Source organism: Stenotrophomonas maltophilia group sp. msm1 (assembly GCF_032025805.1).
GTDB lineage: Bacteria > Pseudomonadota > Gammaproteobacteria > Xanthomonadales > Xanthomonadaceae > Stenotrophomonas > Stenotrophomonas hibiscicola.
In genome coordinates, this window is sequence record NZ_JAVSKH010000001.1 from 687,474 (window position 1) to 745,144 (window position 57,671).

The following is a 57,671-nucleotide window of genomic DNA, read 5'->3' on the forward strand; positions in this document are numbered from 1 at the left end:
CTGCATGCCTGCCGCCAGATCCGGACCCTGATGGAAACCGACGGCAAGCTTCGCGAGGACTGGGACAAGCTGATCCGGAAGCTGAGCGAATGATGCACGGATGCCGATGAGGCGTCATCGCACAAAACGGTGCAGAATCCGGTAGCAAGCGCGGGACACGTTGTGGATAAAAATGGCGTTTGAAATCGCGCTGGAGTTATCCACAACTTTCCCCACCCTCTGGGGGTCGGTAATACAGAGGGTTTCGAGTCCAGAAACTCTTTTATTTACAAAGACTTAGCGTTCTTTTCCAGCGATTCTGTCTCTACCAGCACCACCAAGCTTTTGATTTATTCCACATTTTTTAAAGCATAGGGGCACGGAACCACATGCGTTTCACACTGCAGCGCGAAGCCTTTCTCAAGCCGTTGGCACAGGTCGTCAACGTGGTCGAACGCCGCCAGACCCTTCCGGTTCTGGCCAATTTCCTGGTCCAGGTGCAGAACGGCCAGCTGTCGCTGACCGGTACCGACCTGGAAGTGGAGATGGTGTCGCGGATCGCGGTTGAAGATGCCCAGGACGGCGAAACCACCATTCCCGCCCGCAAACTGTTCGAGATCATCCGCGCCCTGCCCGACGGCAGCCGGATCACCGTCTCGCAGACCGGTGACAAGATCACCGTGCAGGCCGGTCGCAGCCGCTTCACCCTGGCCACCCTGCCGTCCAATGACTTCCCGTCGGTGGACGAGGTGGAAGCCACCGAGCGCGTGGCCATCGGCGAAGCAACCCTGAAGGAGCTGATCGAGCGCACCGCGTTCGCGATGGCCCAGCAGGACGTGCGCTACTACCTCAACGGCCTGCTGTTCGACCTGCGCGGCGATGCGCTGCGCACCGTCGCCACCGACGGTCATCGCCTGGCCCTTTGCGAAACCGACCTGGCCAAGCCCAGCGGTTCCAAGCGCCAGATCATCGTGCCGCGCAAGGGCGTCACCGAGCTGCAGCGCCTGCTGGAAAGCGGCGATCGCGAGATCGAGCTGGAAGTTGGCCGTAGCCACGTCCGCGTCAAGCGCGACGATGTCACCTTCACTTCGAAGCTGATCGATGGCCGTTTCCCGGACTACGAAGCGGTGATCCCGATCGGCGCCGACCGCGAAGTGAAGGTTGATCGTGAAGCACTGCGTGCCTCGCTGCAGCGCGCTGCGATCCTGTCCAACGAGAAGTACCGCGGCATTCGCGTGGAAGTCTCGCCGGGCAACCTGAAGATCAGCGCGCACAATCCGGAACAGGAAGAAGCCCAGGAAGAGATCGAGGCCGACACCACGGTCAGCGATCTGGCCATCGGCTTCAACGTGAACTACCTGTTGGATGCCCTCTCCGCCCTGCGCGACGAGGAAGTGATCATCCAGCTGCGCGACTCCAACTCCTCGGCGCTGGTGCGTGAGTCCAGCAGCGAGAAGTCGCGCCACGTGGTGATGCCGCTGCGTCTCTGACGGAAACGCTGTTTCACGTGGAACCCAGAAGCGCCCGGGACCCCCCGGGCGTTTTTTTATGTTCCACGTGGAGCATTGTCGAAACAGATCGGAGAAAGTCCGGACGCGCCCTGCTTGGCTTCAGACCAACTCGATCTCGCTTGCTCGAAGCAACTCAGGATCCAGGACCTTGGGGGGGGGCGCCTTGCAGTGTTCGTCGGGCTCCATGTTTTTGGGGTTCTGGCAGCGAGTTCTTCGCATATCCCACTTCGCTGTTCTGATCTTCACTGCTGGAAGCAGCAGATCCTCTTCCTGGAGGGGGTCCTCCGCTTCTGCAAACAGCACTGTCCACAGACCGGCTCGGGGGCAATTTGGGCAAATCCTGGCTTCTAAATCTGGGTATAAATCTAAAGCGTGGTGGTGATGGTAGAGCCAGATTTCGTGGAAAAATGTACTATCTATTTGTTTTTAAAGGGGTTTATGAGTCTGAAACCCCCTGTATAGAGGGTCCTCGGGCTGGGGGGGAACCTGTGGATAGTTTTGAGCGCTTAACAAAAGGGCTTTTTTATCCACAGATTGCCCATACCTTGTGTGTAAGTCATACATCCCTGCTGTGGACAGCGTGGAACGAGCGTCCTGAATTTCTTGAAATCTGTGGAACCCTCCAAGGCATCGGATCGCAGATTTGAAGGAATCGGCGGGGTCATCCGTCGGAGCCACCCGCGAGGTGTCCAGCGGGTGGCCCTGCAGTGCTCGCGAAATCGGCGAAATCCGAGGGCCTGGACGCTGGAACCTCGCGCAGATTTGAAGAAATTTCGGGCCTTTGCAGCCCGGAACGTGCGAGCGCGTCATCCGCATTCCACGTGGAACGCGTCCATCGATGGGTGCAGAAGCTGCACCTTCGGCTCGACCGGCCTGCCACCGCGCCCGGCTTGACCGATGCAGTAAGCTGATGGATTCCCTGCCCCTCTACCGCCTCGTGCGGATGGTCTTTCGCGCCCCATGCAGATCCGCCGCCTCGCCTTGCATCAACTGCGTCGCTTCAGTGCGGTGGACCTGTCGCCCCAGCCGGGATTGAACCTGCTGACCGGTGACAACGGTGCCGGCAAGACCAGCGTGCTCGAAGCCCTGCATCTGATGGCGTATGGGCGGAGCTTCCGAGGCCGGGTACGCGATGGTCTGGTGCGCCAGGGCCAGGAAGCCCTGGAAATCTTCGTCGAATGGGACGAACAACGCGCGAACCACCCGCCGCACCGCCGGAAGGCCGGCCTGCGCCACAGTGGCCAGGACTGGAAGGGACGATTGGACGGTGAGGACGTGGCCCAGTTGGGCAATCTATGCGCAGCGCTGGCCGTCGTGACGTTCGAGCCCGGCAGCCACGCGCTGGTCAGTGGAGGCGGTGAACCCCGTCGCCGTTTCCTCGATTGGGGCTTGTTCCACGTGGAACCTGATTTCCTGTCCCTGTGGCGCCGCTATTCGCGTGCGCTGAAGCAGCGCAACGCCCTGCTCAAGCAAGGCGGGCCGCCACGGATGCTCGATACCTGGGATCATGAGCTCGCGGAGGCCGGAGAGCCTCTGACCAGCCGTCGCCAGCACTACCTGGAGCGCTTGCAGCAGCGCACCGTGGCGCTGGCTGCCAGCCTGGCGCCGCAGCTCGGCATCCAGGGCCTGGAACTCAGTGCGGGGTGGCGTCGGCATGAGCTTCCTCTGGCCGATGCCCTGCTTCTGGCACGGGAACGTGACCGCCAGGCCGGTTACACCTCGGTCGGGCCGCACCGGGCCGATTGGAGCGTGGATTTCCACAGCATTCCCGGTCGTGACGCGCTCTCTCGCGGCCAGGCCAAGCTGACGGCATTGGCGTGCCTGCTGGCACAGGCCGAGGACTACGCAGAGCAGCGCGGCGAGTGGCCGGTGATTGCCCTCGACGATCTGGCTTCGGAGCTGGATCGGACCCACCAGGCGCGGGTACTGGAGCGCCTGCTCAGCGGACCGGCACAGATCTTTGTCACTGCTACCGAAACCCCGGCAGCGCTGCAGGAGCTGACCCATATTGCCCGGTTCCACGTGGAACATGCACAGATCGTGGCTGTGCCATAGTGGGCACACCAGGGCCGCTCGACCCCGGCTGGTATAATTCGGGTTGGAATCCTTTCATTCTCGGCACACCGCTCCACGCGGTGGCCGACCTGCGGAGCCTACGGCAAGCGCAATGAGCGACGAACAGAACACCCCGGCAAACAACGGCAACTACGACGCCAACAGCATTACGGCCCTGGAAGGCCTGGAGGCTGTCCGCAAGCGTCCCGGCATGTACATCGGTGACGTGCATGACGGTACCGGTCTGCACCACATGGTGTTCGAGGTGGTCGACAACTCGATCGACGAGGCGCTGGCCGGCCACGCCGACCACGTTGCAGTGACCATCCACGCCGATGGCTCGGTCTCCGTGTCCGACAACGGCCGCGGCATTCCGACCGGCAAGCACGAGCAGATGAGCGCCAAGCTTGGTCGCGAAGTGTCCGCTGCCGAAGTGGTGATGACGGTCCTGCACGCAGGCGGCAAGTTCGACGACAACAGCTACAAGGTTTCCGGCGGCCTGCACGGCGTCGGCGTCAGCGTGGTCAACGCGCTGTCGCAGAAGCTGGTGGTGGATGTGTTCCAGAACGGGTTCCACTACCAGCAGGAGTTCAGCAACGGCGCCGCCGTGACCGCGCTGGCCAAGCTGGAAACCACCACCAAGCGCGGCACCACGGTGCGCTTCTGGCCGTCGACCGTCGCTTTCCACGACAACGTGGAATTCCACTACGACATCCTGGCCCGTCGCCTGCGCGAGCTGTCGTTCCTGAACTCCGGCGTCAAGATCGTCCTTGCCGACGAGCGCGGTGACGGCCGTCGCGATGATTTCCACTACGAAGGCGGCATCCGCAGCTTCGTGGAGCATCTGGCCCAGCTGAAGACCCCGCTGCATCCGAACGTCATCTCGGTCACTGGCGAGCACAACGGCATCGTCGTGGAGGTGGCGCTGCAGTGGACCGACTCCTACCAGGAGACGATGTACTGCTTCACCAACAACATTCCGCAGAAGGACGGCGGTACCCACCTGGCCGGTTTCCGCGGTGCGTTGACCCGCGTGCTCAACAACTACATCGAGCAGAACGGCATCGCCAAGCAGGCCAAGATCAACCTGACCGGCGACGACATGCGCGAAGGCATGATCGCGGTGCTGTCGGTAAAGGTGCCGGATCCGAGCTTCTCCAGCCAGACCAAGGAAAAACTGGTCAGTTCCGATGTGCGTCCGGCGGTGGAAAATGCCTTTGGTGCGCGCCTGGAAGAGTTCCTGCAGGAAAACCCCAACGAAGCCAAGGCGATCGCCGGCAAGATCGTCGACGCCGCGCGCGCACGTGAAGCCGCGCGCAAGGCGCGCGACCTGACCCGCCGCAAGGGCGCGCTGGATATCGCCGGCCTGCCGGGCAAGCTGGCCGACTGCCAGGAAAAGGATCCGGCGCTGTCCGAACTGTTCATCGTCGAGGGTGACTCGGCAGGTGGTTCGGCCAAGCAGGGCCGCAACCGCAAGAACCAGGCAGTGCTGCCGCTGCGCGGCAAGATCCTCAACGTGGAACGCGCGCGTTTCGACCGCATGCTGTCCTCCGACCAGGTCGGTACGCTGATCACCGCGCTGGGCACCGGCATCGGCCGCGACGAGTACAACCCGGACAAGCTGCGTTACCACAAGATCATCATCATGACCGACGCCGACGTCGACGGCGCTCACATCCGCACCTTGCTGCTGACGTTCTTCTACCGTCAGATGCCGGAACTGATCGAGCGCGGTTACGTCTACATCGGCCTGCCGCCGCTGTACAAGATCAAGCAGGGCAAGCAGGAGCTGTACCTGAAGGACGACCCGGCGCTGGACAGCTACCTGGCCAGCAGCGCGGTGGAAAACGCCACGCTGGTGCCGGCCACCGGCGAACCGGGCATCGAAGGCCTTGCGCTGGAGAAGCTGCTTCTGGCCTACGCGGCCGCGCTGGATTCGATCGAGCGCAACGCACATCGTTACGACCGCAATCTGCTTGAAGCGCTGGTCGATTTCGTGCCGATGGACCTGGAGAGCCTGCGCAGTGCGGGTGAAGGCGAAGGGCTGGATGCACTTGCCAAGCGGCTCAACCAGGGCAGCCTGGGCAGCCCGCGTTTTACGCTGGAACTGCAGGAAGCCAACGACGAGCGCCCGGCCGCTGTGCTGGTGACCCGTCGCCACATGGGCGAACAGCACGTCCAGGTGCTGCCGATGTCGGCGTTTGAAAGCGGCGAACTGCGCGCGATCCATCAGGCCTCGAAGCTGCTGCACGGCCTGATCCGCGAAGGCGCCACCATTTCCCGCGGCGCCAAGTCGATCGAAGTGGACAGCTTTGCCAAGGCACAGAACTGGCTGCTCGAGGAGGCCAAGCGCGGCCGCCAGATCCAGCGATTCAAGGGCCTGGGTGAAATGAATCCGGAGCAGCTGTGGGACACCACGGTGAATCCGGAGACCCGCCGACTGCTGCAGGTGCGCATCGAAGACGCTGTCGCTGCCGACCAGATCTTCAGCACGCTGATGGGCGATGTCGTCGAACCGCGTCGCGACTTCATCGAAGACAATGCGCTGAAGGTCGCAAACCTGGATATCTGACACAATCCGGACACGGCCGGCGCGCGGGGAGGCGCTCCGGCTTTCGACTCTTGAACGCAGGTACCTGATGTCCGCATCCGCCCCGGTTTCCGCTCCGCCCCCGGTTCCGCCGTCTTCTGTCGCGCCGCGTGCGGTTTCGCCGTTGGCGGGGTTCTTCATCGACCTGGGCATCGCCGCTGTCACGTTGTTCGGCCTGAGCCTGATCAGCGGCGTGCTGTGGGGCCTGTACCGTGGCGTGGTGGTCGGTTACGCGACCGCGCAGGCCGGCGCTGGCGCACCCGACGCCAGTTCGGTGGCGGCGTCATTGGGCCAGCCCGGCGCACTTGCGCAGATTCTCATGGCGCTGTTTGCCACCGGCGGCGCCGCGCTGCTGCTGTACTTCTGGCGACGGCCGGCCAACGCCGCCGAACGTCATGCGTCGCGCCAGGCACTGCGCCGCCCCTCCACCTGGGGCTGGACCCTGCTGGTGGCGACCCTGATCGTGCTGGGCAGCAACGGTATCGCCTTCCTGGCCAAGCAGTTCGGCATCGAACCGGTCCCCACCAACCTGGCACTGATGCAGAGCGCGATCGCGCGCTTCCCGTTGTTCCTGATGCTGTTCGCGGTGGTACTGGCACCGGCCTACGAGGAACTGCTGTTCCGCCGCGTGCTGTTTGGACGCCTGTGGAAGGCGGGGCGCCCGTGGCTGGGTATTGTACTGAGCAGCCTTGCTTTCGCCCTGATCCATGAAATCCCTGGCACCAGTGCAAACGGCCCTGCCGAAATCGCACAGCTGTGGCTGGTCTATGGCGGCATGGGCGCCGCGTTCTGCTGGTTGTACCAGCGCACCGGCACGCTCTGGGCCGCGATCACCGCGCACGCCCTGAACAACGGCGTGGCGCTTGCCGCGCTTGTGTTTTTCGGGGCAACGTAACGCCGTGTCCGCTTGACGAAAGATTAAGCCGCTACGCTACACACTGCGCATATGAACACGGGGGTGGACCCATGAAACAACTGCTGCTGGCCCTTGTCATAACCACCCTGGTCAGCGCCTGCGCGACCACGACCTCCCCTACCGGCCGCCGGCAGATGGTGGGCGGTGTGTCGCAGGCACAGCTGGACCAGCTCGGCGCACAGGCGTTCGCCGAAACCAAGCAGAAGGAAAAGATCAGCACCGACGGCCGCCAGAACGGTTATGTGCAGTGCGTGGTCAACGCTCTGGTCGCGCAGCTGCCGCCTCAATACCGTGGCGTACGGTGGGAGACGGCCGTGTTCGTCGACAAGGAGCCCAACGCCTTTGCCCTGCCCGGTGGCAAGGTTGGCGTGAACACCGGCATCTTCACCGTCGCCAAGAACCAGGATCAGCTGGCTGCCGTAATCGGCCATGAAATCGGGCATGTCATTGCCCGTCACCACGAAGAGCGCATCACCCGCCAGATGGGCGCACAGACCGGACTGGCCGTGCTCGGTGCGTTGGCCGGTGCGGCGTACGGTGAAGGTGCCGCCAGCACGGTCAACCAGCTTGGCGGAATGGGCGCGCAGGCGGCCTTCCTGCTGCCCGGCTCGCGCACCCAGGAGAGTGAGGCCGACGTAATCGGCCAGCGACTGATGGCCCAGGCCGGCTTCAACCCGGCGCAGGCGGTCGATTTGTGGCAGAACATGATGGCTGCCAGTGGTGGCCGCAGCCCGCAGTGGCTGTCCACCCACCCTGATCCGGCCAACCGCATCCAGGAACTGCGGCGCGATGCGCCGGGGCTGACGCCGGTCTACCAGCAGGCGCAGGCCGCCGGGCTGCGGCCAAAGTGCGGATGAGTGCGCAGTTCTATGCTGTATTGCAGCACATAAAACGATTTCTCACGCCATCTGTTTCTGATACGTTTGGCGGCTCAGATTTTTCTGACAGTCCGACTTTGCCGCTATCCGGCGGTTCGATCGAGGTGAACGATGATTTTCCGTAACCACAAAGCTGTGCTTTCCGTCCTCGTCGCGACCGCCCTGACCGGCGCCGTGGTCACTGATGCCTTCGCGCAATCCTCGCGTTCCTCCGAGCGTGGCAACCGCGGCGGCAAGCAGGCCAAGGCCGAAGCGCTGTACCCCAACGCGACCCGCCAGGAGCCGACCGTCAAGGCATCGGCCAAGCTGGGCAGCAAGCTTCAGAAAATGATTGACAGCTACAACAAGGAAAAGTTCCCGGAGACGCGCACGCAGGCCGACGCGATCCTGGCTGACAGCGCCGCGAACGAGTATGACAAGTCGCTGGCCGCGCAGCTGGCGTCGCAGGCTGCCTACCAGACCGACGATACCCCGGCTGCCATTGCCTACCTGAAGCAGGTCCTGCAGTTCAACGGCCTGGACAACAACGGCCACTTCCAGTCCATGCTGATGCTGGGCCAGTTGCAGCTGCAGGAAGACCAGACCGCCGAAGGCCTGGCGACCCTGGACAAGTACTTCGCCGAGAGCAAGTCGACCAAGCCGGAAGAGCTGATCGCCAAGGGCCAGGCGCTGTACCAGCTGGAGCGCTACCAGGAAGCGATCCCGGTGCTGAAGCAGGCCATCGCCGGTGCCACCGAACCGAAGGACAACTGGAACCAGCTGCTGATGGCGGCCCTCGCCGAAGCCGGCCAGTCCGGCGAAGCGGTGAAGGAAGCCGAGGCTCTGGCCGCCAAGAACCCGAACGACAAGAAGGCCCAGCTGAATCTGGCCAGCATGTACATGCAGGCCGACCAGATGGAAAAGGCCGCCGCGGTGATGGACAAGCTGCGCAGCAGCGGCCAGCTCACCGAAGAGCGCGAGTACAAGCAGCTGTACTCGATCTATGCCAACACCGAACACAAGGAAAAGGACGTCATCGCGGTCATCAACGAAGGGTTGCAGAAGGGCATCCTGAAGCCGGATTACCAGGTCTACCTGGCGCTGGCCCAGTCCTACTACTACTCCGACCAGGTGCCGCAGGCGATCGATGCGTGGCAGAAGGCTGCCCCGCTGTCCAAGGACGGTGAGACCTACCTGAACCTGGCACGCGTCCTGCATGCCGAAGGTCGTATCCCGGAGGCCAAGCAGGCCGCCCAGCAGGCGCTGGCGAAGGGTGTGAAGAACCAGGCTGATGCCAAGAAAATCATCAACCTGAAGTAAGTAGGAATAACGCCTGAATGCCTGCACAGTTGATGCGCAGGCGCTCAGGATTGGTATAAGCTTGGAGGTTCCTGCGGTGTCATGCACCGCTGATCAGGGATTCCGCCCCCGGCATCCCGGCCCCACTATTGAGCTCTTGGCGCATGACGGAACAACTAGTCGTTCACCGGTACGAACAACCCGATGACAAGGGGCTGAGCTGGCCTCGCATCGTCGGCATCGCGTTTGTAATTGCCCTGCATCTGGCCGCCTTCATGATGCTCCTCATTCCCGCCGTGGCTCCCAAGGCCGTTGCGGAGAAGGAGCGCAACGTCATGGTGACCATCGTCGACGCACCGCCGCCGCCGCCGCCGCCGCCGCCGCCGCCGCCGCCGACGGATACTCCACCGCCGCCGGTGAAGAATCTGTCGCCGCCGAAGCCGTCGCCGGTCCCGCCGCCGCCGCAGGCGCCGGTCGTGGACGTGCCGGAGCCGCGCCCGAACGACATCGTCACCCCGCCGTCGCCGCCGGCACCGCCGGCACCGCCGACCTCGATCGAGGCCAGCGTGGACATCTCGTCGAAGGCCATGAATCCGCCGCGCTACCCGCCGGCAGCCTTCCGCGCGGGTATCCAGGGCGAAGTGATCCTGATCATTGATGTCGATGCCAGCGGCAACGTCACCAATGTCACGGTGGAAAAGTCCAGCCGTAACCGCGACCTGGACCGTGCTGCGATGGAAGCGGCTCGCAAGTGGCGCTTCAACGCCGCTGAAGCAGGCGGTAAGAAGACGGCAGGTCGCGTTCGCGTTCCGGTCAACTTTGCGCTGAACTGATGCGCCCGGGTGGCCGCCGGCCACCCCCGCTCCCGGTTCGATTGTTTAGCTTAGCTACACCCTTTATCACCACACACAACAAAGGTAAGCGTCATGCTGCAGGAAATTTTCATCGCCGCTGCTGCCGGGGGCAATCCGTCCAACGCCCTGTCGCAGATGGGCTTCGAGCACCTGATCCACGAAATGACCACCAAGCCGGGTGATTTCGCGGTTTCCTGGGTCGTGCTGCTGACCCTGGTCGTCATGTCGGCCATGTCCTGGTACTGGACCGTCATCAACATCTTCCGTGCTACCCGCCTGAAGAGCGCCGCCGATCGCGTCGTCAGCCTGTTCTGGGACACCCCGAACGCGCAGGACGCCATCCGTGCGATGGAAGAACAGCCGGCTTCCGAGCCGTTCTCGAAGATCGCCCTGGACGCTGCCCAGGCGGCTGCCCACCACCAGCGCGCTGAAGGCGGCGCCACCGGCGGCGTGGGTGAGAACCTGAGCCGTTCGGAGTTCGTCGACCGCGCCCTGCGTCAGGCCGTGACCCGCGAAAGCAACAAGCTGCAGTCGGGCATGACCCTGCTGGCCACCGTCGGTGCAACCGCTCCGTTCGTCGGTCTGCTGGGTACCGTGTGGGGCATCTACGGCGCGCTGATCAAGATCGGTGCCACCGGCTCCGCTTCGATCGACGCCGTTGCCGGCCCGGTGGGTGAAGCGCTGATCATGACCGCGATCGGTCTGTTCGTCGCGATCCCGGCCGTGTTCGCCTTCAACTTCTTCAGCAAGATCAACAGCGCGACCATCAGCAAGTTCGATACCTTCGCGCACGACCTGCACGACTTCTTCGCCACCGGCTCGCGCGTCCGCTGATTGCGGCGCGCGTCACCCAGCGACGAACGTAAGTAGTCACCAAGATCTAGACGGAGCCCGTTATGGCTTTCAGTAGTGGTAACAGCGGCGGCCCCATGGCCGACATCAACGTTACGCCCCTCGTGGACGTGATGCTGGTGCTGCTGATCATCTTCATCATCACGGCGCCCCTGATGTCCCACAAGGTCAAGGTGGATCTGCCGGAAGCCAACCTGATCCAGAAGCCGGAAGACGCTGAAAAGCGTTCCGGACCGATCACCCTGGCAGTCAAGGAAGACGGCTCGATCTACTGGAACGACGAAGAAATCAACAAGCAGACTCTCGAGTCGCGCTTGGCGACCGCCGCCCAGCAGACCCCGCAGCCGCCGCTGAACCTGCGTGGTGACCGCACCACCAAGATGCGTGTCATCAACGACCTGACCAAGGTCGCGCAGGAGCAGGGCATGCTTGACGTCGGCTTCGTCGCGATCAAAGAAAAGGGGCAATAAGCCATGGCATTCAGTAGTGGTGGTGGCAAGGGCCCCATGGCAGACATCAACGTCACGCCCCTCGTGGACGTGATGCTGGTTCTGCTGATCATCTTCATCGTGACCGCGCCGATCATGACGTACCCGATCGCCGTGGACCTGCCGCAGCGCGTGCTCAACCCACCGCCGCAGCTGGTCGAACCGCCGCCGCCGATCGAACTGAAGATCGACGCCAGCAACCAGGTCTCGTGGAACAACAGCCCGATCAACACCAGTGAGCTGCAGCAGCGGATGGAGCAGGAGGTCCAGCGTGACCCGACCAACCAGCCGGAACTGCGCATCGACGCCAGCCCGGATTCCGAGTACGACGTGATGGCCAAGGTTCTGGCCGCTGCGAAGAACGCTCAGATGAAGAAGATCGGTTTTGTGCAGCAGTAATCGCTACACCGCAACACAACAGTCATGACGCGACTGCAGACGCCCCTGGAGACAGGGGCGTTTTTTTCTATGCCTGCCGGCCTGGACCGCTATGATCGGCGGATGCTCGCCCTCTTCGACTCCCTGCGTCATTGGCTCGACGGCATCGCCCACCTTGGCTCGATCCTGGCGGTGGCCTACCTGCTGTACCTGCTCGCGCTGACCGGCTGGATCATGCTGCAGAAGCGTGAGCCGGTCGCCACGCTGAGCTGGATCCTGTCGTTGGCGCTGCTGCCCTACCTCGGCTTGTTCATCTACTACCTGCTGGGCCCGCAGAAGGTGAAGCGGCAGCGTCTGCGCCGTGGCCGCGCGCGCTCGGGCATGGAGCACTACAGCGACGTCTGCCCACCCGACGCCGACTGCACCGAGCTGGCCAAGATCGCCCAGGCCACGACCGGGCTTGCGCCGAGCAGCGCCACCGAAGTGACATGGCTGGTGGACGGCGCGGCGACCTACGCGGCGCTGCTTGAGGCCGTCGCACAGGCACGCGACCACGTGCATCTGGAGTACTACATCTTCAACCCGGACCATGCTGGCACCGCCCTGCGTGACGCGCTGGTGGAACGCGCACAGGCCGGCGTGCAGGTTCGCCTGCTGCTCGACGCCGTGGGCTCTTCCGCCCTGCCCCGCCGCTTCCTGCAGCCGCTGCTCGACGCCGGTGGTGAAGCGATCTGGTTCCACCCACGGCAGCTGCTGAAGCCGTTCAAGCGCCCCTGGTTGAACCTGCGTACCCATCGCAAGCTGGTGATCGTCGACGGCCGGCTGGCGTTCACCGGTGGCATCAACATCACCGACGACGAGGATGAAAGCCGCAGGGCGGATGCCTACCGCGACCTGCACATGCGCATCCGCGGCCATGTAGTGCGCAGCCTGCAGCTGGTATTTGCCGAGGACTGGCTCTACGCCAGCGGGCAGGATCCCTCGCGCATGGACATCGCCCGCCTGTGGCCAGCCGACATGCCGCTGCGCGGTGACGGTGCGATCAACGCCCAGGTGCTGGTCTCCGGCCCGGACTCGGGCTGGGAAACGATCCATCGCCTGCATGTGGCGGCGATCCAGGAAGCGCACGAGCGCGTGTGGCTGGTCACACCGTATTTCGTGCCGGGTGAAGCGGCGCGGATGGCGCTGACCTCGGCTGCACTCGGCGGCATGGATGTGCGCTTGCTGGTACCGAAGATGAGCGATTCCTGGTTCGTGACCCAGGCCGCCCGCTCCTACTTCGATGAACTGTTGCACGCAGGGGTGAAGATCTACGAGTACGGCCCACGCATGCTGCATACCAAGGCCTTCATCGCCGATGATGATGTCTGCATCGTCGGCAGCGCCAACTTCGATCACCGCAGCTTCCGGCTCAACTTCGAGCTGTCGATGATGATCAGCGACCGTGACCGGGTGGCTGCCCTGGCCGAACTGCTGCAGGGCGAATTCGACCGTTCCACGCGGGTGCACGACCAGGCCGGCCGTTCGCTGTGGCTGCACCGCCTGCCGGAAGCCTTCGCCCGGCTGGCCTCGCCGCTGCTCTGACGCAGCGCTACACTGCGCCGATCACCCGGGGAGCCCGACTATGTACTGGTTGTACCTGCTGCTGGCGCTGGGCTGTTTCGCCTTCGCCCTGAAGACCCCCAGCGCCGCATTGATGACCCTGTGCCTGCTGGCCGCCCTCGCCTTCCTGCTGGCCTGGGTACGCGGACGCTATGTGGCCCGCTTCGGCGACCTTCAGCGGGACCCTGCCACCCTTGTCGATGCCGAGGAGCTGCGCCGCCTGCGCGAGCAGGCCCAGGCCCGCCGCAATGTCGACGCCAACGACCACGATCCGTCCCCACTTTCCAAGTAGTTCCGTTCCATGACCCAGCTCAGCGTCAACGTCAACAAGATCGCCGTCCTGCGCAATTCGCGCGGCGGCGCCGAACCGGACGTGGTGCGCGCCGCCCAGGCCTGCCTGGATGCCGGTGCACATGGCATCACCGTGCACCCGCGGCCGGACCGCCGCCATATCACCGCCGAGGACGTGCTGGCGCTGTCCTCGCTGACCCGCGCGCGTGGCGTGGAATTCAACATCGAAGGCAATCCATTCGCGCCGCCGCGCGAGGGCTACCCAGGCCTGCTGCCGCTGTGCGCGCAGACCCGCCCGGCGCAGGCGACGCTGGTGCCGGATGGCGATGGACAGATCACCTCCGACCATGGCTTCGACTTCGAGCGGGATGCCGAGCGGCTGCGACCACTGATCGCCGAACTGAAGGCGATGGGCTGCCGGGTCAGCCTGTTCGTCGATGCTGGCAACCCACTGCTGGAGCAGGCGGCCGAAGTCGGTGCAGATCGTGTCGAGCTGTATACCGGCCCCTACGCCGAAGCGCACGCGGCTGGCGACGCTGCGGCGATGCTGGAACTGTTCGCCACTGCGGCGCGGCGGGCGCAGGCGGTGGGCTTGGGCGTCAACGCCGGCCACGACCTGTCGCAGGACAACCTGCGCGATTTCCTGGCCCACGTGCCGGACGTGCTGGAGGTGTCGATCGGCCATGCGCTGATCGGCGAGGCGCTGTATGACGGGCTGGATGCAACCGTGCGCGGGTACTTGGCGCTGCTTTGATGTATTGCAGCCGAGCGTAGGCTCGGCTCTACAAAAGGTATCCGTATCCACTGTAGAGCCGAGCCCACGCTCGGCTCAGACTTGCCCTGAACCCTTCAGGCAGCCGTCGCAGCCATTGAGACGGCTGCGGCGTAACCTGCCGCAATGGGTATCGCGATCAAGGGCAGAGGTTCCACGTCCCACCTTGCCGGGCGCTTTGAGAGCACCGTCAGCGAGGCGGTGGACGACGGCTGGGCGGCCGACGAGAGCGAAGAATTCCTCGCCCCGCGCCTGCGCACCGAAGTACGCGCCGAAACCGCGCGCACCATCATCACCCGCAACAATTCACCGGACGTGGGATTCAGCCAGTCGGTGAATCCGTATCGCGGTTGCGAGCATGGATGTTCCTACTGCTTCGCGCGCCCCTCGCATGCCTATCTGAACCTGTCGCCAGGCCTGGACTTCGAAACCAAGCTGTTCGCCAAGACCAATGCGCCGCAGTTGCTGCGCAAGGAACTGTCGAAGCCGGGCTACGTACCGCAGCCGATCGCCCTGGGCATCAACACCGACGCGTACCAGCCGATCGAACGCAAGTTCAAACTCACCCGCCAGCTGATCGAGGTGATGCTGGAAACCAAGCATCCGTTCTCGCTGATCACCAAGAACGCGCTGGTCGAGCGTGACATTGATCTGCTCGCACCGCTGGCGGCGGAGAACCTGGTCAGCGTGCATTTCTCGGTGACCTCGCTGGACCCGCATCTCTCCGCGAAGCTGGAACCGCGCGCATCGGCACCGCACGCACGGCTGCGTGCGATGAAGCGGCTGCATGAAGCCGGCATTCCGGTCGGGGTGATGGTGGCGCCGGTGATTCCGTGGATCAACGACAGCGAGCTGGAAGCCGTGCTGGAAGCCGCACGCGACGCAGGTGCGAGCACCGCAGGCTACGTGCTGCTGCGCCTGCCACTGGAAGTGGCCCCGCTGTTCCGCGATTGGTTGGACACCCATCATCCCGATCGCGCCGCGCACGTGATGAGCACCATCCAGCAGCTGCGCGGCGGCAAGGACTACGACAGCCAGTTCGGCACACGCATGCGCGGCCAGGGCGTGTATGCGGAGCTATTGAGCAACCGCTTCAAGCTGGCGCGCAAGCGTCTGGGTTTCAATGCGCAGAACAGCCATTGGCCGAAGCTGGATTGCAGCCGGTTCGTGAAGCCGTTGCCGCCGAAGAAGGATTCGCCGCAGGGTTCGCTCTTCTGAGGCGTGTACGTCTGCTGGCGAATGCATCAGCGATTCGTCGCGCTGTGCTGTACCCAGCTCATTGATGGGCAATGCACGAAAAACATTAGGTGCCTCCATTGCACCGTTACAGCGTGCTGTCATAGACTCGTTACAAACATGAATTCCCGATGACTGAATGAGTCGGTGTCGGATGAGGAGCTAGGCAAGCGCATGACGCACGTTGCAACGCGGAACACCCTGCAGTCCCGTCTTCTTCTTCTGCCGCTGCTTTGCCTGCCGATGGCATTGGCAACCGCGGCAAACACTCTCGAAACCGTTCAGGTCACCGCCAAACGCCCTGCTGGAGGTAGCGGTGTAGGTGGTTTTGGATTTGGCGGCGGCAGTGGTGTCCACCTGTCCGAGTCTCAAATGGACAATGGCGGCGGCGGTGCAATTCCGACCGAAACCGCGAAGGAGCAGCCGACCGATGACAAAGAGAAGGATTGCAACGGCCGCAAGGGTAATCCTGTCGTTCTCTACAGCGGCAACAAGGTCGAACCAGAACTTGATTTCGCCAGCCAGGGCGAAATGGGCCTGTTCCTGCAGCGCAACTACAATCACTACTGGAGCGCGACCGGGCTGTTCGGCAATCACTGGCTGAGCAACTTCGACTATTCGCTCGCATTCACCGATGCAAATCAGCTGGCGTGGGTGCAACGGCCCGACGGTCGTCGCATCAAGTACCTCAAGGATCCGGCCAGCGGTCGCTGGTATGAGGACAAGGCCCAGCCCATCGCGTACCTGTCCGCGAACGGCAATGGCACGTTTACGCTTCGAAACGAAAACAACGGTACGGAGACCTACAACGCCGAGGGCTACATCACCCGACTCAGCAATGAGCAGGGCGTGAGCTGGACGTTCTCCTATGCTGACCGTTACTTGCAGAAGGTGACGCACTCCTCTGGACGCAGCGTCAGCTTTGGCTGGGCCAACGGACAGGTCAGCCAGGTGACCGATCCGGCCGGCAACATCTATCGCTACACCTATACCCCCAATGTGTTCGGGAACGGACGTGGGCGGCTCGCCAGCACGACGCTGCCTGGCACACCTGCAACGACGATCAGTTACCACTACGAAGATGCCCGCTTCCCGGGTGCCCTGACTGGCAAGTCTTTTAATGGCGTGCGCTATTCCACGTTTGCGTACGACGCGGAGCGCCGCGCCATCAGCACAGAGCACAATGGTGGCATTGAACGGTTCCGCTTCAGTTACGCCGTACGCAGCACCGAACCGGTGCTGCCGCCCCCCGCTCCGACTCGACCCGGGGGTCTCCGCGCCGATGAGGAGCGTGGATGGTGCGAACAGCGCACCGGAGGCACACGCATCTGCTATCAGCCGCGCTCACTGCCTGTTGGCTCGCTGCCGATGGAGAGCGCACTCGGTATGACCGCCGCCGCTGCGCCGAGCCTTACGCGGCCCGTCGATATCGATGTCACCGTGATCAACCCTCTTGGCCGCAGCACCACCTACACGTTCAAGGACGGAAAGATGGTGTCGACCAAGGGTGATCCGTCGCCGAACTGCCCTGCCAGCTACAAGGAGCAGAGCTACGACGCCAATGGGTACCCTGATCTGGTCCATGATTTCCAGGACAATCTGACCAACTTCGACTACAGCGCACAGGGCTACTTGCTGAAGCGGGTGGAAGCGGTCGGCAGCTCGGCCGAACGTACGACGTTGCAGGAGTGGGATACCGCGCGTAACCGACTGCTCAAGACGACAGTGGTGGGGGATCTCGAAGTCGCCTACACCTATGACGATCGCGGAAACGTGGCCAGCGTAACCGAGCGCAATCTGACGGCACGTGGGGTGCTAAGCCAGACGCGGGTCACCCGCACAACCTATACCTATCATGCCAATGGTCTGAAGGCCTCGGTCAAGGTCGACGGCCCTCTTGCGCAGGATGACGTCACCTCCGTCTTTAATAGTCAGGGCGATCTGACCAGTGTCACCAACGCGCTTGGTCATACGATCAGCTATTCCAACTACAACGGACTGGGGCTGCCGGGGCGCATCGTCAACGCGAACGGTGGTGTGCGAGAGTTGACGTATGACGGCCGTGGCCGCGTTGTGTCCGACAGAACCAGTTCGGGAACTGGCTGGGCGACGACCGCCATTGGCTACACCGCTGCAGGTGACATCGCCTCGCTTACCCAGCCTGATGGCGTGACAGTCCGCTACGGCTACGATGCAGGGCGCCGCCTGACGCAGGAAGTCCGTTCAATGGGGGACGGCAAGTGGGCGTGGACCCGTCATAGCTACAACAACGCTTCCAATCGCACGCGCACTGAGGTTTCACAAACCGACTATCCGATGGATTCGATGGTGAGCGGCGTGATTGACGAAATCACTCATGATGCGCAGTGGAACTGGTTCGTACGTGGCTGGGCCTGTTCCACTGGCTCGGCTGGGTCAATCCAGGTGGACGGTTACGCCGACGGCAACGTCTACCTGGGTAGCACACAAGCAAACCTTGCCAGCGAGCCAGGAGTTGCAGCGGCTTGCCAAGCATCAGGGAGTGCCTATAGGTATCAGTTGCCGATATCGCTAGCCCAGAGGCAGCAGTTCGGCGGCCGCAAGTTCTCCGTCTACGGCCAATCTCCGCAGGGCCGCGGCCAGGATCGACCGCTCGCGAACTCAGGCGTGTTTGCCATTCCAACGGCAAACATCGTTGGTGACATCGGCGGCGTGACCCAGGACGGCAACTGGAACTTCTTCATTGAAGGCTGGGCCTGCTCAGTTGGCGTGGATGCCTCGATCGACGTACACGTCTATGCCGGCGGGGCAGCTGGCGGCGGCACATTCGTCGCTTCGGGCCGCGCCAACTTGGCGACCGACGGAAACGTTGCCAACGCGTGCCAGGCACGCGGAAGTGCCTATTGGTTCAAGATCCCTCTTGACGGCAACGTAAGATCGAATCACGGGGGCAAAGCACTATTCGTGCACGGTATCTCGCCTGTTGGCGGTCCGAACCTGACCATCAATCGCTCGGGCACGTTCACGGTCCCCGCAGTGGTGCGCAATGCAGAACTCGTCAGCGCTTCGGCATCACCCCGCCAGATATTCAATGGTGGCTCATCGGAGCTGACGTTCCAGTTCCGTAATACCGGGAACGTCGTGTGGAATCCTGGCGACACCTATCTCGCATTCGGAATTCTTCAGCTCAATGAAAGCATGGGCCTAGCTGGACCGGTGCCGCCCGGGGCGGTTGCAACCTTTACCAAGAGCGTTGGTCCGAAGAACACCGGGAATGGCAACGTCAGCTTCATCTACAAGGCGCAGATGGCCTCTGGCGGTGCTGCGTGGGGCATGGAGGGGAGGACGACATTGTCTGTTGAGAACAACATGGGAAGCTGTGGTCGCGTCACCTGCGAACAGCCTCGGTAACAAAGGACTGTCCATATGCCAGCACTGACGCTTGCCCTGATCGGGCTGAACGCTGTTGTCTCCGTCAACACATATGAGTACGACGAACTGGGCCGTGTGATCGTCGAGCGCGGCAACGGCGTACAGAATGTGCGCTATGCCTATGACGCGGAGGGACGCGTCACCCAGGTCACCGATTCGCAGAATCGGGTTACCCGGATGAGCTACGACGCTCGCGGTCGCTTGATCCAATCAATCGATGCTGCTGGAGGGACGACCCAGATTGCGTACGATCTCGCAGATCGCCCGATCCGTGTGAGCGATCCCCGCAATCTCGTTACCACCTACGAATTCGATGGTTTCGGCCAGATGTGGAAACAGGTGAGTCCGGATACGGGAACGACACAGCACCAGTACGATGCTGCAGGTCTGCGGACATCGACGGCGCGGGCCGATGGCAGCGTCGTCTCCTTCGGCTACGACGGTCTGGGACGAATGACTTCTGCGAGCGCAGAAGGCCGAACAATGGGTTATAGCTACGATTGGTGCGGCAACGGTAAAGGTCAGCTGTGCGGCACTTCAGGGCCCGGAACCGCCACCCATTTTGCCTATACACCGAACGGACAGCTGCAGATACGGCGCGACTTCACCGATCTGTCTGGTCAGAAGACGGACTACAGCACCACCTATGGATACGACGGCATCAATCGCCTGAGCCAGATCACCTATCCTAACGGTGACAAGGCGACCTACACATATGGCTCCCAAGGAAAACCAAGTGCGTTGATGGCGACGGTCGACGGGACTCAACGCTCAATCATCTCCCAGGCCAACTGGAAGGTCACGGGAGCGCATGAGTGGCTGGCCTATGGCAACGGGCTTGCCCGGGGCTACAACCATGATCAGGAGGGGCGGCTGACCGCAATGTCGGTCTGGGGACCCAATGGCAGCAAGGTCAGCTATTGGGACTATCAGTACAGCGGCGATGGCGAAATCACCGCCATTGTCGACGCTGTCGACCCGAACATGACCCAGTTGATCGGCTACGACGCGTTGAGTCGTATGACCAAGCTGACCCGCTTCGGTGTCATCAACAATCTTTCCTACGATGCCGGCGGCAATCACGACCGCTATCAGGCAGGCAATCAGCTGACCCAATACAGCATCGACCCGGGGAGCAACCGGGTGCTGAACTACACCAACCAGGACGGCAGCCGTCAGTACCAGTACGACGCATTGGGAAATCGTATCAGCGAGACCGCAGGCAGCCGGATCAGCACCTATGAGTACGATGCATTCAATCGCATGAGCCGCAGCAACATCGGTGGCACTGCGACTGACTACGTACTCAATGCGCAGGGGCAGCGCGTTGCGAAGGTCAACAAGAACATCAACAGCCGCTACTTCTACGCTGGCCAGAACCAGCTCATGACTGAGCTGAACAACGGCATGTGGACCAATTATTTCTGGCTCGAAGGTGAACTGGTGGGGCTAGCCCGCAATGGCCAGCACAACTACGTGCATACCGATCATCTCGGGCGCCCGGAGTTTGTCACCAGTCCAAGCCAGCAGACCGTCTGGAAGGCCTACAACTACGCCTATGGACGCAGTGTCCAGAAGGATGAGATTGGCGGGTTGAACATTGGCTTCCCGGGCCAGTACTACGACGCGGAAAGCGGCCTCTGGTACAACGGCTTCCGCGACTATGACGCGAGCATTGGCCGGTATGTGCAGAGTGATCCGATTGGATTGGCGGGGGGACTGAATACCTACGCGTACGCTGAAGGAAACCCCGTCACCGGGTTCGATCCATTGGGTCTCTGCAAGACGGATTATTTCGGAGCAATCCTGGGAGCAGCCGACATGGCGGCTGGCGTCGGTGCAATAACTGCGGGTAGTGCTGACTCCATCATTGCAGCGGTCGCAGGAAGCGAAGATGGCGGACTCGTTGGTTTGACGGTGGCGGCAATGGGCTTGGCCACCTTCCACGATGGAGCCAACAACCTGGCGACCGCGTTTGACGGGAAAGAGAGGACACCGGCTTTGGAAAAAGTGGGCGGATCACTGTTGGGATGGCAGGGAGCCCAGATAGGTCGCTACGTGAGCAACTTCAATACAATCACCAGTCTAAGCAAGGGAATTCGAAGTGTTCTGAAAGGAACCGCTAAGCTGTCTGATGCGCACGAAATCGCCAAGGGCATCAAAGAAAATGGCGGTGGGCCTGCATCTCCTTGTGACTGTGGTGGGAAATAGATGAAATGAAGATTATCTACTGGCTTGGCATTGCGTTCCTGTGGATGCTTCCATTGAACGTCCTGTTGCTGACGGCCGGCAAGCTGATGTCGGGTGGCAGGCTTGGAGAAGAAGAGCTCGTTGGCTTCGGTGTGGCAGTGTTCGGTGTAGCGGCGGGCACGATTCTCTATCGCCGTCGCCCACGGTAGAGGTTGCTCGACTGAAAGTGGAACGAAGTCGAGCAAGCGATATCGTCGAGCATGCTCGACGTTCATCCCCCAAACAACTTCTGCGCACTCTGGAACAGGATCCAACTCGTCGCGATGAACTTGTCCCCGCCCTGCGGGCGATTGCCACGATGGGTATGAGTGAACGCCGTCGGCGCAATCAGCAGGCTGCCGGTGCGTGGTGCGATCTTCCGCCCCTGGAACAGGAACTCGGTCTCGCCTTCGTCAAAGTCGTCGTTGAGGTACAGCGTCCACAGCACGTGCCGGTGCAGAGTCTCGGCCTGCGCATCCTTCGGGTACAGTTCGCAGTGCCAGTACGGGTAACCGCCCTCGCCCGCCGCATACCACTGCAGGTTGATCGCACCCGGGCGCAGGCAGGTGCGGGCCAGATCGGCCAGCTGCTGCGGCGGCATGTCGGGGAAGTCCTCGGCAGACAGGCGTCGCGGTTGGCCGTTGCTGTCCTGGATCTGCAACATCAGCGGGGCGATCAATGCCTGTGGATAACGGCGTAGATAAGTCAGCAGGCCATTGAACACCGCGATCTGAAGCTGCTGGTCGACATCCTGCCAGCCGTCCAGGCCACTGATACGCAGATCCTTGCTGTGCTTGAGTTCCGGGAACACGCCACTGCCCACGGCACCGGGCTGCAGGCCACGCGTGGCGCGCAGGCGTTCAACGATGGCCGCGCAGACCTCGCTGGGGACGGCGTTGTGGATGACTTCGATGAAATCGACCGGGCCCTGCTCGTGCATGCGTGCATTCCTTAGGCGGCAACGGCTTGATGGTGCCGTTTGCCGCCCTTGGTGTCACCCCACGGTCATGTCATCGATCTGCCATGAAAGCCGTCAGGCAACCGCCGATCAGCCCTGTGCGTCGTCGTGCGCGTGGTGGTAGCGCACGGCTTCGGCCACTTCCTCGCGCGAACCCAGGAACACCGGCACGCGCTGGTGCAGGTGGTCGGGCTGGATGTCGAGGATGCGCTCACGGCCCGTCGAGGCGGCACCGCCGGCCTGTTCGACCAGCAGGCCCATCGGGTTGGCCTCGTACATCAGGCGCAGCTTGCCGGCCTTGGACGGATCCTTCTTGTCCCACGGGTAGATGAAGATGCCCCCGCGGGTCAGGATGCGATGCACGTCGGCCACCATGCTGGCGATCCAGCGCATGTTGAAGTTCTTGCCGCGCGCGCCTTCCTTGCCCGCCAGCAGGTCGCTGACGTAGGCCTGCATCGGCGCTTCCCAGTGACGCTGGTTGGACATGTTGATGGCGAATTCCTGGGTGGCCGCCGGAATCTGCATGTTCCCGGTGGTCAGCACGAACTCGCCCTTCTCGCGGTCCAGAGTGAAGGCGTGGGTGCCATGGCCGACGGTCAGCACCAGCTGGGTGCTGGGCCCGTAGATGCAGTAGCCGGCGGCGATCTGCTTGCTGCCCGGCTGCAGGAACGCGTCATCGCCCGGCAGTTCGACATTGGTCGGGCAGCGCAGCACGGAGAAGATGGTGCCGACGGAGACGTTGACGTCGATGTTGGAGCTGCCGTCGAGGGGATCGAACAGCAGCAGGAAATCACCGCGCGGATAGATGTCCGGCACCGGCTGGCTGTGGTCCATTTCCTCCGAGGCGCAGGCGGCGAGGTGGCCACCCCAGGCGTTGGCTTCAAGCAGGATCTCGTTGCTGATGACGTCCAGCTTCTTCTGCGCTTCACCCTGCACGTTGCCGGTACCGGCATCGCCGAGCACGCCACCGAGGGCGCCCTTGCTGACGGCGATGGAGATGCTGGTGCAGGCGCGGGCCACCACGGCGATCAGCTGGCGCAGGTCGGCATTGATGCGGCCGGCGTGCTGTTCCTGGATCAGGAAGCGGGTCAACGAAGTACGGGACATGGGCGGGCAGGTCTCGGCAGCGGGAAAACGCCTATTGTCGCCCGTATGGCGGGGGCGTGCGTGAGCGCGGGAAGGCGTAATCGTTTCCAGATGCGTTGCGCTCGTGGCGCCTTCCTTTTGTCGAGGCTCGCGGGAGGGGAAGGCGATGCAGGACACGCTGCAAGTACGTCCCTGTAAGCTCGATGGCGCCATCCATGGCGCCAACGGTCCTGCATCGCCTCCCCCTCCCGCGAGCGTCAGGGTTCGCCGCGAGCGCGGTGGGGATGGCAAAGGCAAGAGCGGGAGCAAAAAACAAAGGCGCCTTTCGGCGCCTTTGTCCTCAAGCTACTGGAGCGTTGCTTCAGCCCTTGGCGACGGTGGCCACGGCCTTGGCGACGTATTCCAGGTTGTTCTGGTTCAGCGCGGCCACGCAGATGCGACCGGTGCCGACGGCGTAGATGCCGAACTCGTCGCGCAGGCGCTCGACCTGCTCACGGCTCAAGCCGGAGTAGGAGAACATGCCGGCCTGCTCGTTGATGAAGCCGAACTGCGGGGCACCTGCAGCGGCCAGCTTCTCGACCAGGCCCTGGCGCAGGGCATGGATGCGCTCGCGCATCTCGGTCAGCTCCTGCTCCCACATCGCGCGCAGTTCCGGGTTGGTCAGCACGCCGGCCACCAGCGCAGCACCGTGGGTGGATGGGCTGGAGTAGATGGTGCGGATCACGCGCTTGACCTGCGACTGCACGGCCTTGGCGTCAGCGGCGGTCGGCGCCACCATCGACAGCGCACCCACGCGCTCGCCATACAGCGAGAACGACTTGGAGTACGAGTTGGCGACGATGAAGCTGTCGATGCCGGCTTCGGCGATGATGCGCACCGCGGCGCCGTCCTGCTCGATGCCCTTGTCGAAGCCCTGGTAGGCCATGTCGATGAAGGGGAACAGCTGCTTGTCCTTCAGCAGCTGTGCGACCTGCTTCCACTGGGTGACCGTGAGGTCGGCACCGGTGGGGTTGTGGCAGCAGGCGTGCAGCAGCACCACGGTGCCGGCTTCCAGCTTACCCAGGTCCGCCAGCAGGCCGTCGAAGTTGACGCCGTGGGTGGTCGGATCGAAGTAGGTGTAATCCAGCACCTCGAAGCCGGCCGCGCTGAACACGGCGCGGTGGTTTTCCCAGCTCGGGTTGCTCAGCGCAACGGTGGCGTGCGGCAGCAGCTTCTTCAGCACGTCGGCGCCGACGCGCAGCGCACCGCTGCCACCAACGGTCTGTGCGGTGGTGACGCGGCCGGCGGCCAGCAGCGGCGAGTCCTTGCCGAACACCAGCTCACGCGTGGCCTGCGTGTACGCCGGCAGGCCATCGATCGGCAGGTAGCCGCGCGGTTTGGCTTCAGCGGCGAGCTGCTGCTCGATCTGCTTGACGGCGCGCAGCAGCGGAATGCGGCCGCTCTCGTCGTAGTAGATGCCCACACCCAGGTTGACCTTGGTCGGGCGGCTGTCGGCGTTGTACGCCTCGGTCAGGCCCAGGATCGGGTCGCCTGGGACCAGTTCCACGTTTGCAAAGAAGGACACGGCGGTACTCGTTCGGTAGACGGAAAGGGGGAGGAAGTGCGCTACGCGGTCTGCGGCGTTTCGGCCGGAAACAGCCCATCGTAACAAAGCCTGCCGGGGGCTGGCCGCCGCCATCGTCATCCACGGCCCCGTACCATGGCGTGCGTTGCCGCCCGACCCATCAACCTGAATCATGAAAACTGCCGCACGCCGCCGTAGCCTGCCGCTTTCCGCCCTGCTGCTGTCGCCCTGGGCGGTGATGGCCGCGCCTGCGCCCACCGCCCTGCCGGCGGTGCAGGTACAGGCTGCACGGGTGCCGGGCATCGACCCGTTCGCGCTGCCGGCCAGCCAGGACACGGTCTGGATCGATGCCAGCCGCGCTGGCACCGGCGCGCAGCTGTCCGAAGCGCTGGCTGGGGTACCCGGTCTGCTGGCGCGCGACCGGCAGAACTTCGCCCAGGACACCCAGCTGTCGATCCGTGGCTTCGGCGCGCGTTCGACCTTCGGGGTGCGCGGGGTACGGGTGTTGATCGACGGGGTCCCTGCAACCATGCCCGATGGCCAAGGCCAGCTGTCACATGCCAGCCTGCTTGGTGCCGAACGCATCGAGGTGCTGCGTGGGCCGTTTTCCGCGCTCTACGGCAATTCCTCCGGTGGCGTGCTGCAGGTCTGGAGCGAACAGGGCCAGGCCGGCGACCCGTGGCGGTTGCGGCTCAGCGCCGGTGCCGACAACACGCTGAGCGTCGGTGCACAGCTGAAGGGGGCCGGCCAAGTACTGGACTACAACATTGCCGCCAATCACTTCCGCACCGATGGCTGGCGCGATCACAGCCAGGCACGCCGTGAATCGCTCAACGCGCGCATCGGGGGCGAGCTGGGCGGCGGGCGGCTGGAGCTGTTGCTCAATGCGCTTGATGCACCGGATGCGCAGGACCCGCTGGGCCTGACCCGTGCCCAGGTGGCGGCTGATCCGCGCCAGGCCACGGCAGTCGCGCACCAGTACAACACCCGCAAATCGGTGCGCCAGCAGCAGGCCGGCCTGCGCTGGACACGTGAAACCGGGCCGCAGCGCTGGCAGCTGATGGGCTATGCTGGCCAGCGCGCGGTACGCCAATACCTGCCGATCCCACCGACCGCCCAGGCCAACCCCCTGCATGCCGGTGGGGTGATCGATCTGGAGGGCGGCTACGGCGGGTTGGACGCGCGCTGGGGCTGGCAGGGTGACCTTGCCGGCCGGCCGCTGGACCTGGTGGCCGGGCTCAGCGCCGACCGCCAGCGCCAGCATCGCACCGGCCATGAGAACTTCCTCGGCAGCGCCCTGGGCGTGCGTGGACGGCTGCGTCGTGACCAGATCGACGTCGTGCAGAACGTGGACCAGTTCGCCCAAGCCTGGTGGCAATGGAGCCCGCGCTGGTCGTTGCTGGCCGGCCTGCGCCACAGCACCGTGCGTTTCAACTCGGACGATCGCTACATCACCGCCCGCAACCCGGATGACAGTGGTCACCGGCGCTACCAGGCGACCACGCCGGCGGCCGGGATCAGCTTCGAAGCGAGCCCGCAGTGGCGGCTGCACGCGGCGGTGGGACGTGGCTTCGAAACGCCTACCTTCAACGAACTGGGCTATCGCGCCGACGGCCAGGCGGGATTGGCGCTGGATCTGGCGGCCGCCCGCAGCCGCAATCTGGAGATTGGAAGCAAGTGGCACGCGCAAGGCGGAGCCCAGCTCGATGTCAGCGTATTCCGCACAGATACCAACGATGAGCTGGCAGTTGCCAGCAATATCGGCGGGCGCAGCACCTATCGCAACATCGGCCGCACCCGCCGCCAGGGCATGGAACTGCAGTACCGGCAGCCGCTGGGCGAACAGCTGGAACTGCAGCTGGCATGGACCTGGCTGCAGGCTCAGGTGCGCTCGCCCTACCTGACCTCGAACACCTTGGTCGCCGCAGGCAGCCGCCTGCCCGGCGTGCCCCGCCAACAGGCCTTCGCACGCCTGCAGTGGAGCCCGGCTGAGTGGCAGTGGGCGCTGGAGGCTTCTGCCAGCAGCGATACCGTGGTCAACGACCTGGCCACCGAGCGCGCGCCGGGCTATGCGTTGCTGAACCTGGAAGCCGGCCGTCGCTGGACCCTGCCGGGTGGCGAGCTGCGCGCCTTCGCCCGGCTGGAGAACGTGCTGGACCAGGCCTACATCGGCTCGGTGATCGTCAATGACGGCAATGGTCGCTTCTACGAGCCGGGACCGGGACGGCGAGCAAACGTCGGCCTGCAGTGGTCGTGGCGTTGAAAGGGGTAGTGCCGGCCGCTGGCCGGCATCGCGCCGTGCACGACGTCAGGAGGTTGCCGGCCAGCGGCCGGCACTACCCGTAAATCGGGGGCCCTGCCCGGCATCGCGCCGCGCAGGGCGTCAGGAGGCTGCCGGCCAGCGGCCGGCACTACCGGTCAGTCGGGGGCCTTGGCCGGCACGAACGGCGAGGTCGGGTCGCTGGCAGGGAACGTCTCCTCCAGCGCCTCGTCCTGGTTGTCGCTGGCGCGCTGCTTGCGCTCGCGGCGCTTGAGCGGGCTCTCCTGGCCACCACGGTGGCGGTCACCGCCATCCTTGCGGTCTTGGGCCGCCTGTTCAGCCTCGTGCTTCACCGGCAGGTGGTCGTGCTCGGCATCGAAGAACGGCGCGCCGGTGCCGCGGTAGTCGGCGTTGTCGGCATCGCGCTTGCCGCGCTGCTCGCCGGGAATGGGCGGGTGGTTCTCCCGCAGCGGGTCTCGCGAGGTCTCTCGGCTCATGGTCTGGTACCTGCCCTTGGGGGGATTCCACTACACCGCCCCGCAGGTAAAGCCGTTGCGAACCTGGCGTCATGAACATCTCGCTCACCCCCCGGTAACGGCACCGCGCGTATTCCTGCCCACCCGCCCCCGCTGCAGGAGCCGGCCATGCCCCGTCTTGAACGACCCGCACCGTCCGTGTTCAACGCCCTGCTCGATCCACTCGGCCAGCGCACTGCCCAGCGCCGCACGCGCCGCCAGGAAGATCCGCAGGCGGTGGCGCAGGACTACCTGCAGTACATGATCAGCGACTACGAGGAGAGGCGTGGCCAAAGCCACCGCAACTGGCGCGATCTGTGCCCGGTATATGCCTTCGCGCTGACGACCCATGCCGCGGATTGGCCACGCGGTGATGCTGCCGATACCTGCGAGGAACTGGCCGAGCATTGGGAACAGATGCGCGGGCAGTCGCGGCTGGGCTGGTCGCAGGCACGCCCGGTCGTGGAGGACGCCTGGCGCGCGCTGGACCATATCCCGGCGGCGGCGGTGAGGCCGTTGCTGCAATAATGCCGGCCGCCGGCCGGCAACCCCGGGAAACTACAGGCCGCGAGTTCCGCCGGCCAGTGCCCGGCACTACCGTTTTCCGTAGAACCCGCGTGCACGGTATCGACACGGGTGGTTTACACCGCCCATCCGAAGCTGGATGCCCTGCTCCGCCAAAGGTATGCCCATGGCCCGCCCGATCTGGACTGGCACGCTCTCGTTCGGCCTGCTCAATGTGCCGGTGTCACTGATGTCCGGAGAGCGCAAGGTCGATCTGCAGTTCCGCATGCTCGACTCCCGCGACCGCAAGCCGATCCGCTTTGAGCGGGTCAACGCCGATACGGGCGAGGAAGTTCCCTGGAAGGACATCGTCAAGGCCTACGAGTACGACAAGGGCAGCTATGTCGTGCTGGAGGAAGGCGATATCCGTTCGGCGGCACCAGAAAGCCACGAGGCCGTAGAAGTGGAATCGTTCGTGGATGCATCGCAGATCGATCCGCGCTACTACGAGAAACCGTATCTGCTGGTGCCCGGCAAGAAGGCCGAGAAAGGCTATGTGCTGCTGCGCGAGACCCTGCGCAGCACCGGCAAGGTCGGTATCGCGCGGGTGGTCGTGCGCACACGCGAGTACCTGTGCGCGGTGATGCCGCATGAGGACGCACTGGTGCTGATGATCCTGCGCTATCCACAGGAACTGGTGGATCCGGAGGAGTACAAGCTGCCCACCGGCAAGCTGTCCGACTACCGCATCACCAGCAAGGAAACGGCGATGGCCGAACAGCTGATCGAGTCGATGGCCGGCGACTGGGATCCGTCGCAGTATCACGATGAATTCCGCGAGCGCCTGCAGCAGGTGTTGAACAAGCGCATCAAGTCCAAGGGGGGTACCACGCGGGTCGACGATGAGCCTGCACCGCGCGAGGACGCCAGCACCAATGTGGTCGATTTCATGGCGCTGCTGCAGAAGAGCCTGGATGCCAACAAGCGCACGCCAGCGAAAAAGACGGCAACGCGGAAAGCAGCCACCAAATCCACGGTAAAGAAGGCAGCCAAGAAGGCTGCGAAGAAAGCTGCAAAGAAGACCGCTGCACGCCGCAAGGCAGGTTGAGCATGTCGTTGGAGCAGTACCGGCGAGAGCGCCGACCTGGCGGCGGCGCAGGGCAGACGCCGGCGCCTGACGACACGCCCGCGCAGGGTGATCCGACGCGGCGGCCTACCTGCGCCAGGCTGGTTTCAAGCGGCTGCGCAGCGACACGCCGAAGGAGGACCTTGGAATGAACATCGCAGATACCGAAGCTGGAGGCGAGGTCCAGATTACTCATCCGGAGCGGGTGGTTTTTCCAAAGCAGAAGCTGACCAAGGGCGCCGTGGCCGACTACTACCAGCGCATGGCGCGCTGGATCCTGCCGGAAATCAGCGCGCGTCCGCTGTCACTACTGCGCTGCCCGGACGGCGTCGGCAAGGCCTGCTTCTTCCAGAAGCACCATGGTGCCGGCCTGGGCGATGCTGTACATGCGGTGCCGCTGCAGCAGAAGAGCGGGCGCGAGGATTACGTTTACATCGACGACGCACGGGGCCTGCTGCAGCTGGTGCAGATGAACACCCTGGAGTTGCATCCCTGGGGTGCAACCGTCGCCGACCCCGAGCATCCGGATCGGCTGGTGTTCGATCTTGACCCTGGAGAAGGCGTCAGCTGGGCACAGGTGAAGGCCGCTGCGCGTGACGTCCGTGACCGCCTGCAGGAGGCCGGCCTGAAGAGCTTCGTGCGGTTGTCCGGTGGCAAGGGGGTGCACGTTGTGGTGCCGCTGAAGCCCAGGGCCGACTGGGAACAGGCCAGGGTGTTCTGCGAGGCATTTGCCCGGGCGATGGCGGAGCGCGCGCCGGACCACTACGTGGCGACCATGAGCAAGGCCAAGCGTGGCGGCGTCATCTTCATCGACTGGCTGCGCAATACGCGGGGCGCCACCAGCGTGTGCTCGTGGTCGCTGCGTGCGCGTGAAAGTGCCGGTGTGGCGGTACCGCTGCGCTGGGAGGAACTGGCACGCGTCGGTGCGGCCGATGCGTTTTCGATGGCCAAGGCGCTGGCGCGCGCGAAGCGGCTGAAAGCGGATCCGTGGCAGGGCATCAATGCGTTGAAGCAGACGCTGCCGCGGATGGACCTGTAGAGCCGAGCCTATGCTCGGCTGCCTGTGTAAATGTGCATGAAAGCCGAGCACAGGCTCGGCTCTACAGGGGCGGCATCACCTTGCATCGCGCGAGGGACGACGGCCAAACCACCAGCCGGCCAGCAATTGCAGCGGCAGCGACGCCAGCAGCGAAATGACGAACCAGAGCGGGAAATCCGCACCCGCCGTCCACATGGCGTAGCCACAGCCCAGCGCGACCAGCGACCAGATCGAGAAGCCGTGCGAACGCGGCCAGCAGGGCGCGTAGTAGGTGGCAAAGGCGATACCCGCGATGCCACCGAGCACGCTGAAGGCCAGGTCCCAGCCCAGCTGCGCGCTGTTGTTGTCCGGCGGCATGCCCAGCAGCGGCGGCAGCCAGCTGGCGACGCTGCTCACCAGCGCAAGTGAAAGTACACCGCCGAGCAGGGCAACGATGGACAGGAACAGGATCTTGAGCACGCCGGGCATGCGCGTATTGTACGGCTGCCACAGAGTGCCCGCGTTGCCGGCCAGCGGCCGGCACTACCGATGGATCGGCATGGCCGCCGCGTCCGTGGGAGAGGGGGACGGAGCGGCGGCGGCCATGCACGGAGGGTCAGGCGGCGAAGTCCAGTACGACGCGGCCTTCGATGGTGCCCGCGTGCATGCGTGCGAACACGTCGTTGATGTTTTCCAGGCGATCGGTGCTGACGGTGGCGGCGACCTTGCCCTCGGCAGCGAACTGCAGCGATTCCTGCAGATCCAGGCGGGTGCCGACGATCGAGCCGCGTACGGTGATGCCGTTGAGCACCATGCCGAAGATATCCAGCGGGAAGTTGCCGGGCGGCAGGCCATTGAGCGAGACAGTGCCGCCGCGGCGGACCATGCCCAGTGCCTGCTCGAACGCCTTCGGCGACACCGCGGTGACCAGTGCACCGTGTGCGCCACCGATCTCCCTCTTCAGGAAGGCGGCCGGGTCGGTGGTACGCGCGTTGACGGTGACCTGCGCGCCGAGCTTCCGCGCCAGCGCCAGCTTGTTGTCATCCACGTCCACCGCCGCCACGTTCAGGCCCATTGCGCGGGCGTACTGCACGGCCATGTGGCCCAGGCCACCGATGCCGGAGATCGCCACCCAGTCACCGGGCCTGGTGTCGGTGACCTTCAGGCCCTTGTAGACGGTCACGCCGGCGCACAGCACCGGCGCGATCTCCACGAAGCCCACGTCCTTTGGAAGCAGGCCGACATAGTTGGCATCGGCCAGTGCGTACTCGGCGAAGCCGCCGTTGACCGAGTAACCGGTGTTGCGCTGCGTTTCGCACAGCGTTTCCCAGCCCCCCAGGCAGTGTTCGCAATGGCCACACGCCGAGTACAACCAGGGGATGCCGACCCTGTCGCCTTCCCTGACGTGCCCGACCCCGCCACCCACGGCCACGACGTGCCCCACGCCCTCGTGACCGGGGATGAACGGCGGGTTCGGTTTGACCGGCCAGTCGCCCTCGGCGGCGTGCAGGTCGGTGTGGCAGACACCACAGGCCTCGATCCTGACCAGTACCTCGCCCGCCCCCGGGCGTGGTACCGAGACTTCCTCGATGACCAGTGGCTTGCCGAACTCACGCACGACAGCGGCCTTCATGGTGGAATTCATGTTCGGATCTCCGTAGTGCGCTTGCCCACAGAATGACGCCGGCACGAGGCCGGCGCTTTGATCACGATCAAACCTTTGAAGATCCGTGCGCCGGGTTCAGCTGGCCAGCACCGAGGCCTCGCGGGCGAGGCGCTCGATGGCCTCCCAGTCGCGGGTCTGCAGCAGTGCCGGCGTGGTCAACCACGAGCCACCCACGCACAGCACGTTGGGCAGGTGCAGGAACTGCGGCGCGGTCTGCGCGCTGATGCCACCGGTCGGGCAGAAGCGCACGTCGGCGAATGGACCGTGCCAGGCCGCCAGCAGCGCGGCGCCGCCGGCCTGCACGGCGGGAAAGAACTTGAACGTGTCTTGGCCGTGCTCCAGGCCCAGGATCAGGTCCGAGGCCGTGGCCGCACCGGGCAGGTACGGCAGGTCGGCATCGTGCGCGGCCGCGTACAGTGCCGGCGTGGCGCCGGGGGACACCGCGAAACGCGCTCCGGCCTGCTTCGCCGCCTGCATCTGCGCCGGGGTAAGCACGGTGCCGGCACCGATCACCGCGTCCGGTACGGCCTCGACCATGGCCGTGATCGCGTCCAGCGCCTGCGGCGTGCGCAGGGTCACTTCGATCACCGGCAGGCCGCCGCGGAACAGGGCCTGGGCCACTTCGACCGCGTCATTCACGTCTTCGGGGGTGTACACCGGAATCACCGGTGCCAGTTTCAGGACCGCGCGTACGCGCGGATCAGCGGCGGACATCGAATCGCTCCTCGCCCATCAGGGCCAGCACGTCAGCTTCGCTGACAGGATTGAAATCGCCGGGGATGGAGTGCTTCAGCGCCCCGGCGGCCAGGCCGAACCGCACGGTGGCGTCGGCATCAAGGCCGGACAGGATGCCATGCAGGATGCCGGCCGCGAAGGCATCACCGCCACCGATGCGGTCGACGATGCCCTGCAGATGACGCAGTGGGGCCTGTGCGCGGGTTCCGTCGCAACCCAGCAGCACAGCGCCCAGCACATGGTGGTCCACGCTCAGCACCTGCCGCTGCGTGCAGGCCATCCACTGCAGTTGCGGAAAGGCACCGAACGCGGCGGCAGCGGCCGCGTCGATCCGCTCCATCAGGTCCGGCTGGGTGAAGCGGGTGCCCAGTACGACCTCCATGTCGCGGTAGTCGGCGAACACGATGTCGGCCTGCGCGAACAGTTCGCGCAATACCGCCTGCGCATCGCCTCCCCAGCGCTGCCAGAGGCGGGGCCGGAAATTGCCGTCGAAGGAGACGCGGACACCGGCCTGTCTTGCCGCGCGCGCCGCCGCCAGCGTGGCCGCCGCCACGTGCGGGCCCAACGCCGGGCTGACCCCGGAGACGTGCAGCCACTGCGCGTCCTGCAGCAGCGCTGGCCAGTCGTAGTCGGCTGCAGTGCTGCGCGCGAACGCCGAATCCGCGCGGTCGTAGACCACTTCGCTCGCGCGCTGTACCGCGCCGGTGGTGAGGAAGTACAGGCCCATGCGGCCCTCGGCGTCCTCGCGCACACCGCGCGTATCCACGCCGTGCCGCCGCAGTTCACCCAGTACATGCGCCCCCAGCGCATTGCCGGCCACGGTGCTGACCATGGCCACCTGATGTCCAAGCCGGGACAGCGAGACACCCACGTTGGCTTCGGCCCCTCCCACATGGACCTGGAGTTGCGGCGACTGCAGCAGCAGTTCGTTGCCGGGGGCACCCAGGCGCAGCAACAACTCTCCAAAACACACGATACGACCCATCTCAGCTCCTTCACGCGTGCCACCAGCATGGGACACTGCATGGCGTGTAAGTGGACCACGCGAGGGGCGTGGCGATTGGCTAGCGGTGTCATTCTAGACCGAAGACGCCTTGAGAGCGCTTGGGCGATATGTCGAAACCTTTGTCCTGCAAGCGTCTTGGAGACATTGCAAATCTGTTGCGGTGCAAGATGCCCGATCCCGGTGGTGCTGCTAACGTCGGTTTTGACTAGCGGTGTCATTTCGCCGCGCAGCTGCGATACCAGACCTTTGGGAGAGGGGAAAGGCATGCAATCTCGGATCCATGGAAAAAAGACACCGGTTACCTTGCTGGCCCTGGGGGTGGGACTCGCCCTGTCCACCAGCGCGGCCGCCCAGCAGCAGACCGCTACCGACCTGGACACGGTGAACGTCACAGGCTATCGCGCCAGTGTCGAAAAGGCGCTGGACATCAAGCGCGGCGAGGCCGGCGTGGTCGATGCCATCGTCGCCGAAGACATCGGCAAGTTTCCCGACCTCAATCTGGCTGAATCGCTGCAGCGCATTCCGGGCGTGGTGATCACACGCGAAGCCGGCGAAGGCCGCAACATCTCGGTGCGCGGCCTGGGCCCGGATTTCACCCGCGTGCGCATCAATGGGATGGAAGCGCTGACCACCGTCGGCGCCGGTGACCAGAGCGGTGGTACCAACCGCGGCCGCGGTTTCGACTTCAACGTGTTTGCCTCGGACCTGTTCTCGCAGCTGGTGGTGCGCAAGACCGCCTCGGCCGACGTCGAGGAAGGCTCGCTGGGTGCCACTGTCGACCTGCGCACCGCGCGCCCGTTCGACTACGACGGCTTCACCTTCGCCGCAAGCGGCCAGGCCGGCTACAACCAGATGGCCGAAAAGGCCGACCCGCGGCTGGCCGCGCTGGTCTCCAACACCTTCGCCGATGGTACCTTCGGCGCCCTCCTGTCGGTGGCCTACTCCGAGCGCCAGGCACTGGAGGAAGGCTCCAACACCGGCCGCTGGGCCAACGGCCCGAGCAATGGCAACTTCGCTGCGTCATCGCCGTTCGCCGCCGCACGCGCCGCTGATGTATTCCACCCGCGCTTCCCGCGCTACGTGCAGATGGAACACGAGCAGAAGCGCCTGGGCGTGACCGGCTCGCTGCAGTGGAAGCCCAGCGATGCCAGTGAAGTATCGCTGGACATGCTGTACTCGAAGATCGATGCCACCCGCGACGAGCAGTACATCGAAGCGATTTCCTTCAGCCGTGGCAGCAGCAGCACCCCGCGCCTGGTCGGCAAGCCGAGCACCATCGTCAGGAACGGCGAGATCCGCAACGGCGCGCTGCTGTACGGTGAATTCGACAACGTCGACATCCGTACCGAGAACCGCCACGACGAGTGGAGCACCGAGTTCAAGCAGATCAGCCTGAACGGCCAGCACCGTTTCGGCGACGACTTCACCGTGTCCGGCAAGCTGGGCATCTCGCGCTCCAGGCACGAGAATCCAGTGCAGACCACCGTCATCATGGACAAGTACGACGTCAAGGGCTACAGCTACGACTACCGTGGCAACAGCCGCTTCCCGATCCTCAACTACGGCATCGACCCGACCGACCCCAACGGTTGGGAACTGGCGGAAATCCGCCTGCGCCCGCAGTACGTGGACAACGACTTCGATACCGGCCAGATCGACTTCAACTGGAACATCAGCCCAGGCTTCCGCCTGAAGGGCGGCGTGCTTGCCAAGGACTACACGTTCAAGACCACCGAACTGCGCCGTGCCAGCGAACTGGCCGTGCCGACCTTCGCCAGCGGCAGCAGGATCGTGCCCGTGGACATGATCAACCAGGCCGGCCTGAAGGGCATCAATGGCAATCCGTCCAACTGGGTGGTGCCGAACCTGGATGCAATCGCCGACCAGTTCGACATCTACAGCAACAGCGGCATCTATGCCGTCGCGCCGCGCGCCAACAACGTGCGCAGCGTGGAAGAGAAGGACCGTGGTGCCTACCTGATGGGCGAGTTCAGCACCGAAATCGGCTCGCTGCCGCTGTCGGGCAACTTCGGCGTGCGCTACGTGCGCACCAGGCAGACCTCCACCGGGCTGTCGACGCTGGCCAGTGGTACCACCTCCACCACCGCCACCCGCACCTACGATGACACCCTGCCCTCGTTCAACCTGGTGGCCGAGGTCACGCCCGATTTCCTGATCCGCCTGGGTGCGGCCAAGGTCATGACCCGCCCGGGCCTGGGCAGCCTGACGCCAGGTGCAACCGTGGCCGTGGCCGGTGGTGCGCGCACCATCTCCAGCGGCAATCCCAACCTGGACCCGACGCGCGCCACCAATGTCGACCTGGGCTTCGAGTGGTACTTCGCCGAAGGCGCGATGGCGGGCCTGGGCCTGTTCTACAAGGACATCGAGACCTCGGTCCAGACCCTGCGCGAGAACCGCCCGTACACCGACAGCGGCCTGCCTGCCGAACTGCTGACCGGTACCGGCGCCTCGCCCACCGACGACTTCACCTTCACCCGGCCAGTCAATACCCCCGGCGGTGAGCTGTACGGCGCCGAGGCGAACTACACCCAGCCCTTCACTTTCCTGCCGGGCAAGTGGTCGAACCTGGGCGTGCAGCTGAACTACACCTGGGTCGAATCGAAGATCCAGTACATCAACTCGGCTGGCCAGCCGGTGATGAAGAACGATCTGCTGGGCCTGTCCAAATCGTCATGGAACGCAACGCTGTTCTACGAAGGCGAGACCTTCGCTGGCCGCGTCTCCGCCACCAACCGCGATGACTACCTCACCCAGGTGCCCGGTCAGGAAACCGGCTTCAACCTGGACGGCTACCACGGCATGACCGGCACCACGGTCATTGATGCGTCCATCCGCTACAAGATCAGCGACCAGCTGGAACTGAGCCTGGAAGGCATCAACCTGACCAACGAAGCCTCGGATGAATGGGTGTACTCGCCCGCCACCGGCCGCCTGCCACTCCAGTACACCGAAACCGGCCGCCAGTTCCTGCTGGGCGTGCGCTACAAGTTCTGAGCAACGCCGGCGGCGCGTACCGATACGCGCCGCGGTTCGCCATGACCGCTGCTGCGCCGCAAGGTGCCGCTGCGGCGTGGCCTTGCTACGGTCCGGCGGCCCGCCGCCGGCCGTCGCCCGTTGAAAGGAAATGTCTCCATGCCGCACCGCACGACCGTGTCCCGCTGCCTGCTGCTGGCAGTGGCCCTGGCTGCAGGCCCCGCGACGGCCGCCGCCGATGTCCCCACCCTGCTCTTCCATGTGGATGCCAATCACGGCCTGCAGGCCGTGACCGCTCACGGTGAGGCGGTAGCGAACTTTCGCGACAAGGTCGCGGTGGTCGACGACGGCGAGCATGGCAAGGCCATCCAATGGGAAGACGACGGCGTGCTTGCCTGGGACGCGCCGGGCAACGTCCTGGCCCAGCGCGGCACGCTGGCCTTCGACTGGCGTTCACGCTACGCGGTGGGTGAAGCGCCGTTCGTGATCTTCCGCGTCGGCTAAGCCGACCACAGCAGCTGGGACATGGCCTGGCTGCGCATCGACTGGAACGGGCACGGCTTCGATGCCTTCGTCACCGATGCCAACCTGGCACGCACACGCGTGTCGTTCCGCATGGATGCACTGCCGCGTCCCGACCAGTGGTTGCACCTGGCCTTCGCCTGGGATGAGGACCACGGCGTGCGCCTGTTCATCGATGGCCGCGAAGTGGCGCGCGCGCAGGCCACCGGCAATTACGATGCCGCGCTGGACCAGCTCGGCCTTGCCGGGCGGGTAATGGCACCGTACCAGGTGCAGAGTCGCTACAACTTCCTGCGTGGGAGCGATTTCCAGCACATCCGGGTCTACGACCGCATGCTGGATGCGCCGGCGGTGGCAACGCTGGCGCGCGGCCGCGAGCCAGCCAGCGCCGTGGCGATCGGCGATGGCACGCGCGCCTGGCGCCACCGCTTCGGCTGGGAAGGGGCTGCACCCCCAGCGTTGGCGGCCGGCGGCACCCGCATCCGCAAGATCGAATTCGCCGACACCCGCGACCTGAAGGCGTGGATGTGGAAGGCCACCGATGGCATCGCCGAAACCACCTGGCCGGGCGTGTACAACCGCTCGCGCCTGCCCGGCCGCAATGACTACTTCCAGCTTCCGGACTGGAACACCTATGTGGAAGGCGGCCAGCACCTGGACCTGACCCTGCCGGCCACCGAAACGGTGAACCGGGTGGAGATCCGTGGTGCGGCCTTCGGCACCCTTTCCCACGGGCCCGACGCCGAACATGCCACCGACGTGCTGGTCACGCGCCCGCGCGGCGTGGTGCGCAGCGTCGACGACATTGCCGCGCAGCGCGGCGGCGTGCTGCGTTTCAGCAACGTCGAGCAGGAAACACCGATCCAGGAAATCTGGGCCTACCACGTGAGCAAGGGCACCGAGCCGGAAGGCACGGTGAAGCAGACCTACATCATCGACAGCCGGGCGCTGCCCGACTACACCAACCTGGACGCATTGCGCCGCTACATCGACGGACGTTTCCCGGCCGCCGAACGCAGCACGGTGATGGCGCTGCCGAAGGGCGCCGGTTCCCGCCGCCGGGATGCCGGCACCCTGCCCGCACATCCGCAGCCGATCGTGCACGTGCTGATTCCTTCCGGGGTGGGTGACGCGCCGGCCAACCAGCCGCTGATCCGCAGCTGGGCCTACAGCTGGGAGAACATGCACGACGGCCTGGACGGCGTGGCCATCGACCTTCCCGCGCTGGACCTGCCGCCCACCCACGATGGACTGATCCCGCTGAACATCCGCATCAAGGATCCGATCTGGCCGGCGCGCGACATGATCGATGTATCGGTGTCGGTGCCGCCACGGCAGGCGCGCACGCTGTGGCTGGACCTGCGCGATCGCATCCTCACCCCGGACAGCCTGTGGCTGAGCATCGCCTCGGCCGCACCAGGCTTCGATGCCGATGCCCTCGACGGTGCGCAGGTCCGGCTGGTGTTCAAGCCGCGTGCCGACGCGCTGAAGGAGCACGTGGCCGACCGCTTCAATCAGGTCCGCGACAACTGGGGCTTCCTGGTGGAAGAGCACACCACGTCCAAGCGCCAGCGCCTGTACGCGCGCGTGTACGCGGACCTGAGCGACCTGCTGCGGGTGGATCCGGACCATGAACTCGGCCGCCTGTACTGGAACTACATCAGCTACAACAGCCAGGGCCGCCCGCCCTACACGGCGCCTGCCGTGCCCAGGGGCGTGCCGGCGTGGGCATTCAACCAGGTGCAGGACCTGGCGCAGGTGCGGCAGTTCGTCGACTGGTGGATCGACGAACGGCAGGTGGCCTACGGTGACTTCGGTGGTGGCATTTCGGACGATTCCGACCTGACCCAGCAGTGGCCGGGGCTGGCCCTGATGGGCGTGCAGCCGGATCGATTGAACGCCTCGCTGACCGCGCTGTCCGACGCGGTGTACCGCAACGGCATGTTCAGCAACGGCTTGAGTACCATCGAGACCGACGAGCTGCATTCCTATGAGGAAGGCATCAACACCAACAGCGCCATGCTCTACCTCAACTGGGGCGATCCGCTGACGCTGGAACGCCTGATGGAAACGGTGAAGGCCTTCGACGAGCGCATCATCCTGCGCAACCCGCAGGGCCACCTGCTGTTCTCCAGCAACTGGTTCGGTGGCAACAAGGTCTACCGCGAACCGAACTGGCAGTGGCAGAAGCCGTATTCGTTCCCGGTGCTGCACCCGGCGTTCCTGCTGGGCCAGTACAACGCCGATCCCACCGGCCGCGGGCTGGTGATCGGCCTGGCCGATGGCTATCTGGCCCACGCAGGCAAGGACGACAAGGGACGCTTCACCCTGCCCAACGAGATCAACTGGGCCAGCGGTGCCACCCGCGGCGGCGAGTTGAACAACGGCTCCGGCAGTGGCGACACGATGCACACCTTCTGGGCGGCGTGGCGCTGGAGCGGCGATGCGAAGTACCTGCAGGCACTGGACTACCGCGTGGCCCGTGGCGGCCCGGGCGCACTGGCCAACCTGGGCGAGAACGTCGTGGACGTACTGGGCCGGCAACAGGACTGGTATCCGCTGCTGCGCGCCGAGGCCGACGCGGGAAAAACCGGCTTCGCCAGCCTGATGGCCTGGCAGGCCAGCGGCGACAGGTCATACATCGCCGCCCTGCATGCCGACGGCCTGCAGGCGAAAGTGCAGCGCGCGTACATGAACACCGAGGGCCACTGGTGGTCCGACCGCGTGGAAGCGCCCAGTGAATTCCTCCAGCGCGCACGCCTGGGTGGGATCGCGCTGAAGCGCAACCAGAGTTGGCCCGGCCACACCGTCAGCTGGCGCTTCGACCGCGATGGAGCGGCCGAACAGGTCGCCCTGCTGGTGCATGCGCCGTCGCGTGAACGTTTCACCGTTACCAGCTACAACCTGGGCACGCGCACCATCGGCGCCGACATGACCGGCTGGAACGTGGCCAGCGGGACCTGGCGGATACGCAGCGGCGTGGATGCCGATGGCGATGGCCACATCGACGGCACGCCCGCCGAACGCCGCGTACAGCTGGAAACCAGCGCTTCGGTGGCGCTGCAGTTCCGTCCCGGGCGTACCGAGGTGTTCGAGTTCGAACGCGTGTCCGAGGGAACGCCGGTGGAAACACGGCCGGACCTGGGCGTGGGTCGCGGCGACGTACGCATCGACGGCAGCCAGCTGCAGGTGACCGTGCACAGCCTGGGCCATGTCGGCACCGGCGTGGCCGTAGCAATGCTGGAAGACGCGCGCGGTCGCGAGATCGCCCGCACGGACGTGCCGGCGCTGGGGGCACCCAGTGACCTGCAGCCGAAGACCGTGCAGGTCTGGCTGCCGTTGCCGGCCGGTGACCGCAGCGGCCTGCGCGTGCGCGTGGCGCTGGCCGACGGTGGCGAGGAAGTGACCCGGCTCAACAACGTGGTCGGCGTGCCGCGATGATGCCTGCATTACGCCGCGCGTGATCCGGCGTGGGTCAGGACGCATCGGTCTCCAGCCGTTTCATCCGGCGCTGGTACCAGCCATCATCCAACGGCTCGAACACCGCGCTGCGTTCCATCACGCCCTCGTAGACATGCAGCGACACGGCCACGTCCGCGTCGCTGGCGTTGCACAGCGTGTGGTACTCGTGCGGCGGAATCAGGCTGCCGGCACTACCGCGGTGCCCGTACAGCGTGGGCTGGGCGGCAAAGCGATGACGTTCGCCATCCTGTTCAATCAGCGCATAGGGAGTGACGATCAGTTCGCCCTGCCAGACGCCTTCCACGCACCACATCGCATCGTGGTCGTGCAGCGGCGTGCCCTGGCCCGGGCCCCAGCACATGGCGATGACGCTGTAGCCCAGGGTCGGGCTGCGGTGCAGTTCACGGCGTGCGTAATGCCCTTCGACCGGGCGCCGCACGCAGGGGGGCAGCTGGATGGACGGATCGACGATGGCCTCGCGCAGCACCTGCTGCAGCGCACCGGTGATGGCCTCCGGCGTGCCCAGCATCACCGCGGCATCGATCGCAGCGAACAGCCGCTCCCGGCCGGTGAATGACGGTGGCAAGGACATCGTTCCCATGCCCCGACTCTAGCCGAGAGGGGTTAACAGAATGTTTGCACCGCGGTGTCATCACTGCGTGCCGCGCTGCACGAACGGTACTTTTGCATACAGCGCACGTTCGCCGGCACGAGGATCGTCCACCACGCCGCTCTGGCGATCAAACAGCATGGTCTGCCGCCGGGGCAGCGCGTAGGCGGGCCATTGCGGCATTCCGCGATGATTGGGGTCGCCGTTGCGCGCGAAGGCGATCAGTGCGTCGCTCATTGTCGCCGCCAGCGTGTGCGCGTCCGCGCCGCCACCGGTGCGTGCGCCGGGCAGGCCGGCGTTGTCGAACACCAGCGGGATGTCCAGCGTGTGGAAGGCGCGCAGCCGGCCTTGCTCCACCGGTGAGCCCCAGTCCAGCTGGTAGGCCCAGGTGGGCGCGGCCCCGCTGGGCTGGCGCGCACGCGCTTCCAGCTCCTCCACTGCGCCGCGCCAGGAACGTCCTGCGGTAGTGGCCGCGAAGAACACCTCCGAAGGCGTGTAATGCGGGTACAGGCGCCGGTACTCGGCGATCACCGTCTGCGGCAGCAGATCCACGAACTGCTGGCGTTGCAGCTGTGCCGGCAGCGTCTCCCAGGTCAAGGTGAAGTTGGCCGGATCGTTGCCGAGGAAGGCACGGGTCTCGTCGCGCGTATTGCCGATGACCATCGGAATGCTGGCCGACTGCCGCGGCGCCTGCGGCCAGAACGGATGCACCGGAAGGGAGACTTCGTCCAGTACCGGCCCGAAGTACAGCGACGTGCTTTCCACCCGCGATGGATCGCGGGCACGGGTGGCTGCAAGCAGATCCGTGGCCGGGAGCCGCAGCAGGGCAGACAGGTCCTTTGCACCCACTGCCTCCATTGCGATGGCAGCGCGCTGCGCGGCGGCACGCGGGCCGGCCGCGGTGACCTGCTGCCCGCTCATCGTCCACGCGCGCTGGAACAGGCCGCGTGCCGCCGGCATCGCCATCAGCGTGGCGATCTTGGCGCCGCCCCCGGACTGGCCGAACACGGTGATGTTTCCAGCGTCACCGCCGAAGATCGCCGCGTGCTCGCGCACCCACTGCAGCGCCTGTACCAGGTCGAGCTGGCCGACATTTCCCGACGCGGCGTAGCGTGCGTCGCCAAGTGCGCCCAGGTACAGGTAACCGAAGGTGTTCAGCCGATGATTGAGGGTCACCACCACCACATCGCCGCGGCGGCACAGCGCACTGCCGTCGTACAGCGGATCGCTGCCGGAGCCGTTGTTGAACCCACCCCCGTGTATGTAGACCAGCACCGGGCGGCGGCCGCCATCCCCCAGTGCGGGGGTCCAGACGTTGAGGAACAGGCAGTCTTCGCTGCCGGGGCCTTCCGCGCCGCCCTGCGGTGCGGCCGCGCCATAGTCCAGTGCATCGGCGATCCCGTTCCATGCCGCTTCCCGGCGTGGTGGCTGGAAGCGATGGGTGCCGGTATCGGCGCCGTAGCGCACGCCGCGGAATACCAGCACGCCTTGTTCATGCTGGCCGCGCAGGCGCCCCCCGCGCACGCGGACGATCGGCAGGCGTTCGTCGCGTGCACCGGGCATCGCCGCTGCCGGCAGTGCCACCAGCGTGGCCGTGGCCAGCGCCCAGCGCGCGCTGTCGCGCAGGAAACGGCGGCGCTGCAGATCGTCGGGTGCTCCCGTCATCGGCTGCGCTCCGCATCCTTTCCTGCTGTCAGCCATGCCTGCGCCAGCGCTGGCCACTGCGCCAGGGTGGAGCCGGGCTGCAGGCGCATGCCGAAGCCGTGGCCACCATGGGCGAACACATGCAGTTCGTGCTCGACGCCCGCCCTGGCCAGCGCCTGCGCCATCACCTCGCTGTTGTGCACGCTGACCACGCGATCGTCGTTGGCATGGATCAGCATCGTCGGCGGCATGTCCGCACGCACGTGCTCCTGCACCGAGTACTGCGTCGCCAATGCGGGGTCAGGGCGCTCGCCCAGCAATCGCCCGCGCGAACCACTGTGCGCATGCGCGCCCATGTCGATGACCGGGTAGACCAGCACCGCCCGTGCCGGGCGCGCGCTCAGCTGATCGATCGCATCGCGTGCGGGATAGACCGGCGCATCGAAGCCGGTGGCCAGCCGCGCAGCCACGTGGCCGCCGGCGGAAAAGCCCATGACCGCCACATTGTCCGCCTCCAGGCCGCGGCGCGCGGCCTGGTCGCGCACGACCCGCAGCGCACGCTGGGCATCGGCCAGCGCCGCCTGGCGGTCCCTGCCCGGCTGCGGCAGGCGGTAGCGAAGCACGAACAGGGTGAAGCCTGCCCGCTGCACCCAGTCCGGCACCAGCGCGCTGCCCTCCTTGTCGATTACCACCCGCTGGTAGCCGCCGCCCGGAATGACCAGCACCGCCTGCCCGTTCGGACGTGGCGGCGCGTGCACGATCATGTATGGCGCATCGATCCCGTCCACGAACCGGTCCGGATGGGCCGGATCGGGGCTGCGCTCAACCACCCGCGCCTTCCGTGCCGGAGCGCTCTGGCCAGGTACCTGGCCGTCCGGCCACAGCGGCAGGCGTTCGCCCGCCACCTCCCCGGCAAGCCGCTGGCCGTCGCGCAGCGGGACGTCGCTGGCACGTGCCGGGGCAAGCGTCAACAGAACGCACAGGAACAGCACAAGAGGGGGCAGACGCATGGCGGACCGGGCTCCAGCGAGGGGTGGGCAGCGTGCCGCAGGCGCCCCGGAAGCGGGTGTGATGCGCTGCGGCTTGCGTGATGACACCGGTTTACCATATACACCTCCTGCAGACGCTGTCGATGGGCAGTGCAACAACGCAGAGGGAGACCGTTCTTGAGCAACGAACACGGCACACAGGGGCAGAGGCCGGCGCCGGACGGTGCAGCCGCCATCGCCCGCGCCTTCACCGATGCACGCCGCGCAGGCAAGGCCCTGCCCGCGTTCCCCGGAGAGATCCCCGTCGATCTGGTGGCTGCCTACCACGTGCAGGACCAGGCCATTGGCCTGTGGAGCGATACGGTGGTCGGCTGGAAGGTGGGTTACATCGCTGCCGAGCGCCGCGACGGCTCCGGCGATGAGCGCCTGCTGGGGCCGATCTTCAAACGTCAGCTCTGGAATGATACCGGTGGAACAACCGACATCCCGGTCTTCGTCGGGGGCTTCGGCGCAGTCGAAGCAGAGTACGTGCTGGAGCTGTTGGAGGACGCGCCGGCCGGACAGCTGGACTGGTCCCCGGAACAGGCCGAAGCGCTGCCTGCGCGCCTCTATATCGGCGTGGAAGTGGCCAGCAGCCCGCTGGCCACCATCAACGAACTTGGTCCGCGCGTGGTGGTGTCCGACTTTGGCAACAACAACGGCCTGGTGCTGGGCCCGGAGATCGTCGACTGGACCGCACGCGACGAAAACTCGCTGCGTGCCGAGACACTGATCGAAGGTGAGGTGGTCGGCACCGGTGGCGCCACCCGCCTGCCCGGTGGCCTGCGCGCGGCCTATGCCTTTGCGCTGTCCCGTTCGGCCCTGCGTGGCCGGCCGCTGCGCAAGGGCGACCTGATCGCCACCGGCAATGCCACCGGCATCCACGATATCGAGGCAGGACAAACGGCGCTGGTGCGCTTTGCCGGCTTCGGTGACATTGCCTGCCGGGCCGTGCCCGCGGGATGACCGCGGGGCTGCCCTGGTGAACACGCGCGGGAGGGCGCAGATGATCACACGACGTAACTTCCTGGCCGGTGGCGCTGCTGCCCTGGCCACCCCGATGCTCGCCGCCTGTGGCCGCGGGCCGGGCGGCGATATGGCCGGTGGCGCGCTGCTGACCGCCACCGACGTGCATGTGGCCGACTACCCTACCGTCACCGCGGTGAAGTGGATCGGCGAAACGCTGCAGCGCGAAACCAACGGTCGCCTGCGCCTGCGCCAGTACCACTCCGGCCAGCTGGGCCGCGAATCCGAGGCGATCGACATGGCGCGCTTCGGTGCCATCGATATCACCCGCGTGTATGCCGGTGCGCTGAACAATGCCTTTCCGCTGACCCAGGCGCTGTGCCTGCCCTACGTGTTCACGTCGGTGGCGCACCAGCGTGCCGCGCTGGATGACGGCGTGGCCGAAGCCGTGCTGCGCGGCTTCCAGGGCCGCGGCCTGGTCGGCCTGGCGATCTACGATTCCGGTGCACGCTGCTTCTACAACACCAAGCACCCCATCGTATCGCCCAAGGACCTGCACGGCCTGAAGCTGCGCGTCGCCTCATCGGACATCTTCATCCAGCTGATGCGCCTGCTCGGCGCCAACCCGACGCCGATGTCGCTGGGCGACACGTTCTCCGGGATGGAAACCCACATGATCGACGGCGCCGAGAACAACATGCGCAGCTTCCATTCCAGCCGCCACTTCGAAGCGGCGCACTACTGGTCGCAGAGCGACCATTCGTACGCGCCGGATGTGTTGCTGATGTCGCGCGCCAGTTTCGAACGCCTGTCGCCTGACGACCGCCAGCTGCTGCTGCAGACCGCGCGCGCGTCGGTGAAGGTGATGCGCGAGCAGTGGGATGCGTCGGAGGACGCCGCACGCCGCGCCGTGCTGGCCTATGGGGTGAAAGCCAACGAGGTGGACATGCCCGCCTTCCGCACCGCCGCCCAGCCGCTGCTGCAGCAGTACCTGCAGCAGCCGGAGATCGCCGCGCTGGTCGACCGCATCCGCGCCGCCTGAGGACACTGCCATGATCGAGACGACGACGCCCGCCACCGGGCCTGGCCAGCGCCTGCTGGACCGCATCGCCGACATCGCCATCTACGGCGCCGTTGCTGCCCTGCTGGGGCTGGTGGTGGTGCAGGGCTGGCAGGTGTTCGCGCGCTACGTGATCAACGATTCGCCCAGCTGGACCGAGCCGGTCACGCTGCTGCTGCTGGCCACGGCGATGAGCCTGGGTGCCGCATGCGGTGTGCACACCAACCGCCACTTCGGCTTCTTCCTGCTGCATGCCTACCTGGGCCCCGGCCTGCGCCGTGCGGTGGACGTGCTGGTGCAGCTGGTGGTGGCGGTGCTGGGAGGCTTCATCGCCTTCTGGTCGGGTGATCTGCTGCTCGACGGCCTGGACATCAAGACCGCCGGCGCCGATCTGCCGCAGAGCATCAACTACCTGCCACTGGCGGTGGGCGGCGGGCTGATGCTGCTGTTCGCGCTGAACCGTGCGTGGAACGCGCTGCAGGCCCGCGCCACCGGCGCCGAAGACGCTGAAGGAGATCGTTGATCCATGGGTATCACCATCCTGTTCTCCGTGTTTGCCGTGCTGCTGCTGCTCGGCGTGCCGGTGGCCTACGCGCTGGCCGCTGCCGCGCTGGCCACCCTGCTCTACCTGGATATCCCCAGCATCGTGCTGGTGCAGCAGATCTCGGCCGGTACCGGCTCGGCCTCGCTGATCGCCATTCCGTTGTTCATCTTCGCGGGCGAGATCATGATGCGCGGCGGCATCTCCGAGCGCCTGATCGCCCTGGCCTCGTCGCTGGTGGGGCGCTTGCGCGGTGGCCTCGGCCAGGTCTCGATCCTGTCCTCGCTGTTCTTCGGCGGCGTGTCCGGCTCGGCCATCGCCGACGTTTCGGCGGTCGGCGGCACGATGATCCCGCAGATGGTCAAGCGCGGCTACGACCGCGATTTCGCCGTCAACGTCAGCATCACCGCCGCGCTGGTGGCGCTGCTGGTGCCGCCGTCGCACAACCTGATCCTGTTCTCGGCCGCTGCCGGTGGGGGCCTGTCCATCGCCGATCTGTTCGCCGCCGGCATTGTCCCCGCGCTGCTGATGACGTTGGCGCTGATGGTCACCGGCTATGCGGTGGCGCGCCGCCGCGGCTATGGCGTGGAGGTCTTTCCCGGCTGGCGCGCCGTGGCCCTGCGCATCGTCTCCGCCCTGCCCGGCCTGGGCCTGGTCGCGCTGATCTTCATCGGTATCCGTGCCGGCATCTTCACCGCAGTGGAAAGCGCAGCCATCGCCGTGGTCTACGCCTTGCTGGTGACCACCGTGCTGTACCGGCAACTGCGCTGGCGCGAGTTCTTCGACACCGTCATCCACGCTGCGCGCAGCACGGGCGTGATCCTGTTCGTGATCGCCACCGCTGCCGTGTTTGGCTGGCTGCTGGCCTACCTGCAGGTGCCCGCGGCCGCCGTCGAGTTCCTGCAGTCGTTCGCGCACAGCCAGTTCATGGTGCTGCTGATGATCGTGGTGATGCTGCTGCTGCTGGGCACCTTCATGGACCTGGCGCCGATGATCCTGATCTGCACGCCGATCTTCCTGCCGGTGGCGCGCGCCTACGGCATCGATCCGATCCACTTCGGCCTGGTGCTGGTGCTCACCGGTGGCCTGGGTCTGGTCACGCCCCCGGTGGGCTCGGTGCTGTTCATCGGCACGGCCATCGGCAAGATCAGCGTGGGCCAGAGCATGCGCACGATCTGGCCGTTCTGGTTCGCCGCGCTCGCCGTGCTGCTGGTCGTGGCCTTCTTCCCCTCACTGTCGTTGTGGCTGCCCGCCGCGCTGCGCGGCTGAGCCACAAGGAGACTGCCATGCGTGCACTGTGTATCGCCGCCACCATCACTCTGCTTGTGCTGTTGCTGCCGGCACGGCCTGCACCCGCGGCGGAGCCCGCGCGCGCCCCGGCGCAGTGGGCGCGGGGGCTGGAACACCAGCGCCAGGCGGACCGGGGCGATGGCACGTTCCTCAATCCGGTGCTGGCCGGTGACCATCCGGATCCCTCGGTGCTCAAGGACGGGGACGATTACTACCTCACGCTGTCGTCGTTCGACGCCTACCCCGGCCTCCCGATCTGGCACTCGCGCGACCTGGTGAACTGGCAGCCGCTGGGACATGCGGTCACCCGCAACGTGGGGGCGATCTGGGCGCCGGACATCGTCAAGCATCGGGGGCGCTACTTCATCTACTTCCCGGCCCGCACCGGCGAGCGCCGCAGCAACTTCGTGGTCTGGGCCGATGACATCAAGGGCCCGTGGAGCGCGCCGATCGACATCGGCCTGGGTGGCTACATCGATCCCGGCCATGCAGTGGGTGAAGACGGCAAGCGCTACCTGTTCCTCAGTGGCGGTGATTACGTGCAGCTGGCCGACGACGGGTTGAGCGTGGTCGGCAGGCCGAAACACGTCTATGACGGCTGGCGCTACCCGCAGGACTGGGACGTTGAGGCCTACGCGCAGGAAGGCCCGAAGATCCACGTCCGCGACGGCTGGTACTACATGACCACGGCAGTGGGCGGCACCGCCGGTCCGCCGACCGGGCACATGGTGATCACCGCGCGCTCGCGTTCGATCCACGGACCATGGGAGAACGCGCCCAACAACCCGATCACGCGCACGCAGTTGGCGGCCGAGCCCTGGTGGTCACGCGGCCACGCGACGGTGATCGAAGGGACCGATGGACGCTGGTGGATGATGTACCACGGGTACGAGAACGGCTTCTGGACGCTGGGTCGGCAGGCCCTGCTCGAACCGATCGAATGGACCGCTGACGGCTGGTTCCGGGCCACGGGCGGAGACCTTGGTCAGCCACTGCGCAAGCCGGCCGGACAGGCGCTGTCGCCGCATGGCATGGCGCTGTCGGATGATTTCCGCGGCAGCACGCTTGGCCCGCAGTGGGCGTTCTTCAACCCGGCGCAGGATGAGTACCGCCGGCTGGGTTTCAGTGGCAACGGCCTTGTCCTGCAGGGCAAGGGCAGTACGCCGCGCGACGCCTCGCCGCTGACCACCATCGCCGGCGACCGGGCCTATCAGTTCGAGGTGGAGATGGAGATCGCCCCCGGTGCCGTGGGAGGCGCGCTGCTGTTCTACAGCGACCGGCTGTACGCGGGCGTGGGCAGCAACGGCGAGTCGTTCATCATGCATCGCTACGGCGAGGAGCGCCCTGCCCGACCGGCCCCGGGCCGCGGCGGCCGGCTGTGGTTGCGGGTGACCAACAACCGCCACATCGTCACCTTCCACTCCAGCACCGACGGGCACACTTGGCAGAAGTATCCGGTTCAGATGGAAGTGTCCGGTTACCATCACAATGTCGCGGGCAGGTTCCTGGCGTTGAAGCCGGCGCTGTATGCGGCCGGCGACGGTGCGGTAACCTTCCGCAACTTCCGCTACCGCGCGCTGGACTGAGCGCGGAGCCGGAATCTCCAGACTTACCGGGTTCAAAACATGTCAGTGCGCAACAAGAACGATGCCGCTACGCCGGCATTGGCGAAGGGCAAGGCAGCCACCATCAACGACATCGCGCGACTGTCGGGTGTATCCAAGAAAACGGTTTCAAGAATCATCAACAACTCGCCACTGGTGCGCAAGGACACGCGCGACAAGGTGGAAGCGTTGATGCGTGAAGTGGGCTACACGCCCGATCCACTGGCCCGCGGGCTGGCGTTCCGCCGCTCCTTCCTGATCGGCATGGTCTACGACAACCCCACCGCGCAGTACATCGTGGACATGCAGTACGGCGCGCTGGATGCATTGCGTGGATCCAGTTTCGAGCTGGTGGTGCATCCCTGTGACAGCCGCAGCCCCGGCTACATCGAAGGCGTGCGTCGCTTCGTGCAGCAGCAGAAGCTGCACGGCGTGATCCTGGTGCCGCGTGCCTCGGAAGACCAGGCGCTGGCGGACATGCTCGATGAGATCGGCTGCCGGTTTACCCGCGTGGCAGCGCTGCCGCTGGACGAAAGCTCGCAGATGGTGGTTACCCATGACCGCGATGGTGCGGCCGAAGCCGCCGACTACCTGCTCTCGCTCGGCCACCGTGACATTGCCCTGGTGACCGGTCCCAGCGCCTACCGTTCGGCCCATGAACGTACCGCCGGCTTCATCGACGCACTGTCGCAACGCGGTATCGAGCTGCCGAAGGACCGCATCATCGAGGCCGGCTACACCTTCGAATCCGGTGTCGCCGCTGCCGAGAAACTGCTGCTGGGCAAGCGCCGCCCGACCGCCATCTTCACCGGCAACGATGAAATGGCCGCCGGTATCTACAAGGTGGCGCTGCGCGCGGGCATCAACATTCCGCGCCAGCTGTCCATTGTCGGCTATGACGACAGCCCGCTTGCCTCGCGCCTGTGGCCCTCGCTGACCTCGGTGCGCCGGCACACGCGCGATACCGGACGCACCGCCGCGGCGATGCTGATCCAGCCCGAAGGCCAGGCCGCGCTGCCCATTGCCAGCGTGCGGCCGCACCTGATCGTCCGCGATTCCTGCCAGCCGCCGGAGGATTGATCCCCAAGGATCAATCCTGCAGGTCACGACCTCTGGTCGTGACACGCCCCTGCCCCATCCACCCGATCCACCGCGCCCTGCCCGGGCCATCCCGGCATCGTGCGACGCAAAATGACACCGGTTTCCTGTCTGGCTAGAATCGACCGTGAACCGCGCCGGGGCCGACCCGTCGGCCCGCCCCCCGCTCTGGAGACGCCATGTACAGCAAGACCCATTACGCCACCCATCCCGATGCCATCCACGGTGCCAGCAACGACCAGCTGCGTGACCTGTACCTGCTCGATGGCCTGTTCAACGCCGGTGCGGTGACCCTCAAGTACACCCACTACGAGCGCTTCGTGATTGGTGGCGCCGCCCCGGTGGACGCACCGCTTGCGCTGCCGACCCAGACCGAACCCGCTTCGGCCGCAGGCCACCCGTTCCTGGGGCGCCGGGAACTGGGCGTGATCAACGTCGGCAGCGGCACCGGTACGGTCACCGTGGATGGCACCGGCTACACGCTGGGTCCGAAGGACGGTCTGTACGTGGCCATGGGCAGCAAGGAGGTCGTGTTCGCCTCGCAGGACGCCGCCAACCCCGCCCAGTTCTATCTGGCCTCGACCCCGGCCCATGCCCGCTTCGAAACCAGGCAGCTGTCCATCAAGGACGCCGTTGCACTGGACCGCGGCGCGCTGGAAACCAGCAACGAGCGCACCATCTACCAGTACATCGTGCCGGCCACCTGCCAGTCCTCGCAGCTGCTGCTGGGCCTGACCGTGCTCAAGCCGGGCAGCGTGTGGAACACCATGCCGCCGCACCTGCACGACCGTCGCAGCGAGGTCTACTTCTACTTCGACCTGGGTGACAGCGACCGCGTCTACCACTTCATGGGCGAGCCGGCCGCGCAGCGTCACATCGTGATCCAGAACAACGAAGCGGTCGTGTCGCCGCCGTGGTCGATCCACATGGGCGCCGGCACCAGCAACTACGCCTTCATCTGGGCGATGGGTGGCGAGAACCTGGACTACACCGACATGCACGTGCTGGACATCTGCCAGCTCAAGTAAGCCCGCCTGGCCGCCGCGCACCGTGTGCCGGCCGTCGACACCGCTCGTCTCTATCAAGGAACGCATACGCAATGGCTAATCCCTTCAGCCTGGAAGGCAAGGTCGCTCTGGTAACCGGTGGCAATACCGGTCTGGGCCAGGGCATCGCCGTGGCACTGGCCGCCGCTGGCGCCGACGTCGCCGTGGCCGGCATCGCCCCGCCCACCGATACCATCGAAAAGATCACCGCGCTGGGCCGCCGCTGCCTGGCCATCGAAGCCAACCTGATCAGCATCGAGCCGGTGGCGCGCGTGGTCCGCGAGACCATCGAAGGCCTCGGCGGGTTGGACATCCTGGTCAACAACGCCGGCCTGATCCGCCGCGCCGATGCGGTGGACTTCAGCGAGCAGGACTGGGACGACGTGATGAACGTCAATCTCAAGTCCGCGTTCTTCATTTCGCAGGCCGCCGGCCGCCACTTCATCGAACTGGGCCACGGCAAGATCATCAACATCGCTTCGATGCTGTCCTTCCAGGGCGGTATCCGCGTGCCGTCGTACACCGCCAGCAAGAGCGGCATCGCCGGCATCACCCGGCTGCTGGCCAACGAGTGGGCGGGCAAGGGCATCAACATCAATGCCATCGCCCCGGGCTACATGGCCACCGACAACACCGCCCAGCTGCGCGCCGACGAAGCGCGCAACAAGGCGATCCTGGAGCGCATCCCGGCCGGTCGCTGGGGCACGCCGGATGACCTGGCCGGTGCGGCGGTGTTCCTGGCCTCGTCGGCGTCGGATTACATCAACGGCGCCGTGCTGCCGGTCGATGGTGGCTGGCTGGCGCGCTGACGCGTGATCCGCGGTAGTGCCGGCCGCTGGCCGGCGTCCTGGCAATGCTTCCGCCGTTCATGAGGTTGCCGGGCAGCGGCCGGCACTACCGGAGACCGGACATGCGCACCCTGTTGCCTTTGTTGTTGCTGCTGTCGTGCACCACCGCGCAGGCGGCGCCCGTGCGGGTCTTCATTGCCGGTGACTCCACTGCGGCCGCATACGGCCCCGAGCGCGCGCCGCAGGCCGGCTGGGGCCAGGCGCTGCAGCGCTACCTGGACCCGGCGCGCTTGGAGGTGCACAACCACGCCAAGGGCGGGCGCAGCACGCGCAGTTTCATCGAGGAAGGGCGCCTGGAGGCCATCGCCGCCGAGCTGCGCCAAGGCGACGTGCTGCTGATCCAGTTCGGCCACAACGATGCGAAGTTCGAAGACCGCACGCGCTACACCGATCCGGACAGCGACTACCCACGCCTGCTGATGCGTTACGTACAGGTGGCCCGCGCAAAGGGCGCCACGCCGGTGCTGGTCACGCCGGTGGCGCGGCTGCTGTACGACTTCGGTTCACTGCTGGATACGCATGGCCGCTACACGCAGTCGATGAAGGCGTTGGCCGCGCGCGAGCAGATTGCCCTGATTGATCTGAATGACCGCAGCATGCGCTGGATCCGCGCGCTGGGTGAGGAGGGCGCGCGACCCTACTTCCTGTTCGTGCCCGAACAGAACAAGGCCGACGGCACCCATTTCAGCGTGGCCGGCGCACATGCGGTGGCCTGCCTGGTATTGCGCGAGGCGGTGCCGCTGCTACCCGCGCTGCAGCCGGCGCTGGTGCGGGATATCGACTGCGACGTGGTGGCGGAAGGGCAGGGTAGCGACCCAGCCCTGCCCTCGCAGGTGGTGCACGAAGACAGTGTTGTGCGCACGCAAGCAGGCCCGCACGGCGGTGCCGGCCCGACCACGGCGTATCCGTTCTTCGCCGATGCCGAAGGGCTGCCGTTCGTGCTGCGCAAGCGTGTGCTGCACAAAGGCGCGGGCATCGGCCTGCATCCGCAGCACAAGGACGAGATCTATTACATCGTCAGTGGGCAGGGCAGTTATGTGCTGGATGGCAGGCAGTACGACGTGCACGCCGGGCACGCGCTGCTGACCCGCAAGGGCAGCCACCATGCGCTGCAGCAGGTGGGTGAGGAGGATCTGGTGGTGCTGCTGGTGTACCCGCGCTGATTGAAACGTAGCCGAGCATGGGCTCGGCTCTACAGAACAGCGCCGGCGTGCATGGTCATCGTCGTTCGACAGGCTCCGGGCCGAAGTGCTTCAGCCCCAAGCTGGCCAGGTCTTCCGGTCGCTCGAAATAGGCTTCGTCGAAGGCGTGCAGCGCCTCCTGCTCCTGTTCGGTCATCGCGCCGTACAGGTCGGTCAGTTGCTTGACCGCCGGGTCATCTTCCAGCCGGTCGACCAGCCCGCGCATGCCGGCCAGGATCGCGTGGGTCTTCGCCGCGCCCATCGCCTGCAGCGCACGCAACGCCAGCTGGCAGGTCGGGTCGCCCCAGTTGCACAGGAACTGCATGAAGCCGCCGTTGTTGATGTCGGCCTCCATGCGCCACAGCGCCACCAGCTGCTGGTCTTCGTCGGACAGCGCATCCAGCGTCCACGCGGCTGCCTTCAGTCGCGCCAGCGCGGCCTCGTAGCGGTCTTCCCAGACCTGGTTGAGGATATCGACCACGCCAGCCTCGCGCGCCGGCAGCAGCGCCGGCCAGTTCACGCCCAGGCCATCGGCGGTGGCGACCCACCGCGCGCGTTGCCCTGCATCGGCTTCGAACAACGCAGGTACCCAGCGCAGCGGCTGGCGGGTGCGGCGGCCATCGGCCAGGGTCAGCAGGATGAAGTCGTCGTCGAAAGCGACATCGGTTACGCGCAGCGAAGCAAATGCATCAGTCATGCCGTGCAGGATAGCCGCGCGGCAGCGCGCATCACACGTCGCCGCCGTCCGCCCAGCCTTCACCCGTGCCGGCCTGGAACACGTGATCGTCAGCCTGCACGTCACCGGCAGGCAGGTGCGCCTGGTCGGCCAGTGCCGCGTAGATCGGGGTGAAGTCCGGCGACGTCGCCTGCATCAGCTGTTCAAAGCTGTCGATGACGAAGTAGGTCTTCTGGAAGGTGTCGATGCGGTACTTCGTTCGCATGATCCGCTGCAGGTCGAAACCGATGCGGTTGGGTGCGGCCGATTCCAGCGAGTACAGCGACTCGCCCTTGGACGACACGATGCCGGCACCGTAGATGCGCAGGCCGTCGGGCGTGTCGATCAGGCCGAACTCCACCGTGTACCAGTACAGGCGGGTGAGGTTCTGCAGCGCGTCCGGGCCGATCGCGTGGGCTTTGACGCCGCCACGGCCATAGGCCTCCATGTAGTCGGCGAACACCGGGTTCATCAGCAGCGGCACGTGGCCGAACAGGTCGTGGAACAGGTCCGGCTCGGCGATGTAGTCGATCTGGTCCGGGCGACGGATCCACCAGGTCACGGGAAAGCGGCGGTTGGCCAGGTGGTCGAAGAAATCCAGTTCCGGCAGCAGGCCTTCGACGCCGACCAGGGTCCAGCCGGTGGCCGCGCCCAGCACTTCGTTGAGCTGGTCGAAGCGCGGAATCATGTGCGCGTTCATGCCCATCTCGTCCTGCGCGTCCAGGAATTCCTGGCAGGCACGGCCGACCAGCAGCTCGCGCTGGCGCTGGTACAGCGTGCTCCAGGTGGCGTGGTCGTCGGCGCTGTAGGTGTCCCACGGCTGCTCGACGAGCGCGGTGGTGTACACCGGCACGTAGCCCTTGTCGGTCTGCTGGTGTTCGACGCGGCGGGGCTGGGCGAGGTCCATGGGGCACTCCTTGAAGGGATAGCCACGATGCTAGGGCAGGGCGCGCGCAACAGGGTTGCAAAAGTTGCGCCGATTGGCATTGTTGGCGCAATATCCTTGCGCAGTCACCATGTTGCGGAGCAGCAATGGCCGGAGAAGTCCAGTTTGATCGCACGGATATACGCCTGCTGGCTGAAATCCAGCGGGATGGGCGCGCCACCAACGCGGAGCTGGCGACTCGGGTGAACCTGTCGCCCTCGGCCTGCCTGCGCCGCCTGCAGCGGCTGGAAAGCGAGGGCGTGATCGTCGGCTACGGCGCGCGGCTGGAGCCGCGGCAGCTGCGCCTGGGCCTGCAGGCCTTCGTGCGCGTGCAGTTGGAAAAGCACGACCAGGCCGCCATCGGCCACTTCGTGGACAGCGTGCAGGGCTGGGACGAGGTGGTGGCCTGCCATGCGCTGACCGGCGACATGGACTACCTGCTGCACGTCTACGTGCGCGACCTGGAGCACTTTTCGCACTTCCTGCTGGACCGCCTGCTCAACGCCGGCGGCGTGGCCGACGCCAATTCCAGCTTCGTGCTGCGCACGGTGAAGGGTTTCCAGGCATTGCCGTTGTCGCAGCTGGAATGAGCGCAGCGGCGATTTGACGCGGCCGGGCGGGTAGCCGAGCATCACCGCCCTGCGCGCGCCGCAGCGTTCCTTTCCGGTTCCACGCATGTCCGAACTCCAGCACCCGGTGCCCACCACCATCTTCCTGCCGCTGCAGCGCAAGTCGCTGGCACGTTACATCGCTCACGGCACGCCGCCGCAGACGGCAGTGGAGCAGGCCGGGCTGATGGCCGCGCAGTTGTGCCGGACGCGCCTGCATCCAGCGGCCGAGATCGAACGCCTGCTGCATGATGCCTGCGCGCTGTTTGCCGGCAACGAAGGCGCCGCCGCGCAGCTGGCCGGCCCCGGTGGCGGAGGCCAGCCGGAGCTGGATGCCTGGCTGACCGCATTGGCCGCCCACGGCGTGCTGCTGGCGCCGGCGCAGATCCTGCAGGACGTCATCGCGCAGTCGCCATTGGAGTATCCGGGCCTGGCCCTGCAGCAGGCCTGCCAGGAAACCCTGACCGAGCATGAGATCCGCTTTCCCGCCACCTTTTCCAGTGACGAGGCGCTCACGCAGGATGACGTGGCCGCCGAGGACGCGCGTGCGGTCGAACACCATGGCCTGTACACCTCCGAGCAGGCCCGCGTGCTGCGCGCCATCGCCGCCAACCCCGATGAGCTGATCGACCTCGATGGCTATGCCGGCACCGGCAAGGGCCACCTGGTGCTGGCGCTGATGGAGGCGCGGCCCGGCCGCTACACCTACGTGGCGCCCTCGCGTGGGCAGGTGGAAGCCTTCCGCAGCCGCGTGCCGGCCAGCACCGCGGTGCGCCTGCTGACCCAGATCGAGTTCGCCAACCGCGTGGCGCAGCATGCCGCGCGCAGCGGCCACACCGGTGGCTTCGTTGCCAGCTACCGGCGCAGCACCCGCACGCCGCGCGAGATTGCCGGCCGCATCGGCCTGCAGGGCATCGGTGGGCGCAGCCCGGAGCAGGTGCTGCTGACTGCGTTCGAGGCCATCAACCGTTGGTGCGCGTCGTCTGCACCGGGCTTGGCGTTCCAGCATTTCGACCGGTCGGTGCCCGCCGCGATGCTCGACGTGTCGCCGTACATGGCGGCCGCCGAGCACGTCTGGCGCTGCATGTTCGACGCCGAACTGCAGCGGGGCACGCTGCTGAGCCTCAGCCCGGCGCACATCGGCAAGTGGTTGGCACTGCGCGGCGTTACCCCGCCGCTGGACATGGGCATGCTGCTGGTGGACGAGGCGCATGACCTGAGCCCGTCGTGGAAGCAGTTGCTGGCCGGCCATGCGCCTGGCGTGGTCAGCCTGGGGGATCCGCACCAGTGCCTGACCGGTACGGTGCCGCGCTGGGCCGCGTCGAAGGTGCTGGAAATGCACCAATCGGTGCGCCAGGGCAACCAGGTCGAGGGCCTGGTCAACCAGACCCTGGCACTGGATGGACTGGGGCAGGACAGTGGGCCGTTCGTCGGTGCCGCCGACCGCGCCACCGGTGTGCTGCATTACCGCCACTGGGCGCAGGTGCCGAGCGAGGGCCTGCGCATCCATGGCAGCGTCGCCGATCTGGCCCTGGATGCGGCACAGCTGCACGCGCTCGGGCTGCGGCCCTATCTGCATCCGGCATCGCTGCGCGCGCTGCGCAGCGTGCTGCAGCGGCCGCTGGATGCGTGGCGCCGGCGCCGCGACAGCGCCTCGGACCCGGCACAGGAGCGCTTCCTGGCCACGCAGGCCGACGAAGGGCAGGGCGCGCTGGTCGAACTGTTTGCGTCTGCCGATCGGGTGCAGTCACTGCTGCAGGCGCTCGACGAC

The 57,671-nt window shown here is 65.6% G+C and carries 46 protein-coding genes and 2 pseudogenes (2 of these 48 cut by a window edge); 35 read left to right on the forward strand and 13 right to left on the reverse strand.

The features are described 5' to 3' along the window. The 18 genes from dnaA to ROV95_RS03130 form a co-directional block, all read left to right on the forward strand. Positions 1–93: the 3' end of a chromosomal replication initiator protein DnaA gene (gene dnaA, locus ROV95_RS03045; protein ID WP_019658797.1), read on the forward strand. It extends 1,239 nt beyond the left edge of the window; the window shows 93 of its 1,332 coding nt (coding positions 1,240–1,332); its start codon lies beyond the left edge, outside the window; it ends in the stop codon at positions 91–93. Between the two features lie 275 nt (positions 94–368). After that, a complete protein-coding gene (gene dnaN, locus ROV95_RS03050) occupies positions 369–1,469 on the forward strand; it encodes a DNA polymerase III subunit beta (RefSeq protein WP_005411731.1) in 1,101 nt (366 codons plus the stop codon). 981 nt (positions 1,470–2,450) lie between these two features. Further along, positions 2,451–3,545, forward strand: a complete 1,095-nt coding sequence (gene recF / locus ROV95_RS03055) for a DNA replication/repair protein RecF (protein ID WP_134732187.1) — start codon at positions 2,451–2,453, stop codon at positions 3,543–3,545. Between the two features lie 112 nt (positions 3,546–3,657). Continuing rightward, on the forward strand, positions 3,658–6,117 hold the full coding sequence (gene gyrB / locus ROV95_RS03060) for a DNA topoisomerase (ATP-hydrolyzing) subunit B (RefSeq protein WP_019658799.1): 2,460 nt from the start codon (positions 3,658–3,660) through the stop codon (positions 6,115–6,117). 67 nt (positions 6,118–6,184) lie between these two features. Beyond that, positions 6,185–7,030: a CPBP family intramembrane glutamic endopeptidase gene (locus tag ROV95_RS03065; protein WP_155028722.1), complete on the forward strand. Its 846-nt coding sequence runs from the start codon at positions 6,185–6,187 to the stop codon at positions 7,028–7,030. 71 nt (positions 7,031–7,101) lie between these two features. Beyond that, positions 7,102–7,908 (forward strand): M48 family metallopeptidase, encoded by an 807-nt coding sequence (locus ROV95_RS03070; protein ID WP_019658801.1) that lies wholly within the window; start codon positions 7,102–7,104, stop codon positions 7,906–7,908. A 132-nt stretch (positions 7,909–8,040) separates the two neighbouring features. After that, entirely contained in the window at positions 8,041–9,228 is a 1,188-nt protein-coding gene (locus ROV95_RS03075) for a tetratricopeptide repeat protein (protein ID WP_021204595.1), read from the forward strand. Between the two features lie 254 nt (positions 9,229–9,482). Beyond that, complete coding sequence (locus tag ROV95_RS03080) at positions 9,483–10,040, forward strand: energy transducer TonB (RefSeq protein WP_026346893.1); 558 nt, start codon at positions 9,483–9,485, stop codon at positions 10,038–10,040. 93 nt (positions 10,041–10,133) lie between these two features. Beyond that, a complete protein-coding gene (exbB, locus tag ROV95_RS03085; RefSeq protein WP_004132614.1) occupies positions 10,134–10,895 on the forward strand; it encodes a TonB-system energizer ExbB in 762 nt (253 codons plus the stop codon). Between the two features lie 62 nt (positions 10,896–10,957). Further along, positions 10,958–11,383 carry a biopolymer transporter ExbD gene (locus ROV95_RS03090; RefSeq protein ID WP_312542918.1) on the forward strand — a complete coding sequence of 142 codons (426 nt, stop codon included), beginning with the start codon at positions 10,958–10,960 and terminating at the stop codon, positions 11,381–11,383. A gap of 3 nt (positions 11,384–11,386) precedes the next feature. Continuing rightward, positions 11,387–11,800 carry a biopolymer transporter ExbD gene (locus tag ROV95_RS03095; protein ID WP_005411740.1) on the forward strand — a complete coding sequence of 138 codons (414 nt, stop codon included), beginning with the start codon at positions 11,387–11,389 and terminating at the stop codon, positions 11,798–11,800. 102 nt (positions 11,801–11,902) lie between these two features. Further along, on the forward strand, positions 11,903–13,363 hold the full coding sequence (cls, locus tag ROV95_RS03100; protein WP_312542921.1) for a cardiolipin synthase: 1,461 nt from the start codon (positions 11,903–11,905) through the stop codon (positions 13,361–13,363). A 40-nt stretch (positions 13,364–13,403) separates the two neighbouring features. Continuing rightward, a complete protein-coding gene (locus ROV95_RS03105) occupies positions 13,404–13,673 on the forward strand; it encodes a hypothetical protein (RefSeq protein WP_005411742.1) in 270 nt (89 codons plus the stop codon). A gap of 9 nt (positions 13,674–13,682) precedes the next feature. Beyond that, positions 13,683–14,426: a pyridoxine 5'-phosphate synthase gene (locus tag ROV95_RS03110; RefSeq protein WP_164144995.1), complete on the forward strand. Its 744-nt coding sequence runs from the start codon at positions 13,683–13,685 to the stop codon at positions 14,424–14,426. Between the two features lie 144 nt (positions 14,427–14,570). Continuing rightward, complete coding sequence (locus ROV95_RS03115) at positions 14,571–15,662, forward strand: PA0069 family radical SAM protein (RefSeq protein ID WP_312542924.1); 1,092 nt, start codon at positions 14,571–14,573, stop codon at positions 15,660–15,662. A gap of 192 nt (positions 15,663–15,854) precedes the next feature. Then, positions 15,855–19,070 carry a DUF6531 domain-containing protein gene (locus tag ROV95_RS03120; protein ID WP_312542926.1) on the forward strand — a complete coding sequence of 1,072 codons (3,216 nt, stop codon included), beginning with the start codon at positions 15,855–15,857 and terminating at the stop codon, positions 19,068–19,070. 15 nt (positions 19,071–19,085) lie between these two features. Continuing rightward, a complete protein-coding gene (locus ROV95_RS03125; protein ID WP_312542928.1) occupies positions 19,086–21,302 on the forward strand; it encodes an RHS repeat-associated core domain-containing protein in 2,217 nt (738 codons plus the stop codon). A 5-nt stretch (positions 21,303–21,307) separates the two neighbouring features. Next, positions 21,308–21,490 carry a hypothetical protein gene (locus tag ROV95_RS03130; RefSeq protein WP_021204611.1) on the forward strand — a complete coding sequence of 61 codons (183 nt, stop codon included), beginning with the start codon at positions 21,308–21,310 and terminating at the stop codon, positions 21,488–21,490. A 62-nt stretch (positions 21,491–21,552) separates the two neighbouring features. Here the strand turns inward: ROV95_RS03130 and ROV95_RS03135 are convergent, their stop codons facing one another. From ROV95_RS03135 to ROV95_RS03145, 3 genes are all read right to left on the reverse strand, one after another. Next, on the reverse strand, positions 21,553–22,260 hold the full coding sequence (locus ROV95_RS03135) for a 2OG-Fe(II) oxygenase (protein WP_019337497.1): 708 nt from the start codon (positions 22,258–22,260) through the stop codon (positions 21,553–21,555). 108 nt (positions 22,261–22,368) lie between these two features. Continuing rightward, positions 22,369–23,385 (reverse strand): class 1 fructose-bisphosphatase, encoded by a 1,017-nt coding sequence (locus ROV95_RS03140; RefSeq protein ID WP_155028727.1) that lies wholly within the window; start codon positions 23,383–23,385, stop codon positions 22,369–22,371. A 340-nt stretch (positions 23,386–23,725) separates the two neighbouring features. Further along, positions 23,726–24,928: an amino acid aminotransferase gene (locus tag ROV95_RS03145; protein WP_099588736.1), complete on the reverse strand. Its 1,203-nt coding sequence runs from the start codon at positions 24,926–24,928 to the stop codon at positions 23,726–23,728. A gap of 172 nt (positions 24,929–25,100) precedes the next feature. On the opposite strand from ROV95_RS03145, the gene ROV95_RS03150 reads away from it, so the two are divergent. Then, positions 25,101–27,191: a TonB-dependent receptor gene (locus ROV95_RS03150; protein WP_312542939.1), complete on the forward strand. Its 2,091-nt coding sequence runs from the start codon at positions 25,101–25,103 to the stop codon at positions 27,189–27,191. 155 nt (positions 27,192–27,346) lie between these two features. Here the strand turns inward: ROV95_RS03150 and ROV95_RS03155 are convergent, their stop codons facing one another. Then, the gene (locus ROV95_RS03155; protein ID WP_005411772.1) at positions 27,347–27,685 is read right to left on the reverse strand and encodes a hypothetical protein; all 339 of its coding nucleotides are present in this window, start codon (positions 27,683–27,685) and stop codon (positions 27,347–27,349) included. Between the two features lie 147 nt (positions 27,686–27,832). Between ROV95_RS03155 and ROV95_RS03160 the strand changes: the two genes are divergently transcribed. From ROV95_RS03160 to ligD, 3 genes and pseudogenes are all read left to right on the forward strand, one after another. Beyond that, positions 27,833–28,231 (forward strand): hypothetical protein, encoded by a 399-nt coding sequence (locus tag ROV95_RS03160; protein ID WP_021204615.1) that lies wholly within the window; start codon positions 27,833–27,835, stop codon positions 28,229–28,231. 163 nt (positions 28,232–28,394) lie between these two features. After that, positions 28,395–29,315, forward strand: a complete 921-nt coding sequence (locus ROV95_RS03165) for a Ku protein (RefSeq protein ID WP_021204616.1) — start codon at positions 28,395–28,397, stop codon at positions 29,313–29,315. A gap of 109 nt (positions 29,316–29,424) precedes the next feature. Then, a pseudogene (gene ligD / locus ROV95_RS03170) lies at positions 29,425–30,372 on the forward strand (non-homologous end-joining DNA ligase); the annotation flags it as partial. A 75-nt stretch (positions 30,373–30,447) separates the two neighbouring features. Here the strand turns inward: ligD and ROV95_RS03175 are convergent. The 4 genes from ROV95_RS03175 to ROV95_RS03190 form a co-directional block, all read right to left on the reverse strand. Beyond that, a complete protein-coding gene (locus ROV95_RS03175; RefSeq protein ID WP_180877408.1) occupies positions 30,448–30,840 on the reverse strand; it encodes a hypothetical protein in 393 nt (130 codons plus the stop codon). Positions 30,841–30,967: 127 nt separating this feature from the next. After that, complete coding sequence (gene adhP / locus ROV95_RS03180) at positions 30,968–31,996, reverse strand: alcohol dehydrogenase AdhP (protein WP_164145001.1); 1,029 nt, start codon at positions 31,994–31,996, stop codon at positions 30,968–30,970. A gap of 96 nt (positions 31,997–32,092) precedes the next feature. Continuing rightward, entirely contained in the window at positions 32,093–32,731 is a 639-nt protein-coding gene (eda, locus tag ROV95_RS03185) for a bifunctional 4-hydroxy-2-oxoglutarate aldolase/2-dehydro-3-deoxy-phosphogluconate aldolase (protein WP_155028731.1), read from the reverse strand. Beyond that, positions 32,718–33,737 carry a sugar kinase gene (locus tag ROV95_RS03190; RefSeq protein WP_026346897.1) on the reverse strand — a complete coding sequence of 340 codons (1,020 nt, stop codon included), beginning with the start codon at positions 33,735–33,737 and terminating at the stop codon, positions 32,718–32,720. Before ROV95_RS03190 ends, eda begins: the two co-directional genes overlap by 14 nt. Before the next feature lie 285 nt (positions 33,738–34,022). On the opposite strand from ROV95_RS03190, the gene ROV95_RS03195 reads away from it, so the two are divergent. Together ROV95_RS03195 and ROV95_RS03200 are read left to right on the forward strand one after the other, a co-directional pair. Continuing rightward, positions 34,023–36,773, forward strand: coding sequence for a TonB-dependent receptor (locus ROV95_RS03195; protein ID WP_029550752.1), 2,751 nt, complete (start codon positions 34,023–34,025; stop codon positions 36,771–36,773). Between the two features lie 138 nt (positions 36,774–36,911). Further along, positions 36,912–40,715: pseudogene (locus tag ROV95_RS03200) on the forward strand (LamG-like jellyroll fold domain-containing protein). Between the two features lie 34 nt (positions 40,716–40,749). Here the strand turns inward: ROV95_RS03200 and ROV95_RS03205 are convergent. The 3 genes from ROV95_RS03205 to ROV95_RS03215 are packed head-to-tail and all read right to left on the reverse strand — an operon-like array spanning position 40,750 to position 43,982. Then, positions 40,750–41,337 carry a cysteine dioxygenase family protein gene (locus ROV95_RS03205; RefSeq protein WP_312542948.1) on the reverse strand — a complete coding sequence of 196 codons (588 nt, stop codon included), beginning with the start codon at positions 41,335–41,337 and terminating at the stop codon, positions 40,750–40,752. 51 nt (positions 41,338–41,388) lie between these two features. Further along, entirely contained in the window at positions 41,389–43,011 is a 1,623-nt protein-coding gene (locus ROV95_RS03210; RefSeq protein WP_155028735.1) for a carboxylesterase family protein, read from the reverse strand. Beyond that, positions 43,008–43,982: an alpha/beta hydrolase gene (locus ROV95_RS03215; protein ID WP_308305331.1), complete on the reverse strand. Its 975-nt coding sequence runs from the start codon at positions 43,980–43,982 to the stop codon at positions 43,008–43,010. The genes ROV95_RS03210 and ROV95_RS03215 overlap by 4 nt, the downstream gene beginning before the upstream one ends. A gap of 174 nt (positions 43,983–44,156) precedes the next feature. On the opposite strand from ROV95_RS03215, the gene ROV95_RS03220 reads away from it, so the two are divergent. The 9 genes from ROV95_RS03220 (at position 44,157) to ROV95_RS03260 (ending at position 53,634) form a co-directional block, all read left to right on the forward strand. Continuing rightward, the gene (locus ROV95_RS03220) at positions 44,157–44,984 is read left to right on the forward strand and encodes a hypothetical protein (protein WP_019337392.1); all 828 of its coding nucleotides are present in this window, start codon (positions 44,157–44,159) and stop codon (positions 44,982–44,984) included. A gap of 40 nt (positions 44,985–45,024) precedes the next feature. Continuing rightward, on the forward strand, positions 45,025–46,026 hold the full coding sequence (locus ROV95_RS03225; protein ID WP_021204623.1) for a TRAP transporter substrate-binding protein: 1,002 nt from the start codon (positions 45,025–45,027) through the stop codon (positions 46,024–46,026). A gap of 10 nt (positions 46,027–46,036) precedes the next feature. Continuing rightward, the gene (locus ROV95_RS03230) at positions 46,037–46,567 is read left to right on the forward strand and encodes a TRAP transporter small permease (protein WP_019658831.1); all 531 of its coding nucleotides are present in this window, start codon (positions 46,037–46,039) and stop codon (positions 46,565–46,567) included. Positions 46,568–46,570: 3 nt separating this feature from the next. Then, positions 46,571–47,854 (forward strand): TRAP transporter large permease, encoded by a 1,284-nt coding sequence (locus ROV95_RS03235; RefSeq protein WP_005421133.1) that lies wholly within the window; start codon positions 46,571–46,573, stop codon positions 47,852–47,854. A gap of 17 nt (positions 47,855–47,871) precedes the next feature. Then, a complete protein-coding gene (locus ROV95_RS03240) occupies positions 47,872–49,461 on the forward strand; it encodes a family 43 glycosylhydrolase (RefSeq protein ID WP_312542953.1) in 1,590 nt (529 codons plus the stop codon). Positions 49,462–49,500: 39 nt separating this feature from the next. Then, complete coding sequence (locus tag ROV95_RS03245) at positions 49,501–50,559, forward strand: LacI family DNA-binding transcriptional regulator (RefSeq protein WP_019337388.1); 1,059 nt, start codon at positions 49,501–49,503, stop codon at positions 50,557–50,559. Between the two features lie 197 nt (positions 50,560–50,756). Continuing rightward, positions 50,757–51,605, forward strand: a complete 849-nt coding sequence (kduI, locus tag ROV95_RS03250; protein ID WP_312542956.1) for a 5-dehydro-4-deoxy-D-glucuronate isomerase — start codon at positions 50,757–50,759, stop codon at positions 51,603–51,605. Between the two features lie 71 nt (positions 51,606–51,676). Further along, on the forward strand, positions 51,677–52,432 hold the full coding sequence (kduD, locus tag ROV95_RS03255; RefSeq protein ID WP_312542959.1) for a 2-dehydro-3-deoxy-D-gluconate 5-dehydrogenase KduD: 756 nt from the start codon (positions 51,677–51,679) through the stop codon (positions 52,430–52,432). Positions 52,433–52,533: 101 nt separating this feature from the next. After that, positions 52,534–53,634, forward strand: a complete 1,101-nt coding sequence (locus ROV95_RS03260) for a GDSL-type esterase/lipase family protein (protein ID WP_312542960.1) — start codon at positions 52,534–52,536, stop codon at positions 53,632–53,634. A gap of 55 nt (positions 53,635–53,689) precedes the next feature. Here the strand turns inward: ROV95_RS03260 and ROV95_RS03265 are convergent, their stop codons facing one another. After that, complete coding sequence (locus ROV95_RS03265) at positions 53,690–54,349, reverse strand: DUF4375 domain-containing protein (RefSeq protein WP_312542963.1); 660 nt, start codon at positions 54,347–54,349, stop codon at positions 53,690–53,692. Positions 54,350–54,380: 31 nt separating this feature from the next. After that, positions 54,381–55,274, reverse strand: coding sequence for a phenylalanine 4-monooxygenase (gene phhA / locus ROV95_RS03270; protein WP_019658833.1), 894 nt, complete (start codon positions 55,272–55,274; stop codon positions 54,381–54,383). A 125-nt stretch (positions 55,275–55,399) separates the two neighbouring features. Here phhA and ROV95_RS03275 point away from each other — a divergent pair, with 125 nt between their 5' ends. Both ROV95_RS03275 and ROV95_RS03280 read left to right on the forward strand, forming a co-directional pair. Then, positions 55,400–55,882, forward strand: coding sequence for an Lrp/AsnC family transcriptional regulator (locus ROV95_RS03275; protein WP_004153377.1), 483 nt, complete (start codon positions 55,400–55,402; stop codon positions 55,880–55,882). Positions 55,883–55,967: 85 nt separating this feature from the next. Next, positions 55,968–57,671, forward strand: partial view of a hypothetical protein gene (locus ROV95_RS03280; protein ID WP_312542966.1) — the 5' portion only. Its footprint extends 294 nt past the window's final position; only the first 1,704 of its 1,998 coding nucleotides appear in the window; the start codon lies at positions 55,968–55,970; its stop codon lies beyond the right edge, outside the window.

Coding starts and splice junctions, on each gene's coding strand:
- dnaN (WP_005411731.1), top strand. CDS start 369: ATGCGTTTCACACTGCAGCGCGAAGCCTTTCTCAAGCCGTTGGCACAG.
- recF (WP_134732187.1), top strand. CDS start 2,451: ATGCAGATCCGCCGCCTCGCCTTGCATCAACTGCGTCGCTTCAGTGCG.
- gyrB (WP_019658799.1), top strand. CDS start 3,658: ATGAGCGACGAACAGAACACCCCGGCAAACAACGGCAACTACGACGCC.
- ROV95_RS03065 (WP_155028722.1), top strand. CDS start 6,185: ATGTCCGCATCCGCCCCGGTTTCCGCTCCGCCCCCGGTTCCGCCGTCT.
- ROV95_RS03070 (WP_019658801.1), top strand. CDS start 7,102: ATGAAACAACTGCTGCTGGCCCTTGTCATAACCACCCTGGTCAGCGCC.
- ROV95_RS03075 (WP_021204595.1), top strand. CDS start 8,041: ATGATTTTCCGTAACCACAAAGCTGTGCTTTCCGTCCTCGTCGCGACC.
- ROV95_RS03080 (WP_026346893.1), top strand. CDS start 9,483: ATGATGCTCCTCATTCCCGCCGTGGCTCCCAAGGCCGTTGCGGAGAAG.
- exbB (WP_004132614.1), top strand. CDS start 10,134: ATGCTGCAGGAAATTTTCATCGCCGCTGCTGCCGGGGGCAATCCGTCC.
- ROV95_RS03090 (WP_312542918.1), top strand. CDS start 10,958: ATGGCTTTCAGTAGTGGTAACAGCGGCGGCCCCATGGCCGACATCAAC.
- ROV95_RS03095 (WP_005411740.1), top strand. CDS start 11,387: ATGGCATTCAGTAGTGGTGGTGGCAAGGGCCCCATGGCAGACATCAAC.
- cls (WP_312542921.1), top strand. CDS start 11,903: ATGCTCGCCCTCTTCGACTCCCTGCGTCATTGGCTCGACGGCATCGCC.
- ROV95_RS03105 (WP_005411742.1), top strand. CDS start 13,404: ATGTACTGGTTGTACCTGCTGCTGGCGCTGGGCTGTTTCGCCTTCGCC.
- ROV95_RS03110 (WP_164144995.1), top strand. CDS start 13,683: ATGACCCAGCTCAGCGTCAACGTCAACAAGATCGCCGTCCTGCGCAAT.
- ROV95_RS03115 (WP_312542924.1), top strand. CDS start 14,571: ATGGGTATCGCGATCAAGGGCAGAGGTTCCACGTCCCACCTTGCCGGG.
- ROV95_RS03120 (WP_312542926.1), top strand. CDS start 15,855: ATGACGCACGTTGCAACGCGGAACACCCTGCAGTCCCGTCTTCTTCTT.
- ROV95_RS03125 (WP_312542928.1), top strand. CDS start 19,086: ATGCCAGCACTGACGCTTGCCCTGATCGGGCTGAACGCTGTTGTCTCC.
- ROV95_RS03130 (WP_021204611.1), top strand. CDS start 21,308: ATGAAGATTATCTACTGGCTTGGCATTGCGTTCCTGTGGATGCTTCCA.
- ROV95_RS03135 (WP_019337497.1), bottom strand. CDS start 22,260: ATGCACGAGCAGGGCCCGGTCGATTTCATCGAAGTCATCCACAACGCC.
- ROV95_RS03140 (WP_155028727.1), bottom strand. CDS start 23,385: ATGTCCCGTACTTCGTTGACCCGCTTCCTGATCCAGGAACAGCACGCC.
- ROV95_RS03150 (WP_312542939.1), top strand. CDS start 25,101: ATGAAAACTGCCGCACGCCGCCGTAGCCTGCCGCTTTCCGCCCTGCTG.
- ROV95_RS03155 (WP_005411772.1), bottom strand. CDS start 27,685: ATGAGCCGAGAGACCTCGCGAGACCCGCTGCGGGAGAACCACCCGCCC.
- ROV95_RS03160 (WP_021204615.1), top strand. CDS start 27,833: ATGCCCCGTCTTGAACGACCCGCACCGTCCGTGTTCAACGCCCTGCTC.
- ROV95_RS03165 (WP_021204616.1), top strand. CDS start 28,395: ATGGCCCGCCCGATCTGGACTGGCACGCTCTCGTTCGGCCTGCTCAAT.
- ROV95_RS03175 (WP_180877408.1), bottom strand. CDS start 30,840: ATGCCCGGCGTGCTCAAGATCCTGTTCCTGTCCATCGTTGCCCTGCTC.
- adhP (WP_164145001.1), bottom strand. CDS start 31,996: ATGAATTCCACCATGAAGGCCGCTGTCGTGCGTGAGTTCGGCAAGCCA.
- eda (WP_155028731.1), bottom strand. CDS start 32,731: ATGTCCGCCGCTGATCCGCGCGTACGCGCGGTCCTGAAACTGGCACCG.
- ROV95_RS03190 (WP_026346897.1), bottom strand. CDS start 33,737: ATGGGTCGTATCGTGTGTTTTGGAGAGTTGTTGCTGCGCCTGGGTGCC.
- ROV95_RS03195 (WP_029550752.1), top strand. CDS start 34,023: ATGCAATCTCGGATCCATGGAAAAAAGACACCGGTTACCTTGCTGGCC.
- ROV95_RS03205 (WP_312542948.1), bottom strand. CDS start 41,337: ATGGGAACGATGTCCTTGCCACCGTCATTCACCGGCCGGGAGCGGCTG.
- ROV95_RS03210 (WP_155028735.1), bottom strand. CDS start 43,011: ATGACGGGAGCACCCGACGATCTGCAGCGCCGCCGTTTCCTGCGCGAC.
- ROV95_RS03225 (WP_021204623.1), top strand. CDS start 45,025: ATGATCACACGACGTAACTTCCTGGCCGGTGGCGCTGCTGCCCTGGCC.
- ROV95_RS03230 (WP_019658831.1), top strand. CDS start 46,037: ATGATCGAGACGACGACGCCCGCCACCGGGCCTGGCCAGCGCCTGCTG.
- ROV95_RS03235 (WP_005421133.1), top strand. CDS start 46,571: ATGGGTATCACCATCCTGTTCTCCGTGTTTGCCGTGCTGCTGCTGCTC.
- ROV95_RS03240 (WP_312542953.1), top strand. CDS start 47,872: ATGCGTGCACTGTGTATCGCCGCCACCATCACTCTGCTTGTGCTGTTG.
- ROV95_RS03245 (WP_019337388.1), top strand. CDS start 49,501: ATGTCAGTGCGCAACAAGAACGATGCCGCTACGCCGGCATTGGCGAAG.
- kduI (WP_312542956.1), top strand. CDS start 50,757: ATGTACAGCAAGACCCATTACGCCACCCATCCCGATGCCATCCACGGT.
- kduD (WP_312542959.1), top strand. CDS start 51,677: ATGGCTAATCCCTTCAGCCTGGAAGGCAAGGTCGCTCTGGTAACCGGT.
- ROV95_RS03260 (WP_312542960.1), top strand. CDS start 52,534: ATGCGCACCCTGTTGCCTTTGTTGTTGCTGCTGTCGTGCACCACCGCG.
- ROV95_RS03265 (WP_312542963.1), bottom strand. CDS start 54,349: ATGACTGATGCATTTGCTTCGCTGCGCGTAACCGATGTCGCTTTCGAC.
- phhA (WP_019658833.1), bottom strand. CDS start 55,274: ATGGACCTCGCCCAGCCCCGCCGCGTCGAACACCAGCAGACCGACAAG.
- ROV95_RS03275 (WP_004153377.1), top strand. CDS start 55,400: ATGGCCGGAGAAGTCCAGTTTGATCGCACGGATATACGCCTGCTGGCT.